Raw genomic sequence first — 57,671 nt, 5'->3', positions numbered from 1 at the left:
TTATACCATTACAATAATTTTCACAGTTCTTTTTTAACAGAATATTCCGATTATAGTTAATAAATGATATATTTAAAAATAAAAAGGAAGCTAGATTTCTCTACCTTCCTTTTCTTATTTTTATATTTCCACACTTTCTTTCCCTTTTGCAACGTAACTCATATCTCCAACAGACTCGACTGTGTATGTTCCGTCTTTATATACAACCTGGGTCACACTAGCATTTTCTACTCCAAGTTTTGTTTTGCTACTGTCTAACATTTCGATTAAGGTAGTAATCAAGAGCCCATGAACGACAACTAAAACATTACCGCCACCATTTGCAGCAGCTTCTTCACTAATTTTATCAATCTCTTCTTTTATACGAGTAGAAAATAATTCCCAATCTTCCGCCTGTTTCGTAGGGTCTGCTGCTCTAATAAGATTAATCACTTCTTGAATAGAAAACTTCATAAGTTCTTCTGGTGATGCAACGCCTGCAGCTTTTCCAACCACATCCCACATATTTTCAAGTTTTTCACCTTCAAAAATACCAAAATTTAATTCTCGTAATTTTTTTCTTTTCTCAAGTTTTAACTTTGATTGCTCACTATATTTTAATACTAAATTAGCAGTTTCAATCGCTCGGCCGCTATCACTACTATACGCATTCGTAAAATGAACATCTTTTAATCCTGTTCCTAAATTAGAGGCAACTTCAACACCTTTTTCTACTAACGGGGAGTCTGCCCAACCTTGCGCGCGATGATTCGTATTTAATATTGTTTTTCCGTGTCTTGTAACATATAACGTAACTACATTCTCATTGCTATCTGTTTCTCGATTCTTCATTCTATTCTCTCCCTTTACATTTCTATATCAATTTTACCACCTTAATTATTCATTGAGCAAAATATACGTAAGTGAATTTGCTAAATAAAAAAAGCTATCTTTCTGTATATCTCTACAAAAAGATAGCATCTTTTATGATTACATTTCTTAACTGATACTCCTACTCAGCAAAAGCACTCGAATATTGTACAATTCCTTCTACACCTTGCAGAGCGTTCTCACTTAACTCAATCACCATAAACACTTCATCTGGCACTTCAAATGGTGCTTTTATATTCCACTTACTCGCTTTCTTAAAACCAAATTTCGGATAGTACTCTGGATGTCCTAATACTACAACTGACCCGTATCCAAGTTCTTTCGCTTTTTCTAACGCAGCTCCAATAAGTTTTCCACCAATTCCTTTTTTCTGATGGCCCCTAGCAACTGATACAGGTGCAAGCGCTAATGATTCTACAGAAGTTCCATCCTGTTCTATCGTAATTTTGGATAACAGAATGTGACCAACGATTTCCTCATCTACTGCAACGATTGATAACTCTGGAATAAATGCGTCACATTCTCTAATACGTTTTACAAGTTCATGCTCTTTTTTATCACTAAATTCTTCATGTAAAAATGCTTGTTGTACAACTTCTTCTGTTTTTCTATAATCGTTTTTTTGTTCTTGTCTAATCGTTACCATTCTATATTATCCTCTATTCTTTCTTATTTCTTTTTGAATTTTACGAAGCGCTTTTTTCGATCCGCGCTCTATATCATGCTGTATTTTTCTTTCTTTATAATCGACAAATAGTGTATTTAAATCATATCCCTCTGGGTATAATTCCTTCGCCGCTACCTCTAACGTAATACGTTTTACATTCACTTCAACAAATTCACCGTTATAATATACAACGACGTTATAGAAATTATCTATTTCCTTATAGATGATACCAAAATCATCATAATCTAATAAATTTACACGATCGCCGATTTTGTACTCGTAATGATTTCCTCTTTTTTCTTGCACAAATTTCGGTTTTCTAATTTTGCTTTCATTCAGTTTTTCAAAACAATATTCTTTATTTTCCATGTACTCTTTCGCTCTTTTCAGTACATGTTCTCTTACGTTCATTTTATTCGCAATCCAAAGTGCATTACTTTCACCTGATTTTCCAATTACTAATTTATAAAGTGGCTCTAGTGTTTCACTATTGAATTGCATTGCTGCATTCATAAAATCATCGTGCATTTCTGAGAAGCGCTTAATTTCACCGTAATGCGTACTCGCAACTGTAATACATCCTGCAAGATAAAACTCCTCTAAAATAGAAATTGCAAGTGCTGCCCCTTCATTCGGTTCAGTCCCGCTTCCTATCTCATCAAATAATAGTAGCGTATTATTATTTGACATCCTCATAATTTCAGATAGATTTTTCATATGAGATGAAAATGTACTTAGTGCATTTTCGATACTTTGATTATCACCAATGTCTACAAATACATTTTCGAAAATCGCAATTTCTGTTTCTTTATCTCCAGCAATATGCAAGCCTGACATTGTCGCTAAAGTTAATAATCCGATTGTTTTTAATACAATTGTTTTCCCGCCCGCATTTGGTCCTGTAATAATTAAACTACGGTAGTTTTGACCAATTTCAAAGTGTAACGGTACTACTTTTCCACTTAAAAGCGGATGCTTACAATTTACTAAATGAATGTAGCCATGATCATTTAACTTCGGCTCTATTCCATCAATTGATTTACTAAATTTCGCTTTCGCAAACACCATATCATATTGGCTAATCAATTCCATATTAATTTTTATATGATAAATACTTTCTACTACCATTCCTGATAAAGTCGCTAAAATTTGATACTCTTCCATCGCTTCTTCTGCTTTCAAACTAGCGAGTTCCGCATTTAACTTTGTAACCGTGTGTGGTTCTATAAATACAGTAGAGCCTTTAGCGGACGCTTCAACTATACTTCCCGCAACTTGATTTTTATAAGAAGATTTAATTGGAATCGTATACCGATCATCCTTCTTACTAATAAAGAACTCTTGAATATACTTCTTATTTGCACTACTATTTAAAAACTTCGTTAAACGTTCTTTTATTTTCCCATCTACTGAATCTATGTTATTTCGAATTCGTTTTAACTCTTTACTCGCAGCTGCATCAATACTATTGCCTTTAATGGAAAAGTTAATTTCCTCTTCAATACTTTTAAATTCAGTCATTGAATTTGCATAAGAAGCTAATACTGGCGCAAAAAATTCTTTATCTAACATAAATTTTTTAATCTTTCTACAGCCGCGTAAAAAGTCTGAAACACTTACTAACTCTTCAGGGTCTAAAATCATCCCTTTTTCTAATTTTTGAATTGTACTAGCAATATTTGAAATGCCAAAGAAAGGAACATGCCCTTCTGCATCTACTATAGCTCGTGCTTCTGTCGTTTCATTCAAGCGATTCCTCACTACTTTTATACTCGTACTCGGTTCTAATTTATTTAATAATTCTTTACCTAATCCACTTACACAATAAGATTTCACTATATCCTTTAATTCGTTATATTGTAACTTTTCAAAAGTCATCGTATTCATTTTGTTTCTCCTCACTATGATTGATTTATATCATAAATGAAGATACCTACTCATTAGATTCCAATGAGTTCTACATTATTCAATTACCATTTTTACACATTAAAAACGTATACAAAAAAGCTGCGGGGATACCGCAGCTTTTACATTTACAAGGCAAGTGTAATAATATATGAGGAAATAAGCCATAAAAAACAGATGGCAATCCCCTTATTACACGCTTTATAAAGTATTGTAGGTATCTTCATAGGTTTCGAAATAAATCCATGACAAAATTAGGGGTATGATGTACATAAAAATCCCCTGGTCTTATCCGATTTATTTCATTAAATTTTTCCTATTTAGTACCTACCGCACTCACAAAAAGCACCTCTCATTAATTTATATTATAGTCATTGAAATCTAATTTATTGAAATCATCATACTATATGTTTTGTGAGAAGTAAAGGTGTCAAACTATTCCCTTGCAGATTGTAAAGCTTTCATATAATCAACCTTTTTCTCAAGGGTCTTTTTCGCATCTTCAACCGTTACTATATAATCTACTGCAATATGTTGTAATATTTCCTTATTAGCATTTGGCAACTGAATTGTAATATCATCCACACTACTCTTACTATTTTCAATCGTTTTATTAAATTCCTGAATACTTCTCGCAAGCTCCGCTAACGTTTCCATATGTGCACGGTTGTTTACGTCCAAAAAGATATTACTTTTGAAAACTGCCGTAACATAATGCTTCGGATGTTTCTTCGCTATTTTTTTCTCTTCATTCTTACCGAAAACGGTATCCCCTGTTTGCATTTGCTCGAAAGTAAGTATAGTATCATTTCCTTTTTCTTCATAATATGTATTGAATCTTTCTCGTAAATCATTCGCTTCTTTTTTTATTTTATAGTTATCATTATTTACCTTTGGCGAGGTTCGTCCATCGAAATACATTTGAAATTGTAAATATGGTTCATCTACTTGCTGTACATAAGCTATTCGTATATCTGGTCCTAAAAAATCCTTACCTTGTTCGGGTATTTCAATTCGATCTAGTTTTACAGTAATACCATGCTCCGATTTTGTATAACTTTGTGCTTTTCGTTCAATTTCTTCATCCGATATATCACATGATGTTAATAGTAATAAACTAAGCATTATGCTATATTTCATTATTGTTCTTTTCATATTGCCTCTCCTTTTGCTACTACTGCCTATACAGAAATGTCCTTATGGATTTTAAATTACGATTTATATAAAGAACTTCTTCTCATAACCACAAGTGTAAAAACACCCTTTTATTATCACTTTACACTTTTAGTGTAATTTTACACTAAATTTATTTTATCGTAAAACAAATATAAAAACTATTAAAATCACGTTAAAAACATACTAATATTTAGTTCTATAGCAATCACAATACTGTTTTTTATTGTATCGAACTTTAAAGTAATAACTTTAATTTCGCTGCAAAAAAAATTAAATTAGCGCCTCCGCTATTGCGAATGTCATTTACTTTCCCTAATACATTTAATAATTATGACAAGCAATCATAGGAGGTTACTATATGAGCGAACAATACATCATTTTACATGGGCCTGCTCTTGAACCAAATTTAATTGGCCCCACACTACCACCAATTCCACCATTTACATTCCCGACCGGACCTACTGGAATGACAGGACCTACCGGTGCGACAGGTTTTACTGGAATTGGAATAACTGGTCCTACTGGAGTTACAGGACCTACCGGAATTGGAATAACTAGTCCTACTGGGGTTACAGGACCCACTGGAATTGGAATAACTGGTCCCACTGGAATTACAGGACCTACCGGAATTGGAATAACTGGTCCTACTGGTGCAACCGGTTTAGGGATTCTCCCCGTATTTGGAACAATAACTTCTGAAATAGGTATCGGTTTTTCAGCAGTAGTTAATACAAATGTTAATTTTACCGTTCCAGGACCTGTTAGTGGAACTACTCTAAACCCAGTAGACAACTCCATTACAATTAATACCACTGGTGTATACTCTGTATCCTTTTCAATCGTATTTGCGATACAAGCTATCTCATCTAATATATTAAATCTTACAATAAACGATTCTATTCAATTCGCAATTGAAACACGAGTTGGTGGTGGTTCTGGGGTAAGAGCTACATCCGCCAGAACTGATTTATTACCTTTAAACCAAGGGGATGTTCTTCGAGTACGAATAAGAGAAGCCACGGGTGACATTATTTATTCCAACGCATCTCTCGTTGTTTTAAAAGTCGACTAGTTAATTTATGAAAATAAAAATTTAGGAATGATAACAATATAAAAAAAAGAGGAAGACTTATATTTCAGTCTTCCTCTTCTTTTTATCACCAATTCACTGCTGAACATATATGGAAACTGATCCTCCACTTACATGGAACTGCCCCCATCCGTCCTTATTAATTGTTACAGTATTTTTTTGATTACCCGTCATATCGTACCATACTTCCCCTGCGTTATCCTTTCCAACTTCCATCCACTTTGATCCTCCTGGCCCATCTGAGATTAATGTCGCTAGACCAGCATCCGCATGTACACCATCACCTTCTCTTGTCCAGCCAATTACATCTGGATGGTCTAAATAATCACGCTGCGTACCATATGCAAAGTTTTTTCGTGCCGTCAAAATCGGATCAATTTTATCTTTCAACGCTGGAATTTCATAACTACTATTTCCGTTCGTCCCATAGTAATCACCATAGAAAACTGAAGGATACCCCTCTGCACGAGTTAAAATAAATGCATATGCCAACGGTTTAAACCACGGACTTACTACAGATTCCAATGACTGCCCAGGCTGAGAATCATGATTCTCAACGAGAGTGACTGCAAGTGCAGGGTGATTTTGCATTACTGTTCCATTTAAAATATTTCTCATATCATAATTCCCATTTCCTTTTGAAGCATAATGAAAATTGTAATGCAGTGGTGCATCAAATACAGATTGATTATAATTGACTTTCGCTAAATAATTATTTAAAGTCTGGATATCATTTTGCCAATATTCAGCCACTGTAAACATTTCTTTCCCCGTTTGTTGTCTGACATGATTTACCCAATCGCGTAAATATTCATGATCAATATGTTTAACAGCATCTAAACGAAATCCATCTAAATTTAATTCATTCGCATACCACGTCCCCCAATTTTTCATCTCATTCGCAACATCTGGATGATCAAAATCAAGATCTGCATACATCAAATAATCATAATTTCCATTCTCGCTAGACACTTCCCAGTCCCATGCTTTACCTATACCTCTAAATTTATAAATTCGATTTAATTTCCTCCCTTCATCCCAATCCGTTCCGTCAAAATGATACCATTTCCATTTAAAATTAGAATAAGTATCTCCGCGCCCAGGAAAGTTAAATCCTGTCCATGCATTAATTTCATAATCACCTGATACCTCAATATTTCGATTGTTACGGTCTACCTCAACAGCTGTTACAGTTTCAGTATAATCTGCTCCACCTTTATGATTCATAACTACATCGCCGTATACATCGATGTTTTGCTTATGTAAAGCTTCAATTGCAGATTTCAATTGTGCTTTCGTCCCATATTTTGTTCGTACCGTTTCTTTTTGATTGAATTCCCCTAAGTCATATAAATCATATGCTCCATATCCTACGTCATTTTGCGTAGTTCCTTTATATGCAGGCGGTATCCAGACAGATGTAATTCCTTTCTGAGCTAAATTTCCAGCATCCGAATGCAAGCGATTCCAAAGATTCCCATCATTCGGAGCATACCACTCAAAATACTGCATTAACGTTCCATTGTTAACCGTATCTGCATACGCTTTACTCCTCTCATATATACTAGGTAAAAACAAAACAACCGACAAGCCGACTACTGTTATTTTTTTTAACATATTTACAACATCCCCTTTCAAGAAAACGTTTGCATAGTTTATCGAAATTATTATAATATTCGTTCTACAATTAGTAAAGTAGCAATCTCTCACTCTCCCACATTATTTTTTAGTCTAACTTCACATATTCAACAAATACTTCAAAGTAGTTTTCATTTCACATCTTATTCAAGATTGTTTACAATTTATCTATAAAAGCATGATGGAGGGATTTCTATGACCGACTTTCAAAAACAATTTTTTTCAAGATTACATATAGAAGAAAAACACAATGTTTCATTTGAAGATTTACCTAACATTATGTACGCGATGGCACAAACTGTCCCTTTTGAAAACTTAAATATACTCGAAAACAACTTTACAGAAATATCAAAAGAAAATCTAAAAGAAAAAATTTTAGTAAACAACCGTGGCGGTCTTTGTTATGAACTTAATCCTACTATGTACTACTTCCTTAAAGACGCTGGATTTGATGTTCATCTCGTTTCAGGAACAGTGTACAATGCAGCAAATTCTACATGGGCTGTTGATTCTGGACATATCGTAACCGTTTTAACACATCATAATGAACTTTATTTAATTGAAGTAGGATTCGGATCATACTTACCTCTTGCACCTGTCCCTTTCTCAGGTGAAGTCATTCACTCCGGTACAGGAGATTATCGTATTCGTAAAGAAATGACCGAAAAGGGAAACTACATGTTAGAGATGCGTAAAAATAATGAGTTTTTGGATCAATCTTCTGCTGATGATTGGACGTTAGGCTATGCATTTTATTTAGAAGAAGTCACTGAAGAAAAAGCAAATGCAGCACAAAATATTATCGTTGAACATGAAGGCTCACCATTTAACAAAGTACCTCTTATTGTAAAACTAACTGAAGATGGGCATGCATCTTTAACAAAGGATAGTCTGACAATAGCGAAAAACGGTAAAAAAACGAAAGAAAACGTTACAAATGGGCAATATAAAAATCTTTTACATTCAAAATTCGGAATTACATTATAATTTTTCAAACCTTGCCATTTTAGCAAGGCTTTTCAATTTTCAGCAGGGATTTTTTGCAATTTGTTGTATTTCATAGTTATATAGGAATATAACTACATATTTAGAAAGGAAATGATTATGACTGAACTTAAAGATCGACTACAAGTAGATGAGAAAGAGAAATGGGATTTAACGGATATCTACCATACAATTGAAGATTGGGAAAACGATTTTCATAAAATTGAAGTGTTAACGAAAGAATTACACGAATTTAATGGCAATATTCACGACGGTAATAGCTTATTAACTTATTTAACAAAGAGCGAAGAAATATCTAGCATAATATCTTTAATGTTTGCTTATGCACGATTACAATCTGATCTTGATACGCGCGATACTGACGCCCAATCGCTTGTCGATAAAGTGTCACAATTACACGTGAAAGTAAGTGCAGCTAAATCTTTCTTTTCTCCATTCTTACTTAGCGTAGATGAAGACACATTACATTCTTACATAGAAGAAGCAGAAGGTTTACAATACTATAAAGAAGACTTATTTGAATTGTACCGTTATAAAAAACACGTATTAAATAAGGACCAAGAAGAGATTTTATCACAAATGGGCGAAGCACTTTCCTCCCCACAACATACATACGGCATGTTAAATAATGCAGATATACTATTTGGTGAAGTGACGACTGATGAAGGAGAAAAAGTTACTCTAACGCGTGGAATGTATGCAAAGTTAATAGAAGATGAAAATCGCGAGAAACGTAAAGAAGCCTATAAAGCTTATTACAAACCATACGTTCAATTAAAGAATTCTATCGCTTCTACTTTATCTGCTGCAATTAAAAATAATGTTACTGTTTCAAAGCTAAGAAACTATCCATCAGCTTTAGAAAAGTCATTATTTGGCGACATGGTTCCGAAAGAAGTATATGAAAATTTAATTGAGACGACGAAAAAAAATATTCAATCACTACATACTTATAATGAACTTCGAAAAGAAAAATTAAATGTAGATGAACTACGTCAATACGACTTGGGCGTTGATTTAGTAGCGGGTGTAAAACAAGACATTCCATATAACAAAGCGTTTGACATCATGATCGAATCACTAGCTCCATTAGGTGAAGAATATATTGAAACATTAAAAAGCTTTAAAGATAAACGCTATATCGACGTAAGAGAAACACCAGGAAAACGTTCCGGCGCTTATAACTTTGGTGTATACGGTGTTCATCCTTTCATTCTTTTAAATCATCACGATGATTTAAATAGCCTTTTCACTCTTACTCATGAATGTGGACACGGCATGCATACACATTACTCACACGGATACCAACCAAGAATTTCTGCACACTATACTATTTTTGTCGCAGAAGTCGCTTCTACAGTAAATGAAGTGCTATTAATTCATCATTTATTAAAAGAAGCCAAAGATGCTGATGTACGTAATCATTTAGTAAACCATTTCATCGATAAATTTAAAGGCACTTTCTTTACACAAATCATGTTCGCTGAGTTTGAAAAAATCACACATTCAATGGCTGAGCAAGGTAAACCATTAAATGCCCAAGTCTTTAGCGAAGTTTACGAAAACTTGTTTAGAGAGTATAATGGCGACTCTCTCGTATTTGACGAAGAAGTAAAATACGGCTGGGCTAGAATACCGCATTTCTATCGTCCATTTTACGTGTACAAATATGCAACTGGATTCGCTTCTGCAATCCAAATTGCCGATAAGTTATTGAGTGGCGATCCAAATGCTCAAAAACATTATATTGAATTCCTTAAAGGTGGAAGTTCGGACTATCCATTAAATTTACTGAAAAAAGCTGGTGTTGATTTAACTACACCAGAACCAATTGAAAGTGCACTAAATCGTTTCAGCTCACTTGTTGAAGAATTTTCAGCATTATAAAAAGCATGCAGAGTATATACTCTGCATGCTTTTTTCATTTCGGTTACTTTATACTAAATGTTGCTGCGTCACACAGTGAATCATGCCACCATACGCAAACAGTTCATTTACATAAATACCAACAATTCTTCTTCCCGGAAACTGCCCTTCCATGATTTGAAGCGCTAACTTGTCATGCTCATCGCCATATATAGGAACTAATACAACTTCATTTCCAATATAAAAGTTCAAATATGAGCCCTTACAGTCTGCTTCTTTTACCATTTTTCTTGTCACCGGTACTGGTATGAGCTGAAACGGTTTTCCATCTATATTTCTTGCTTGTCTCAATTCTTGATAATGCTTTTCGTACGCCTCCAAAAGATAGGATTCACTCTCCCCGAAAGGATCATATTCATAAAGAATTGTATTTTCATTTACAAAACGTGCTGCCCCATCAATATGGTAATCCGTATCTTCATCATAATTATCCTCACCGCGAATGCCCGTTATCCATATAAAATTCGTTACTCCCAGATACTTCGTTAACTCTATTTCAATCTCTTCCTGACTTAGTGTAGGATTTCGATTTTCATTTATAATAGAAGTTTTTGCCGCCATTAAGGTTCCATTTCCGTTTATCTCTATTCCTCCACCTTCTAGACAGACACTAGAATTAACTTTTGGAATGCTATACATTTCACTTATTTCCGCCGGAATACCCGCATCATTTTCATACGGATATTTCTCACCCCACCCATTAAAAATCCAGTGTGTTAAGCAGAGATTGCCTTCCTTATCTTTTACAAAGATCGGTCCATTATCTCTTATCCACACATCATCCGTCTCTTGAACTAAGAAATCAATTTTATCCATATCCACTTTCGCTTCCATTAACTTCGATTGGACATGTACTTTTTCTTCTTCATCATATACAACAATATGCACAATTTCTCCGTAATGAAGCTCCTTTGCCATCGTTACCCAAATATCATCTAGCTTAGCTCTGTAACCTTCACCTCTATGAGCTTTATCATGAGGCCATTGGAGCCATGTCCCCTCATGATTTTCCCACTCAGCTGGCATATAAAACAAACTATTTTCTATATTTCTCATACGTGTTCACCCCTTCTTCAAATGTAAGTTCAGTCTAAACTTTGACATCGTGTTAAGGTCAACAGAAATATATTAACTACTTCATAAACTGATTCTTTATTTTCCCTTGTGATACACTACTTCTCCTTGTAAAACCGTCACTAAAACTTTCGCATTCAGAATCTTATCGGCACTCATTTTAGTAATATCTTCATTTAGTAATACCATATCGGCTGATTTACCTACTTCAATTGAACCAGTAATAGTATCAAGACCTAATGCTTTGGCGGGCTTAATCGTATATGCATCAATAGCTGCGTATACATCAGATAAGCCTTTCTCTTCAATACTTAGTGCATTCGAAATCGTCACAAGTGGATTTAGTTCATTTACATCCCAATCACTACTAAGCGATACATTTGCTCCTGTTTTCCAAATGCGTCCTAACGGCATAATTCGTTTCATCTGTTGATCTGAAAAATACGCACTTGCCCAGCTTTGTTTAGGATCTTCTGCAAAATCATGGCCTACTTGGAAATCAGCACTAATACCTAACTTAGCAAAACGATTTATATCACTATCTTCTACCATTTCAACATGCGTAAGCGTATAAGGCTGATTCGCCCCTTCTTTTTTCGCTGCTTCAATTGCATTTAAACTCTCTCTTACCCCGCCATCTCCAATTGTGTGGATGAGTGCACCGTAACCAATTTTATTGAGTTCACTCAACCACCACTTCATTTTTTCTTCTGGAATATAGTTCAAACCGTACGGTGTTCCTTTAAACCACTCAAATTTATATTTTTCTAGTATTTTAGCTGTGCTGTTAATGCTAATTCCATCACTATACATTTTCACTTGATTAATAAGCATTCTAGATGATACATCATCACGCTTAATTTTTTTGAAATACTCCATTTGTTCTGCTTCATTTAAGTTCGGATATACCCACGGACGAAGTACTACTCGCGACGTTTACTTTTTCTCATCATTAACTTTATTCCAAACATCTAACCAGCCTCGTTTCCAATAAAGACGTCCATCGCCGATTGTAGTAATACCATTCTTCGCAACCTCATCTAAACCGTCTAACAAACCGTCATAATTTTTTTCAAAGAGTTTAGGCTGAGAATTCCATGCTTTTTCCATTACGATATCCCCTGCTGTATCATACAGAATCCCGAAAGGTTCTCCTGTTTCTGGATCCCGGATGATTCTTCCGCCTTGCGGATCTTTCGTCTCTTTATTTATTCCCGCTACTTTCAATGCTTTTGAGTTAACCCATACAGAATGAGAAGTTCTTTCCATAATTAATACAGGGTTATTAGGAAATAACTCATCAAGAACTTGTAATGGCGTTTGTTGTTCTGATTTTTCGTCCATATCTTTTAACAGCTCTTCCAAACTAAATCCTGTTCCACTTATCCATTCGCCATCTTTCACACCTTTTTTACAAGCTTTTAAATACGATCGTTGTTCTTGCAGCGCAGCATCCGGTGAAACACTACAATTCCCTGCTGCTGGTGATTTCGCCTCAAATATATGATTGTGATTGTCCACAAAACCAGAAAGAATAAAACGTCCTTGTAAATCCACCACTTTCGTATCTTCATTTATAAATCCTTCTACATCTTTGTTTGAACCAACAAATGTAATTTTCCCTTCTTTAACGGCTACAGCCTCTACAATGTCTTGCTTGTCATTTGAAGTATAGATTGTACCATTTTTAAACACTACATTTTTTGGCAACTGATTAGGTAGAACGAAGCTACCATTCTCACCTTCTCCTACTCCAGGAGTACACGCTGAAACCCATGTCATACTTAGAATCAGACAAATAATCATGATTGTTCTTTTCATATTCTTTCTCCTTTTTATTATGATGAATTACTTACATAAATAGAATAAGGATTGACATAATGTTAATGTCAATCCTTATTCTCAGTCTATTTTCATAACTAAAAAACAAATTTGTGTCACATACTCCTCTACTAAACAATCACATTCAGGTCCCTTTATGTAGACCTCATATGGTGAACCATCTATTACATAACCATTTCTTTCAATCCATTTTTCTAACGCAATATAAGCGTAGCCTATATAGTCATAACTTCCATAATGCATAGTAGTAACGATTTGATGTGGATTTAATTTTTTCATTTCATATTCTTGTACTACATCTTTATTGTTCCCATGCATGACCGGAATCCTTAATTCAACATCACTTTCATTTGGAATATACTCTTCATCATAAAAGACCGTAGAGGGCGAACCAACTATTTGTAAGTTATGCTTTTGTACTTTTTCATATAATTCATAAAAATAATCATCCATATCATCTATATTTATTTGCAGTCTTTGAGCAATTACTGTTATTTCATTTCTCATTCCAATAAATATATCGTACTTTCTATGACAAGCAGTATTTAAAGCATGATTCATATTTACCATTTCATTCATTTCTGAAATAACCTGTAAATTTTGTTTTACCTCATGAGATAACTCTATAATTTGTGCTTGCATATGTTTAATAAATGAATCTTGATCTGACGACTGAAGAATGATTTTAATTTTCGGTAGAGGGAACTTATACTCCCTCAACTTTTTTATTTTCAACGCTATTTCTAACTGCCCTTGCTCATAATATCTATACCCATTTTCAGGGTTCACATATGCTGGTTTTAATATATCCTCTTTGTCATAATGCCTTAGCATCCGTGTACTCATTTTACAAATCCGCGAAAACTCAGTAATTGTATACATATACTTACCCCTTGAATACATTTTTTTATACACTTATTTTAAAACCAATCAAAAATCTTCCTAACTGAAAATTCTTCATTCTGATTGTGCAATCTTTTCATTTTTGAAGGTAACAAATGATCAGGACAATACCACGTTAAACAATTTATTACGCCTCCCATTGTTGATATTTCTCCTACATGAATTTGAATAGCTTGTTTCTCCGTATGTTGTTGAATATATCGTAAAACTTCCCGATCTTTAGGTAGTCCAAACTTAGGAACGTAAATCACATCACATGTTTCTAACATATTTATATACAACCCTTTTGCCGATGCTATTTCTTGATCATATTGTCCTTTTTCTGTATATAATGATGGAACAACTATAAATTCAGCTTCTGGCATTTGCTCTTGAATAATTTCTTGAACATTATATCTAAATTCATGATCCCCTAAAAAATCACTAATAAACATCGTATGTTCATCAATAAATTTAACCATTCCGTCTGCATGTGCAAGTACGTCCCCTTCTTCAGCAGGAATAATAATAACGCGGCTCACATCCAAATCCCATTCCAGTTGCTCTATAATTTCTTCTTCCGTCCAATCATAATTATCATCAAATATGCGTTCCGTTAATATAACAGTATCTTTTTTATTCCAAATAAGATTTCCACCGTCTAATATCAATGGAGACTTCACATACTCAAAATCGTTCTTTTTCAACCATTTATTAAATTGTTGATCTAAATATCTCCATTGATCTTTCGGTAAGTAATTTGGTTGATATTTAAATTTAACTAAATGATTTGTGACAACTGGTGCAACATCTCTTAGCCAAATATCATCATACTCAAAAAAGCTTGTATGAAAGTCTTGCTCTTCAACGGATAAAGAAACAAGTTGATCAGTCAAAGATTTATTTTCATTTAAATATTCATTAAAATAAATCAGGTCTTCATAAAATGGTCGATAATATTCATTTGATTTATCTGGTATTGCAGTAAAAATAATTCCATTATGTTTTTGTTCCATAATATTTACCTCGCTTTTTAATAATGGTTGAATAACTAATTTCACTATGCCAGCTATTTCCCTTTTCATAACAATTTTCGAAACGTGCACATTTCATGAATGGATTATAGCACGGAGAAATATTATATATTTATATAAAAAATATATAGCCGTGGTTGAGCGGGAAATTGACTCTTGACAGTATTTTAAATAGGAAAGTATGAAATTGAATAATAGAATCATAAGCACTATCATTATGAAACTAGTTAATATTATTCCTTTCAATGCCCTTGCTCCTTTTTGCGAAAAATAAAACATGACAAAATAGATAAAGGTAACAATGTACCTATTTTGTCGGAAGGTTGCTGAATTTCAATCGATTATTTCAATTGAATCGGTTGTTGCTGTGTAACACAATGAATCATGCCACCATTTTTATACAGCTCTCTCACATCAATACCAACTACTTTACGATCTGGGTATAACTTCTGAATCGTATCGTTTGCGATTTTATCATTCGGATCATTATAATTAGGCACTAACACCACTGTATTCCCAATATAATAATTGATATACGACCCCTTATAATCGAGAACTTTTCCATTTTCTAAAGTAACTTTATCTTTACTAAGAGGTAAGTATTCATACTTATATTTCTGTCCTAACGCATTTTTTGCATCTAACAATGTATCCATATCTTTGTTTGATAAACCCCATTCAGCTAGGTCATCTTCTTTCATCGTTACAATGGTGGATTTATTATGAAATTTAGCAAATCCATCTATATGAAAATCAGTAATATCTAAATTAGGAACTCCGTCTAACCAAATAAAGTTTGTTACCCCAAGGTCACTTATATATTTTTCAATTTCCTTTTCTGATAAATCTGGATTTCTATTCTTATTCGTTACAGCACTCCGGGTTAATAACGCCGTACCATTGCTGTCTAATTCAATTGCGCCGCCTTCAAGAACAAATTTTCCCCAATCAATTCTTTCGATCCCTACTTGTTTACTAACCTTCTCACGAATACGAGCATCATTTTTATAAGGTGTTTTCTTCCCCCAACCATTAAATGCTGGATCTAATATTTTAAGACTTTTATTACTGTCATAAACAAAAATTGGTCCACTATCCCTTGCCCATACATCATCAGTAGGAGCGATAAAGAAATCAATTTTATCCATATTCAGTCCTTTATCTATTAAAAGATTATTGATGCGCTCTTTCTCTTCCTCATCGTATGCAACAATATGAACTTTTTCACCCTCAGTTAAAGCGCTTGCTATCTTAACCCAAATTTGTTCAACTTCCTGCTTATATTCTTGACCATATGTGTATTCATGAGGCCATTGCAACCATGTACCTTCATGCTTATCTTTTTCATCTGGCATCGTATATTTCCCAACTTTTTTCTGTACCTCTACTTTTCCATTCTCTTTCCCTTTTACATTTTCTTTACCACCTTCAAAAGAACAACCACTAATAATCGTTGTGGATAATACACTTATTAAACAAAACTTTACTACTTTTTTCATTTTTTCAACCTCCTGTTCCTATCTCCAATACTGTAAAGTTTCACATAGTGTGAAGCTCAAGCTTTTTCAGCAATGTAAAAATTACCAATTATCCTTTACATTCATATCATTTAACTACCTATATAGATTTATTCAAATATCAACCACCTTTCTCACCTACTTAGTCAGCAAATAGAACATGACTAAATAAAAAAAGTCGGTATTGATAATTACATATCAATACCGACTTTTAAAATTATTATTTTCCTTCTATTAAATCATTCGCCATTTTCCTAAACTCCTGATTAAACGTATCATTCATACCATTTTGTACGTTAGAGAATAATATGACAAACGTTCGTTTATCCCGGTTAAAATTATTAAATGTATTCCAACCAGCTAATACACCATGATTATGATAATAATCTGGATTAGTATAGAAACTAAATCCATATTTTCTTACAGATGATGCAGTAAACATATCTGATACACTTTGTTTAGAAATCAACTTTCCATCCATAATAGCCTCATCTAATCTTTTCATATCTTCAACAGTCGTATACATTTCACCACACCCATACAGCCAATTCATTTTTAACCGAGGCGCAGCTATTAACTCGTTATCTTTTTTCGTATAACCTTCTGCTAAAAAAATATCTTCAGGGAGAGTTGCACCCATTCCAGATTCATGCATTTCAACAGGCGTAAAAATATTTTCTTTCACATATTCAGCGAGCGGTTTATTCGATATCTTTTCTACAATATACGCAAGCACCATATAATTATAATCTGTATATTTCCACCCAGTCCCTGCAGGAAATTGCAATTTTTGTGCACCAATCCACGTTACTAACTTTAATCGTGACGCCGCATCAACCCTACCTTGTCCCTGATCTGGCAACCCAGACGTATGTGTTAACAAATTTCGTAACGTAATGTTTTTATCTGCCGGAAATGATGGAATATACTTATTTACATTGTCTTCAATATTTAATTTCCCTTTTTCTTTTAGCTGCATAATAGATATTGCAACGACTGTTTTCGTAATAGAACCAATGCGATATTTCGTTCTTGGCGTTGTTACTACTTTATCTTTCACATTCGCATATCCATAACCTTTTCGTAAAATTACATGATCTTTACTAGCTACAAGAACACTCCCATTAAATCCTTTATCTTTTAAATATTGATCTAGTTTTCCAGCTGCAACTTCATAGCGCTTTTTCTCATTCGCATCAACTTCTTGCATATCGCCCTTTTTCTTACTATTTAAATTAGAAAATGCCTTTATATCATATTTCTTACCTTTATTTGCATGTATTAGTGTAACGACACTCCCACAAAAAATAGCAAAAATAAAGAAAACGATTAACCATTTCTTTAACATAATAGGAACCCTCTTTTATCTAGTTTCACTTAACATGCATCCATTCTATTCTATATCTTTTAATTTTCAAATATTTTATAATATTATCTATCTGTTATTCACCCAAGTCAACTAGATTCCTTTTTCTCATATTCAGTTTTTGGCTACTCTTTATTGTATTTCTTTCTTGCAAAATTTCCACCTTACAATCGTATACACCCTACTATAATTTCAACATCTTATGTAACATTTGTTACATATCATATAGAACGGAGTTGTAAACATGAAAAATACTGATAGACGCAATCGTTTAGATGACATGATGTTTCATTACAGGGTAACAAAAAATAACATAGTTTTAATTGAATATTACGGAAAACAGATTTCGGTATTAAAAGGAAATGATGCTGAAAAATTTTTAAACAAAATAAATCATGCACATAACGATACAGAAAAACAACTCATTATGGCTAAAGTTACAGGAAATTTCAAAAGAGGCAATGAACGTCATTGAAAACGAATATCATTTATATTTTGATTATACAACATATAAAAAAAGAAATGTCGCTCATTCGGCATTTCTTTAGACTTTCTTCATAAAAAATTTACATTGCTAACTTTCTTTTATTTTTTGCTTTTACTATATAAACTCACTGCCGAAATACTTAATAATACCACTATACACAACCACGCACACGTATACCCTTTCTCATCGACAATATAACCAAATAAAACAGGTGCAACAATAATAGCAATTTGATTTAATGTCAGCGCCAAACTAACTGTTATTCCAACACATTCTTCACTTGCCAATTCAGCAACTTCGACGATAAAAAGACTAAACCAACCAATTGAAAAGAAACCTAACAATACACTTACACCATACAATACTCCACTTGTTACTGTATGTATGCTCATTACTAACAATAGAATCAAACCGATAGAAGCACAGACAGCTATAAATAATGGAGTACTCCGATTTCCCTTATAAAACACATCACTAATAGCTGCTAATGCAACACGGCCAATCATTCCAGAAAAGAACATAACTGAAAATACTGTTCCAGCTACAATAGATGTAATGGATTGTTCCCTTACTAAAAATTTCATGAAGTGTCCAACTAGCACCATTTGTAATGAAATCATGCAAATACCCGTAATATAAATTGGATATAACTCTTTTTTGCATATCACTACTTTTAGCTGCGTCCAAAAAGAAATCTTAAAATGCCCTTTCCTTGCTTCCTCCTGAACATATGGCTCGTTATAAAACACAAAAAATAATAATCCCCCAATTATACAAATGCATGCCATACTATTTATCGCATAAGTCACATTATATTGTATTGTAAGAAATGGGATTAACACTCCCGCTAACGCACCACCAATCGGTATACCAGCTTGCCGTATTCCCATCGCTAACCCACGATTTTCTTTTGGAAACCATTTCAAAATCACTTTACTTCCTCCTGGCTGGGAAACACTATAAAACATTCCTACTAATAAAAGTATATATAACAGCCCATTAAATCCATTTACTATATTAGTTAGTAAAAGCGAACCTCCTAGCAAAAATGAACTTATAGAAATTAACAACTTTTCATTATATTGATCAAGTAGCCGCCCAACAAATAGCATACAAAATAACGGTCCAACATTTACAACACTTATTAACAAACCACTCTCCATATTCGTAAGCGCATATTCTTCTTTCCAAAATAATGCCAAAACTCCAACACCATACGCTATAAGCGTCGCTGTTGTTTGAGCAATCGTCGCAACAATTAACATCATCCACTTATAAGTATTTTTCATCCTTTCTTCGATTAACACAATCATCCCTCCACCCCCTTCCATTGTATGAAAGTTCTGATATCATATAAAATAAAGATTCATCATATAATCCATCAAAAAAATTGATACCTTTTCGGAGGGATAATACGTGGACATAAAAGATTTAACTGTATTTTACGAAGTTGCGAAGGAAAATAATATTTCTCACGCAGCTAAAAATTTAAACTATGTACAATCAGGCGTAACAATGCGTATGAAACAACTAGAAAATGAATTAGGTATGCCTTTATTTTACCGTAACGGAAAAGGTGTAACTTTAACTTCTAACGGTGAGATTTTATTAACATACGCCAAACAAATTATCCACTTAATGGATCAATCTATAAAAGCGGTTCAAAGTAATGGCACTGAGCCAAAAGGCACGTTGAAAATTGGATGTACAGAATCTACAACTGCGGTAAGGCTTCCCTCTATATTAACGGCCTACTATGAGAAATACCCAAAAGTCGAATTGATTTTAGAAACAAATACGACCGAACAACTAATTAGGCTAGTATTAGAACGAAAACTAGACGGAGCGTTTATAGCTGGAGCTACTCAGCATGCTGAACTTCATACAAGTGTATTTCGTGAAGAAGAATTAGTTCTTATTAGTAAAACACCTTTATCCTCTCTTACAGACATAGAAGATATGAATTTACTCGCTTTTAGTCGCGGTTGCTATTATAGAAGTTTATTAGAAGACTGGCTTCAAGAAGAAGACATCTCGCCTAAACGAGTTTTAGAATTCGGAACAATCGAAGCAATACTCGCCTGTGTAAAGTCAAATATGGGCGTAGCGATTATGATGAAATCAATTTTAAAGGGGCATGAACATAACTTATCATTCAATCCTTTACCAAATAAATTCAAAAAAGTTCCTACTACTTTTATTACTAGGAACGATATATTTCGCTCAGCTGCATTACAAAAATTTATGGAGATGATTTAACAATGCGTGAAAAGAAAATACGTGGGATGAAGCGTAAAACAAACACGATGATACAGCGAATTGAAGAACATACAAAAACGTTCCCTTCTGCTTTCTATAACGATGAATATTGGTATATGCCTTTACCAGTTTCCCAAGCTTTTATCGATTCGTGTAAAACGCCTAGAAAAGTAAAACGATTATGTATACAAACTCTATTAAATCAAGCAAAGCATTTAATAAAAATGAAACCAATCGATACAAATACATATCGAGTTGTTGTTTTGATTTCTATAGAAGGTTTATGGGATTCGCAAATCATTATATTTAAAAATGAGGGGTACTTTCATAATTTCTTTAATAGAAATAGTGAATTTCAAAAATGGATTCCTCTTTCAAATGAATCTGATTTTTGGAAGACATGGGAAATTTCAATTTGGCCTACTGCCCAAATGTTGCACTTTCAAGAAGTCATTTATGATGAGGATGCAATTGATGAAAAAGAGATTTGGTTTATTGGAGAGTTATCTTAAAAGAGGAACTTTCAAATGAAAAGCTTCCCTTTTTTCACCTAACAAAATCGCCATATAATGAATTTATCATTTTACTATATAGGAGGTTTTTACATGGTAATCCCTAAATATCCTGATGTCCCTACTCTTACGAAAAAACAAATTGATCAAATTACAGAAATCACTTTTCTAAAAGAAATAAAACCACAAAAATGTGAGGCAATTTTCGTTTTTGGCGGTTCTCATCCTGGCAATTGGCAAGCTCCTCTAAAAGCTTATCAACAAGGTTTAGGAAACCAAATTATCGTTACAGGCGGTACTAGTTTGCATGGCATGAAACATCCGAGCTGGAATTACGGGGATTTGTCAGAAGCAGAAGTAATTGTACATAAATTAATTGAACATGGTATACCAAAAGACGCTATCCTATTCGAGACAAACTCCCTCCATTCTATCGCTAATGTAATGGAAGCGAAAAAGATTTTTGATTTTACAAAGATTAATCGGTTACTCTTTGTATGTAAAAATTCAGGAACTGGTCGGCAATATAGAGTAGTGAACTACCCACCACTTAGTACCTCTTACGAGCTTACTTGAAGTGAGGGTTTCTCGGTTCATCGCTACTTTTGATAGCTAACGAATTTGTCCTAGGACAGCCGAGCTAACTCCCTTGTTCCAAAGGTTATTTTGTTACTATTTATGCGAACGCTAATAAGCGGATTGCTTCTTTTTTGATATTGACCGCTGCGTTATAGTCACGACTGATTGTGAGTCCACACGAACACGCATACGTGCGTTCACATAATGGCATTTCTTTTTTATTTCCACAATTACTACACATCTTTGTAGAAGGAAACCATTTATCTATTTTTACAAACTGTTTTCCTTGTTCTTGTAGCTTATATGCTAAAAATGTCGTGAACATCCCCCAACCATTATCCGCTACACTCTTACCAAATCTAAATGCTCGTGACATTCCTTTCATATGTAAGTCTTCGATTGCTACAACATCAAAATTCGCAGCTAATTCTTTAGACTTGTGATGAAGAAAATTTTTACGTTGATTGGCGACCTTTTCATGCAATTTCGCTACACGAATGCGTTGTTTATTCCAGCGCTCTGAACCTTTCACACGTCTTGCTAATACTCGTTGTGCCTTCGCTAATTTCTCTAACATCTGACGATAAAAGCGAGGATAATTGGCTTTCTCATCTTCGCTACTCACGTACAATTCAGCCATTGTGAAGTCTAATCCAACTACACTTTGTACTTCTTTTTGTACAATCTCTTTTTCATATTCAGTCAAGATGGACACATAGTATTTACCAGTAGGTGTCATCGAAATCGTACACGATTTGATGATATGTTTTGGCGGGATTTCCCTATGTTGCTTCAGTTTTACCATTTTCAACTTTGGTAATTTGATATAACCATGAAATAACATAATATTTCCGTTTACTCGATTCGTTGTATAGGATTTTCTACTCTTTTTACTTTTGAATGTAGGAAAATCACTTTGACCACTAAAAAAATTCTTATACGCAGTTTGCAAGTTTAATTGCGCGTTGGCCAATGCCAATGAATCAACTTCTTTCAACCATTCATACGCTGTCTTATATTTTGCAGGAGTAGGGAATTTTTCTTTCTTTAGTTCTTCCTTGTCCTCTTTATATTTTTCATATACTTCTATTCGTTCAGCCAGCATTTTGTTATACACAAAACGTACACACCCGAATGTTTTTCGTATGAGATGTGCTTGTTCTTCTGTTGGATACAGACGAAATTTATACGCCTTATTCTGCTTTGGCATATCCATTCACCTCATTTTCCGCTTCATTTTCCATAAGCTATGACGGTGATCACACAACCTGAACACTACATGATTATTATCTACTTTCATTGTTATACCAAAATTCCCCTCTTATAAGACTGATTATATCAGAGGCGAAATAAATAGGAAAACCAAATGTTTGGCTACGCCAAACCGAAATTCATCTCCCACCTGCCGCTAGACTATCGTCTTTCACACGCCTGAGGAAGGAGACTTCTTTCGGATAATATGTTAAAAAAACACCTACCTAATACTATTACTTATATCCCATATACATTTGATACAAGTTTCGATGGTGAGTTTATCATTAATAGATATAATTGGATGGAAAATAAAAAGAGTCGCTCTATAATTTTTGGAGAATACTTGAGAAATATTTGCTACGGTAGAAAAGGAGGTATTGAGCCACCTGAAAAAGAGGTTGAAGGTTTAGAAGAATATGTATCCTACTACTATAATCTAGCATAATAGAAAAAGGTATACCAAAACGTCGGTATACCTTTTCTCCTATTTATTTTTCTTTTAACACACTATGTAATCGATCAGGATAATTTGTAAACATGCCTGTAGCCCCCCATTTAATTAACAATCTCATATCTGGTTTCTCATTAATTGTATACGGGTGAATTAACAGCCCATTTTTCCTAGCCATTTTCATATATGACTCATCGATAATTAGTTCTCCGTTATCATTACGTAAGTTTGGCCCAATACCAACTGCATACTTTTTAATTTCTTGAAAATCATCATTCGTTACACTTTTCGGTTCATGTGTAATATCAGACCACTCAATAATCTCATTGTTTTCATTTGGATAATACCAAAGCAGTTGAACTAACGGAATATTTTTATTCATACTATGAATCTTTGTTAAACTATCTTTACTAAATGATTGAATCATAACACGGCTAGAAGACATGTTTTGACCTACTAAATTATATTTATTTAACAACGCTAACAATTTTTCTTCCATTCCTGGATACACATCTGGTGATTTTGTTTCAATGTAATACTTCATGCTTCTTCCGTACTTTTGGAAGATTTCTTCAAGAGTCGGAACTTTCTGCCCAGCATACTCTTGCTTAGCCTTTTCTGGATAAGCTTTATTGAACCAAGATCCTGCATCTAAGCTCTTTATTTCACTTAATGTTTTATCTCGTACTTCACCTGTACCATTTGTAGTGCGGTCAACTGCTGTATCATGCATTGCAATCAACTGGCCATCCTTAGTTAACTGAATATCTAACTCCAAATAATCCGCTTTCATTTTTTTCACAAGATCATAAGAAGCAAAAGTATGCTCAGGTGCATGTCCACTTGCTCCGCGATGTGCAATGTTTAAAAACTTATTCGTATTCCATTCATGCTTCCCTTCTGCTTTTGCATGAACAGCTCCCCCAGCATAGATACTTCCCGTCATAAAGAAAATAACTAACACGCTAATAATTTTTCTCATCCTTCTAACCCTTCCTACGTTGCAAATTTCAACAAGTTAATGAGATTTACACGAAATAGAAGATATACTTTCATTATTTTTATAAGCTTATATGAAAATTCCAATCTTACAAATACAATTCCCCTATGTTATTACTATACTATTTATTTTCTATATCCCTCCTATTCACATGGAACTTCCTATTGATTACAGTTCACCAATAAAAAAAAGCCATAATTTATTTAGAGGACACTTCTGTATCCCTAAATAAATCTATGGCTTATCTCAAATATCTCCGGCCTCGATTAACTTGTCGAAATTAATCATACCAAACCTATTAAAATTTGTGAATATTATTTTTTCAGTGCAGTGGAGCATATAAGACAATGCTCCCATAGTTACTTAAAAATCACATAATAAATTACTCATTACCTCCTCCAGCATTACAGCTGAATCTACCACCGCTTTTTTGGAACGCCATCCAATAAATCCATCTGGTCTAATTAGTACAACTCCTTCATTCTCTATCCCATATAATTCACGAAAAACATTTTCTTGAGCAATAAAGTCTCCGGTTAAACCTACTCGATACACTTTTATATTTATTCCTAATTCAGATGAAACATCTTGTGCACACTCGGCCCAAGCGTGATTTTCTGCTCCAATAAGTAACACAAAATCATTTCCTAATAAATCAAGTATAGAAATTTCTTTTCCATCATACGTTCCACAAAAGTGTGGTGCTCGTGTTCCAGGTCTTCCGTTCAACTCTACGATATCCATTCTATGTGGAGTAGCTGAGTCATCTACTATCGCCTCTGAACAATAGTGATACCCAACAGTTACAGCTAATCCATCCATATTATTCAAACTGCCTTCCTCTCTACTTGCAGCACGGAACAATAAACTACTCGCATACTCCGTCGTTAATTTTGCAACAGGATATCTCTCTTCATAATATGTTTCTAACAATTTTGGATTTGCTTTCCCTTTTATAACAGCCGCTAATTTCCAAGCTAAATTATGTGCATCTTGTATGCCTGTATTTGAACCAAATCCTCCTGTTGGCGGCATAATATGTGCTGAATCACCAACTAAAAAGATTCGATTATCTTGAAATTTCACGGCTGTACTTTCAGTCGCTTCCCACGGTAAAACACTTACTATTTCTGACTCGATTTTTGTACTTCCAATTGCTGTTTGAATGATTTGTTTACAACGTTCTATAGTGAAATCCTCTGGTCGCTCTCCTTTTAACGGATCATAGGATACATGGTAAATCCATCTTCTTTCGTTATCAACCGGTATAAGTGCACCAAGAACTTCCGAATGAAGTACCATAGTAAAACCAAATGCATCTCCTTGTATAAACTCACTTAAATCCGCTTCAAAATAAATATTTATATAATAGCCACCGATTGTACCTCGTCCCTCAGTACTTATCCCTAGCTGCTCACGTATTTTACTTTTTGCTCCATCCGCTGCAATTACATAGTCACAATGAATAATACTTTCTTCTTCCGTTTCACGATTCCGAATCGTCGCTATTACTCCGTGCTCATTTTGTTCATAAGAAACCAATTCATGATAAAAAGATAAGTCTCCGCCTAATGTTCTCGCTTTTTGTAACATCATCTCTTCTAAAATAATTTGATAACAAGCCGTTTGTTTTGATGGACTAATCTCTTCTATTTTTTGAAGTAGTTTTTCATCGTTTCTATACTGAGTCGCCCTCATTTGTGCCAATTCTTCCTTATTCGCCTCAGCTATTGTATGAACTGCTATTCTTCCTCGGCAATTTTCTAATGCTTTACCGGCCAATCTAATTCTTTGTTCTAAACCTAATTCTCGAAATAACTCCATCGTACGAAAAGTGATTCCACCTGCTTTTGGATGATTTGCAGTAGACGGGTGCCTTTCAACTAGTAAATAATCAACGTTATGTTTTGCAAGAAATAACGCAGACGCTAACCCTGATAATCCTCCTCCAACAATTAAAACTGGTACGTAATTCGATTTCATAAATTTACCCTCCACATCATTGTTCTGAGCTCAGTGATATAAATATAATCAAAAAAACAACAAAGATATAGACTTATATTTCATTTTAAATTATCATATAGATAGATTACGCCCCAAATTACTTTTACTTTTTCATACATCTATAATCTGCTTAAATTATGCATGTATGAAAGAGTAAAACGAAACACCTCACTTTAGTAAACACCAAAATAATAAAAACATGATAAGCGGTCGTAACCCTGTAAAGTTATAAGGGGTTACGACCGCTTATTTTTTAAAAACCCTTACCCTCTATCATTTATAAACAACGTATTATTAAATCATTTTTTATTTTTAAAACTTCATCCATTTTAATATGCTATCCTTTTCTACCCCCTACCATTTTCAACTCATAAAATTTCATTCGTCTCGATTTTCTTTCCCAATATTGCAGCTCATACAACAATCATGTAGCATTACCTTATCGATGTAATGGTCCATCATCTTAAACCTTTCGACTAATTACCAGGAGGTAAAGTGATTGAAATGAATAAACAAGAACAATTAAATGTTATAAAAAAAGATTTTGTTGATTCTCAAAAAGTATTATTGGCAATTGGCGATGAAACACGTCAAGCTATTTTGTTCGTTCTCATGGAAACGGAATGTCAAACCGGATTACGTGTAGGAGAAATTACGAAAAAAACACACCTTTCTCGACCAGCGGTATCACATCACCTAAGGATTTTACGAGAAGCCGGTATTATTTTAATGCGAAAAGAAGGTACAAAAAACTTTTATTATATTGATATACGTACAAAATTAAGTTTATTAAAAAATCTTGTATTAGATATTGAAAAGCTATTGCACAACTTTTATTGAAATTTGGAGGCATAAGAAATGAAAGCAATGATAATTGATAAATATGGGAAATTTCCAATGCTTATGGCAGAGGTACCTACTCCTGAAATAAATGAGTATGAAGTGCTCGCAGAAATTCATGCAGCTAGTATTAACCCGATTGATTTTAAAATACGCGATGGAAAAGTGAAGATGTTACTTAAATATGAAATGCCCCTAATCCTTGGGAATGACTTTTCCGGTGTCATCGTGCAGGTTGGATCAAAAGTAACTCACTTTAAAGTCGGTGATGAAATATATGCACGCCCAAGAAAAAATAAAATCGGTACTTTCGCGGAATATATAGCCATTCATGAGGATGATATAGCTTTAAAACCTAAAAATTTAAGTTTTGAAGAAGCAGCATCGATCCCTCTCGTTGGCTTAACATCCTATCAAGCACTACATGACATCATGCACTTACAAAAAGGACAAAAGATTTTAATTCACGCTGGATCTGGTGGTGTTGGTACTTTCGCAATTCAGTTAGCAAAAATAATGGGCGCTACCGTTACAACGACTGCAAGTGAAGCTGGTGCGAATTTAGTAAAGTCTCTTGGCGCAGATGAGATTATTAATTATAAAACAGAAAAATTTGAAGAAATACTAAAAGATTATGATGCAGTATTTGATACAATCGGCGGGACAACACTCGAAAAATCATTCAATATTATAAAAAGCGGCGGCAACATCGTTTCCGTTTCAGGAATGCCAAATGCTCGTTTCGGTAAAGAATTTGGTTCCGGATTTTTTAAAACATTCTTATTTTCATTAGCAAGTAGAAAACTTACTGCACTTGAAAAGAATCATAATGCGCAATATTCATTTTTATTTATGAAGCCAAGCGGCGATCAATTACGTACTATCGCAAACTATATTGAAGCTGGTGAAATCAAACCGGTAATCGATCGAGTTTTCCCTTTTGAAGATGCTCAAAAAGCAATGGAATATTCAGAGGCCGGGAGAGCAAAAGGAAAAATAATCGTAAAAATTAAGTAATCATAAAAACTCCATTTTAAAAAATGGAGTTTTTATATTTGCTGTTAAATAGACATAGTGCAATGAAGTGCTTACAATAGATTGCAAGGGGAAATATCATATTATACTTTTAGCTAACTTTACAAAGAATACATACGTACAAATACATAATAACAAAATAAACAAGGAGGAGATAAAATGACTAAAAATAATGAAGCTGGTTGGAATTTAGATAATAGTTATACGACTTTACCACAATCATTTTATACAGAAATCCCCCCTACTCCCGTAAGTTCACCGGAGCTAGTTAAACTAAATCATTCACTCGCAATATCTCTTGGCTTTAATCCTGAAGAATTGAAAAAAGAAGTTGAAATTTCTATTTTCGCTGGTAATGCTCTCCCAAAAGGAGCTCATCCATTAGCACAAGCGTATGCTGGTCATCAGTTCGGACATTTTAATATGTTAGGCGATGGTCGTGCCCTTTTAATTGGCGAACAAATTACTCCTTCAGGTAAACGTTTTGACATTCAGCTAAAAGGTTCTGGCCCTACTCCATATTCACGCCGTGGTGATGGTCGTGCTGCACTCGGTCCGATGCTACGTGAGTATATTATTAGTGAAGCAATGTATGCACTCGATATTCCAACTACCCGCAGTTTAGCAGTTGTTACAACTGGGGAACAAACATATCGTGAAACAAAGTTACCTGGAGCAATTTTAACTAGAGTCGCTAGCAGTCATATACGTGTCGGCACATTTCAATATGCTGCAGCTCGTGGTTCTATCGAGGATCTTCAATCACTAGCTGACTATACGATAAAAAGGCATTATCCAGAAATTGAAGCTCATGAAAACCGATATACTGCATTACTACAAGAAGTTATAAAGAAACAAGCAAATCTCATCGCTAAATGGCAACTTGTTGGATTTATCCATGGCGTAATGAACACTGACAATATAACAATTAGTGGAGAAACAATTGATTACGGCCCTTGTGCATTTATGGATAGTTATAACCAAGAAACAGTATTTAGCTCGATTGATACACAAGGTCGCTACGCATATGGAAATCAGCCATATATGGCCGCATGGGACCTTGCGCGACTAGCTGAATCTTTAATACCGATCCTACATGAAGATGAAGAAGAAGCACTCAAGATTGCTCAAGACGAAATTTCAAAATTTAGCGTACAGTATGAAAACCAATGGTTCCTTGGAATGAAAAAGAAATTAGGACTATTTAGCAATGAGGACCAAGATCAATCACTTATTGAGCAACTTTTAAAAATGATGGAGAAACATAAAGCAGATTACACAAATACATTCCGTTCATTAACTCTTGATACGATCGAAAATACAGCTCTATTTGACAGTCCAGAATTTAAAGAATGGTACAAACTATGGCAATCTCGATTAGAACGACAAGAAGAATCGAAAGAAAACGCCTACGAAATGATGAAAAATAATAACCCATCCATCATCCCAAGGAACCATCGCGTAGAAGAAGCACTAGAAGCAGCTGTCACAAATGGCGACTATAGCGTAATGGAAAAACTTCTTGAAGCTCTATCCAATCCTTATGCGTATGCTACAGAGCAAGAAGAATACTGCATTCCACCTGCACCGACGAATCGTCCTTATCGTACTTTTTGTGGGACTTGATTGTTTAATCTCTTTTAATGTGCTTTCAATTATTGAAGGCACATTTTTTACATAGGCATAAATCGTACTCCAATCAAACCACACATATATCACTATTCCAATCATATTAATTGATTATCTTCGTGAAAAATGTTGAGAAATATAAGTTTTGCTTTTTAGTATTATTATTTTTGTTATTATTATTTATAAGAATATTCTAAAAAAGGAGGAATCTTCATGTTTACATCCACTAAAAGTGAACAAATCACACAACTATTAAATGAATGGTACATAGAAATCCGTTTAAGACGCATTGATAGCGCAAACCGTTTTAAAGAACAAATAGATAATAAAATCAACATTTTAAAAAACGACTATCCAAAAGGTATACCTGATCAAAACTTATTGCTCTATTATTCTTTACTAAATTTCCGATATAATTATTTAATTGATAACTTAGGCGTCTCTAAAGACAGTTTTAATAAAATTGAGTCGTTTGAAATTCCAACAAATAATTTCTTATCATATTACTATCATTTCTTTAAAGCTATTCACTCAGATGCAATTGGAAACTATATACTAGCGAGAGAACATTATGATAAAGCTGAAGCTTTGCTTCAATACATTCCAGATGAAATTGAAAAAGCAGAGTTCTACTATAAACTAGGATATTCCTACTATGATAATCAGCAAGCACTTCAAGCCATCAAAGAAGTAACAAAAGCTAAAGATATGTTTTCTAATCATCTAGGATATGAAGTGAATGTAGCTTTTTGTGATAACATTTTAGGTTTAGCATGTATAAACTTAAAAGAATGGGAACTTGCTGAAGAACACTTTACAGCTGCAATGAATCAATTCCAAAAAACAGGAGAAGAAAAATTCATTTTAATGGTTCGACATAACTTAGGATGGATGTATTCAAATCAAAATCTTAATGCATTAGCTATTCGTTATCTCTCTGAAGTTATCGAGAAATCCCCAAATCATTATAAAGCTATCTTTGCTAGCGCTTTAGAATACTACAAATTAAAGGAACTTAGCGTCGCAGACGAGCTAATAAAAAGGGGATTAAGTATTAGTAACGAACTAAAACAAGAGGAGTTCCAACATCGCTTTATGATTTTACAAGAACTAAATAACAGTTCACCTGCTAAAACATTTGAAAAAATAGCATTAGCAGGAATTAAATATTTCGAACGCGAAGAATTATATGAAGATGTTCAGGAACAATATGAAACATTGGCAATTAAATTCTATGATGAAAACGAACATTCTGAAGCAAGTAAATATTTTTATATGGCATTACAAGCAAAGAAAAAAGCAAATGCTAAAGGAGGATTAAAATGAAAAAATTACTCTTAAGTTTTATGGGGATCGTTACAATTCTAGCATTTAGTACTGGTATAACAAGTCCAACAAAGTTGGATCATTCTAATACTAAGATACAAAGCCTTTCTGTAGGTGATGGAGGCGGTTGATCTATACATTTTTTCACGCGAAAAAAATGAAGTCATGCATTATCGTATGACTTCATTTTTATTCGTTGAAACTTTTGCTTCTTTTTCTTAGCTCTCTTATTTCATTTACATGACCAAAATCAATAATATATAACTTGTTTTTTCTATCACAACGAATTCCACGTCATCATTCTAGCAATCCCCCTACTCCCCTCACTACCAACTTCCTCAAGTTTCTCTACAACTAATTTTCTTCTTTCTACAGAATGATTTTGACTTAACTTCGCTTTCCCTTCTATTTTATTTATCTTTACTTTAAACCCAACTATTCCCTTACTTAATCCTCCCATATAATTCGGATCTACATCATCAAGTGAATAGGTACTCTTTGGATTTTCATATGTATGTACTAAATCTTGAAGAGAATCTATTAATTCCTGTTCATCCTCAACAATTTCTAATTCACCATATACATGCACTGCAACGTAATTCCATGTTGGTACTGCATTGTTTGTTTCATACCACGACGGCGATATATAGCTGTGGGGTCCTTGGAATATAGCAAGTACGTGTTGATTCCCACTATCTTTCCACTGTTCATTCGGACGCGCTAAATGGCCATGTAAAGTTAGAGTCTCCCTATTTAATAACAACGGCAAATGCGTTGCATATGGTTCCCCGTTATGTTGAGAAAATAATGTCGCAAAGCTATTTTGTTCTATTATTTCGTACTTCATCTCTTCATCTTGTATTGCGAAATGTTTTGGTATGTACATAAACTCCCTCTTTTCCGCTCTTTTCTATTTTATTTCCTATTATATTTAGTAATTTCATCAATCAACAGGGCCAGTTTGTATTTGTTTTACAATGGCAGCTTTCTAAAAAGAATAGACAGCATGTATTCCATGCCGCCTTAGTTTATTTTCCCTAATATATTTGTAATAAATGCCGTCTTACCTTCACTATAGCTCGCTCTATTTTTCGATTCTCTTGCTAATTCTTTCTTTAATCGTCCATATTCAACAGCAACATCTTCATGTTCACGAAGGTAATCTCGAAACGCTATATGTCTTCTTAACTCTTCGCTATTTTTGTCACACACATACAAATGATGTTCCATCCAAACTGTACTTTCCCCGTTCCATGGAACGAAAGCATCCTTTCTACCAAACGCCTCTCTCCCTTTGAAGCTCCAGTCACCTTGATGATAATACCCTATCGTTTCAAGGCTTTTTACTACTTCAGGAAAAATTTCGTACTCTTCTATTACTATAGCAATATCTAATATTGGTTTTGATACAAGTCCTTTAACAGCTGTACTTCCCACATGTTCAACGGATAAAACAAGTTCTTCCATTGCATCGTTAATAATAGTTTGTAATTTATTAAATTCACTTTCCCATTTGATGTTATATTCTTCGATTGTAATTCTCTGTTTCAATGTATCTCTCTCCCCAAAATAATTTATAACCTTTGAATATGAGTATCCTTAAAATCCGTCTCATATTTCAATCCGTATCCACACATTCGATCCATTCCAATATGCGCTGTCCAAATTAAGCCAATCATTATAATGGTATCTACCTTAAAATATACACCTATTATAGCTATTACTATCGATATAATATATGTGTGAAAAATATTATAAATTTTAGCACCTACATGATTATTTATCCCATACGCCAACATTGATAAATCCGGAGCTAAAAGAAATACCAAAAATATAATCCAACTAAATTCATATATCGAATACGCATAAATCGTGGCTACGAAAACAACTAACCCTTCAAAATGTAAAATACGCTTTTGCATTCTTTACCATCCCTATTTTTCTATATTTACCGATAAATTTTCATCACTGAAAGTATTCTTTGCATTTTTTGACCAGATGGTTGCTAAAATCGGCCCTGCAATGTTATGCCATACTGCCGCTAATACACTTGGGAGTGCAGCGGCTGGTCCAAAATGTGCTGTTGCCAGCGCAACACCTAATCCTGAATTTTGCATTCCTACTTCTATTGAAATAGCTCTTCTTGTCCCTTCGTCTAGTCCAAGTACGAACGCTGTTATATATCCGAGTAAAAAGCCAAATGCATTATGAAGCATAACTGCGATAAAGATAAGAAGACCTGAAGAAGTAATGCTACTTACATTCGCTGAAACCACCGCTGAAACTATAATGATAATTGCTACAACTGATATTAAAGGAATAACAGTCATTCCTTTCGTAACAGTTGTAGGGAAAAACTTCTTCACTACTAATCCTAAAATAATAGGTAGGATAATGACTTGTACGATAGAAAGAAACATAGACATAGCATTCACTGGCATCCATTGTCCTGCAAGTAATAATAAAATAAGAGGTGTAGCAATTGGTGCTAGTAACGTTGATAACGACGTCATTGCAATAGACAACGCTAAGTTCCCTTTTGCTAAATAAACCATAACATTTGATGCAGTGCCACCCGGTACTGAACCGAGTAACACTAATCCAGCTGCTAACTCAGCTGGCAGATTCATAACGTAGGCTAGTACGTATGCGACAAGTGGCATAATAATAAACTGAGCACATACACCGATAATAACTGGCAATGGTTTTGTAGCAATGATTTTAAAATCAACAGCCTTTAATGTTAATCCCATCCCAAACATAACAACCCCAAGTAAAATTGTTATGTAACTAGTTAACCCGAGAAATGGTCCAGGAATGAAATATGCAATAGCAGCAATACAAATAACCCAAAATGCAAAATACTTTCCAGCTATATTACTTATCGCTTCTAGTACTTTCACCCCATCATCCCCTATCCTTCAACTGAAAAACTTTATTTGGATTCAAAATGTTTTGCGGGTCAAGAGCTTTCTTTATTTTTTCCATTACGAGTAATGCCGCCCCATGTTCTTCTTCTTGATACTTCCGTTTTCCGATTCCAACGCCATGTTCTCCCGTACACGTTCCACCTCGTTTAAGAGCATATAAAACGATACTTTCATTTATTTCGTCGCCCTTTTCCACTTCTTCTTTATCGTTTGGATCTATCATTAGGAGCACGTGGAAATTCCCGTCTCCTACATGACCAAGAATACCACCAACAAGACCTACTTTATCTAACGTCTCTTTCGCATATTGGATTGCGCCAGCTAATTCTGAAATTGGTACACATACGTCTGTACTCATAAGCTTTTTACCAGGATAGCTATGAACGTAAGAGTATGCTAGATTATGCCGTGCATCCCATAATTTATTTCTCGCCGCAGTTTCCGTTTCAAAAGCAACTTCTTTACATTTATGATCAAAAACAATTTCCTTAGTAAATTCAATATCTTGCTTTAGCCCTGCTTCATTACCGTGAAACTCTAAAAACAGTGTAGGCTCTTCTCTGTAACTTGTTTCATTATAATGATTTACTTGTTTCATAGATAATTCATCTACAAGTTCAATTCTCGCAATTGGAATGCCCGCTTGTAGTATATTAATAACAGCTTCTACTGCATCATTTATAGTTGGAAACGATGCTCTCGCAGCCATAACATGCTCTGGTATGCCGTATACTTTTAATGTTAACTCTGTAAAGCATCCAAGAGTACCTTCTGAGCCTACGAAAACACCATTTAAATGGTAACCTGATGATGATTTCGCTGCTAAATTTCCAGTATGTATTACTTCCCCATCAGCAAGTACGACTTCTAAATCACGAACTTGATCACGCATTACCCCGTATTTAACTGCTGTCGTTCCGCTCGCATTTGTGGCAGCCATTCCACCTAACGTTGCATCTGCTCCTGGATCTACACTAAAAAACAATCCATACTTTTTCAATTCTTTATTAAGCTGAGAGCGAGTCACTCCTGGCTGTACTCTCACAAGGAAATCTTTCTCTCTGATTTCGAGTATTTTATTCATAAGTGAGAAGTCCATTGTAATTCCTTTTTCATACGGAATGACATGTCCCTCTAAACTAGAACCTACCCCAAAAGGAACGACAGGTTTTTTATGCTCACTTGCTACTTTCATTAATTTACTAACCTCTTCAGTCGTTTTCGGAAAAACTACTACATCAGGTAAACTACTAGTATGATAAGATTCATCTTTACTATGTAACTCTCTTACTGTCGTATTTACAACTACTCGATCTTCGGGAAGTACACCCTTTAATTTATTTACTAAACGCTCTACCGTTATTTCCATCGTACGCCCTCCTACTTTCTATACATTTGAATTACAAAATATGTTAACTATTTTATACATAATAATCCGAAAAATTAAATAATTCAAGTTTTATACATATGAAATTCGTTTCCTACTGTCGAATAAACAAAAAGAACTTGCAATAACTATTGCAAGTTCTTTTCTACAAAACTATATTTTAAATGACTTCTTTATTAACAACATAAACCAAACTAAAGTAACTGCCATTAACGAATGGGAAAATCCTACAATATAAGTTAACCCTTTAAAGTCCGCTCCATTTAGCTGAAGTAGCCCTCTCGCCGCTAGCGAACCTAACATTAAAGTCAATGCAATATTATGTAAAACAAACCACTTATTAAAACTTTTCGCTTCATGAAACGCGAATACTTTTGCTAATCCTAAAGCAATTAAAAAGAAGAAAAAGCCGAGTACAAGTGTATGTGTATGCAAAAGATTTAACAAAGTAGATCCTACAATCCCCTTATACTTTCCATACTCCCTAGCGAAAATCCCTGATAATAAGCCGATAATCAAATACGTAAAAGATGCATTATATAATTTTTTCATTATGTACCTCCTTGAGTAGAATGTGTAGTGTGTCATATTTAGTAATAATGATAGTTATATAGTAAAAACTCCTAGTTACCTAGGAGTCATTGTATAAGTATCTCACTCTTTACAATCAATCCTAATTATAAAATATCCCTTTATACAAAACAAACGAACTTTATGTGAACAAGTAGATCATAATGAAAATATGTTGCACTTTTGTATTTCTCAACCCATACTAATTGTTATAACTATTAAAGGTGGTGCAATAGATTGATAGTTCTTGAAACTGAACGACTCGTTCTTCGCTGGTTTGATATAAAAGACGCTCCATTTATTCTAGAATTAGTAAACGATCCTGCATGGATTCAGTTTATTGGTGATAAAAGGATTAAAAACTTAGACGATGCAAAAAAATACATTTTAAACGGACCAGTTGATATGTATAACAAAATGGGCTTTGGTCTTTACTTAGTAGAGCGAAAAGAAGATCTCACTCCACTTGGTATGTGCGGTCTTATTAAAAGAGATTCATTAGAAGATGTTGATATCGGCTTTGCCTTTTTAGAGAAATTCCGTTCAAAGGGGTATGGCTTTGAATCCGCTTCTGCTGTAATAGACTACGGTGTACAAAAGCTCGGTCTGAAACGAATTGTAGCAATTACTACTATTGATAACATCAATTCAGGAAAGCTTTTAGAAAAAGTAGGATTGCAGTTCGAAAAGATAATTTCAGACTCAGGTGAAGATTTAAAATTATTTGGGTATAACATATAATAAATTATCAGATTTCTCTTTCAATCTAATCAAAAAACATTTCTTACATATACATTCCTAAAAGTTATTATAATTAAAATACTCATCTATTTTTTAACGTTATAACCACAATAATTTAAATCACAACTCTGATTTTCAGTACTGTATTTATTCTTAAAAATCCTCTATCTTGTTCTTAAAGTTGTCAAAACTCTTATGTAGTTAAATGAAAAGTTTATGCTAATATGTTACTAAGAAACTATGCGTTCCCTTAACCCTGTATCCGGCCCTGGACTTTTTACAGGGCCTTTGTTTATTTAATTTACTTATCACGTGCTTATACACATTAAAAGTCATTTCAAATGTAATAAACGATAAATAATAAAATAATTTAAGAATGAAGTGTCGAAAAAAGCCTAATTTCTCTACATTACATTGAGAAATTAGGCTTTTTAATAGGAAAATTAAGATTCATAAACAATGAGTAATTTATATATTAGGCTTATCTGTTAAAGCGGAAATAATCCTGTTCACTAAGTCTTCTGGCATCCATTCATGATTCGTATCATTCGTTTCATTTGGTCCTAAAGAATCAATGAACTTTTTGAACTTTGGAAATAAAACAATTGAAGTGATCCAATGTATCGTATGATTTATAGAGAAGAAATGAAAAACTCCTTGTTTTTCGCCCTCCTGTAATATTTCTTTTAACTGTTCAAAATTACCTATGAAATATGGTTTAATCTTTTCTAATCTTGCACTTTCCTTAATAATCTCCTCATATGCCAATGCTCCAATTTCAGGATTTTCTTTTATATGTGTAGCAAAGACTGTTAAATATTCTTTAAGAGCATTGATAGGATTAAATTGATTCTTCTCAAGAAAATTAGGTAACTCATTAGCAAGGCCATATTTCTTAAACACTTCATAATACAGGTTTTCTTTCCCATTAAAATAGTATGAAGCCATAGCAACATTTACTTTCGCTTCTTTTGCAATTTCTTGTATGCTTGTACCTTCGTAACCACGCTCTCCAAATTTTTTCTTAGCAGCCTTCAAAATATTTTCCATCGTCTGCTCTCGAGATTTCCCCATTTCACACACCTCAAATAATATATATTTCACTTCAAAAATCCAATAAGGACTTTGAATAGAGTATCTTTTTAATGAAATTTAATTATATATTTAAAGTAGTAACTTAACAACCGATGAAGTCTTGATTACTTTAAACAATTCGCCACACAACGTACACCTCAAAAAGAAACATCTCCTGAATCTCTCCTACCCTATGTCACCATACAAAGAATTCTTTTAAAAATGAAATAAAAATAAACACCATACTTAAAAACAATACCCCCTGTGTAGCATGAATAGCTTTCAAATACTTCATGCTCTTTTCTAATTGAGTATAAAAGTGAACAAAAAAATAATAAGGACCCGAGTTTATCTATTTTTACAGATAAACTTGGATCCTTTCATTACATTATACAAATTTTCAAAAACCTTTATACTCATATCTTGATGAAATAATTCTCCATCAATTGTACCTCATTTACTGATTAGATTTGTTTAATCTCAATATAAGGTCCTTTGATGTTTAATTTGTTAATGTCATTTGAGATATTACCTACAGTTGTTTTTTCATTAAACGTGTAGACCTTTTCACCATTTACAAAGATACCCCAATTTCTATCTTCGTAACTGATACCATAACCAGCATTGCTAGATGTCGCTTTGAGTTGGTTTCCATTCATTGAAAAAGATAATTTCCCTTTTCCTTTGTTAAGTTGGTTATTCACATTGTTGATACTACTCATTTGTTCTTCAAGGGCTTTATGGTTATCAAGAGTAACTTGATGGTTTTTCCAGTCTAATTTATAGTTGTTTGTAAAGAACTCATTATATGTATCTTTATTATTTGTTCCCCACCATTTTGAACTTACCCATTCGATATTGTACTGATCTGAAATTCTACGATTTGTTATTTTTAAATCAGATGTAGATTCTGTTTTATCAGCAGTAATAACTGCTACTACATTAGGAGAAAAACCGTATCCTGTTAAAGCTGGTACTGTATCTTTTGAAACAAAATTATTCGTTCCTTCATTATAACTACGTGATTTCATAAATAGTTGATTACCATAGAAAGTATTAAATGTATCACGATTATAAATTCCCCACTCTGGGAAATTAAACGATTGGAATCCTACTTTCCAATTTAATTTTTTATCTGTGTGAGTCTCTAATACCGTTTTATAGTCTACTTGATCATAAGATACACTTTCTTTCCAAGCGAAGCTACCTGTAATACTTGCATCGGCATTTGGCCCTTTATCATTTACCCCAACTTTAACACTTCCACCAAGTGTATACCCTACTTCAGAAGTAACCTTTGCTGAAGTCATTGTATTAACTGGGGCAGCTTTATGAAATTGAGCGCTATCAACACTTGTTATTTCTGCTTCAGTATGATATGCTGATGGCCATTTTAAACCTGCGTTATAGTATCCGCCATTAATTGTATATTTAGCATCTATATTACTACCATCTGTTGTAACAATTGCGATTTTTTTATCTGCATAAGGATCCTCAATAAAAGAAACCTTTATTGAATTTTTGATATTCTGCTTCATGTCATAAGTAGTTTTAAAACTATTATAGACTTTTCCACCATTTTGAAGATTTTCTACAGTTCCTTTAGAATCTGCAAATGCAGATGTTGCTTGTACACCAAGTGATCCAGACATAATAACGGACGCTACCGCAACACTTTTAACTATTCCCTTTGCTTTTTTCATACAGACATCCACTCCTTCTTAAACATTTAAAAGGTATAAACATATTATTTTTAGCTCTCAATACTAGAGATAGGTTCATAACTTTACAATGTAGAAATTTATTAATCTTTATGACAATAACTATCAACACTTGTTTTTCTAATTTCCATCTCTTTTTTACTGATAACTATTATCAATATTATTAAAACACATAATAACGATTTAAACAACAATTTTAAATATGTATTTAAAATTGTTGTTTAAAAAAAGTGTAAAAAAATTATAGAATTCTTTATTTCGAGAATTACTATATTTTCATTTACTTATTGCAACCTATATTCAGATACATTATTCCCTTTCCATTCATAATAATCTAAAATCCCCTCATAAATTGCTTCTGCTGCGACCTGCCTTCCGTTTTCTGTAGATAACTTACTATAATCGATACCATTATCTATAAAAGCAAGTTCCGTTAACACAGCTGGCATTTCATTTTCTCTTATAACATGAAGATCTCCATGTTTAACGCCTCTATCACGTGTTTGAAGAGCGTCTACTAATCGAGTTTGAATTTTTTCAGCTAAAACACGACTTTCTTCCACATGAGGATTTGTTTTTTCAGATTTAGAAGATTTATAGTAGTATGTTTCTGTCCCTTTTGCATTACCATTATAAGCATTTGCATGAACACTTATAAAGATATCCCCCTGATTTTGTTTAGCAAATTTAACACGTTCCTGTAAAGAGCTTTTTTGATCATGTCCAGGTCTATTATCAGATTCACGAGTTAGTAAAACTGTAAATGGTGTATGTTTTTCAAGCAATTGTTGTAGACGTAAAGAAGTGTCAAGTACAATCTTACTTTCAGGTAATCCCTTTGTGTCTTTTCCAGGATCTGCGCCACCATGTCCGGGATCAATAATTATTGTCTTATTTTCTAAAGGATTACTTTGACTATATTGAAGCATATCTGTTTTTGCGGTTAGTTGTGCAGCTTCAGCGCGTGTTATGAACCTATTTGGTTGCCAACCATTATCTGTACCAACTGAAATTTTTAAATCAATTAAAGTATTTGCGAACTTTTCACCCCAATGTCCCTTTAAATCTTCAAATTTACTTTGTCCATTGCTAGTGTTTTTATTTTGTAGTTTATATGCATTCACTAGCATAGTAGCCATAGCAGCACGAGTAACTTTTCCAGAAGGATTAAATATTCCATTTCCTTCACCTTTAATTATTCCTGCCTTTTCAGCTGCGGCGATATAAGGGGTTCCCCAGTGGTTTTGTGAATCTTTAAAAGATGGTTTTGCATTTAAATCAATGTTTATACCAAGAGCCCTTGTCATAATGGTTGCTGCAGAAGCTCTATCTAGTGTATCACTTGAACCAAAAGTTCCATCTGGATAACCACTCAATACTTGTTTATCAACTAAATAATTAACGGATTTGTCAGCCCATGCAGGAACATCTGGGAATTTGTGAGTATCTGCAAAAATACTAGTAGAATAAGATAGTAAACTTCCAGCAAGAATTCCTGTAGCAATTAATTTGTTCTTCAAAATTTAGCACCTCTAAAAAATTATTACAAGTTGGTAAATTATGTGTACTATAGTTAATCTTTAAATAATATGAATTCGAATAAAGTATAGATTAAGTTGGCGTCATCACTATATTATAAGATAAAGAATCTAGTATAGAATTATCATTCCGAAAAGAATCCTTCGACATACACTTATAGATTGAGACTATTACATTTATTCACCAACATTGTGTAACCAGTATAGTTACTTATATATATGAGTGTCAATTAAAACAACCTTACATTTTTGTAAGGTAACCAAATTAATAATATATCAAGTAATTATTAAATAATGTAAATAATTATCTTTTATTTTAAGAACAGATTAATTTAAGCACACTCCTTCTAAATTATCATTGATGCCTCTTTCAATTCCTAATGTCCCTCTTAAAAAGGGCACTTTTGAAAAGTGCTCTTTTTAAGAATTATGAAGCTACAAACCTAGAATTCCTACAATCTGGCGAGCCTTAACATTATCAATATAATAATGCATCTCTAATCCTCGTCTTTGTACACGGAGCACAGTTCCCCTTAATTTTGATAGATGCTGTGAAACAGTGGATTGTGGGATTCCTAATATTTCTGTCAACTGTGTAACATTACACAGTTTATGGTGCATTAATTCATTTACAATTTTTAATCGAACGGGATGTGCCATTACCTTTAATACATATACATCTTCCTCTCGGATTTTAGCTAGATCTCTATTAGATATTAATGTTGTCATTTCGCATTCCCCTTTATTATTAATTTCTATTTTCCAATTATCCTTATAAGTAGTACTTATAGATATTTGCCATTTGTCCTGTTGAGAAAATGTATTCTCGTTCTTAAACAAAAAAAGACACCAATCCAATAAACAGCTTTTACTGTTCCAATGAATTGATGCCCTCTAATTTTTAGCCAAACTATATTTTGTTTTAAAAGGATTATTTTATAGTCTATTATATGATTTTAAATGAGACTTAACATTCTTTGTTACATAAAAAGTAATACTTTTCTCCCTAGTTTAAGTACAAATTTAAATTCTGATTTTTCTTTCTCACATTGTAAAATTCAGATGAAATGTTTCTTCATTTCATCTTATACAGCATATATTATGTATTTCTCAACACCAATAAACGTAGCTAAATCCCCTATAATGGTACCTCCAGATGGTAGCTGTCATTCCTTTTTAAAAGACCCTTTTCTTTAATTACAGGGCTTTTTAACTTTCCTCAATTAAAATATCCTTTTTATTTCATTATCTTGTTAACCCCAATGATATGTAAACCTCTTTTAATCTATTAATCCCCTATTACGCTCCTTCATGTAGAGATAAGGGAGACTTCTCGTTCAAATAATAAATTATGCAACATTGCATTTGATAACTATTTTAGTTGTAACTATAATGATTACAGGAATACTATTAATCCAAATACTCTACGTGGAGGTTTTATTATGTTTAAAAAAATTATTGTATCTTCTATGGCGCTTACTATGTTGGGTGGGGCTGCAACTATACTAGAAACACCTACTGCTCAAGCAGCTTCTTATAACTCAACATCATCTTCTTACTTTGATGTCACTCCCGAAGAAGCAGCTGCTTTTTATCAATCTCAGGACTATAAAAAATTCAAAGCCTTTATGGATGACTTTGAAGCTAGAAATCCTTATGTTCCTGGTGGAGGCTATGCTCAAGGTAGTGTCCGTATGCAAAAATTCAATGATGCCCTTAGAGCTGCTAAATTAACAAATGTATACCAAGAATTTATTAGAATTTCGTACTACAATCATTATCCAGAACCAAATAATCAAAACAAATAAAATGCTTATTACTTTAACTTAGCCTAATTTAAAATGTATAGCCTAAAACTAGAAAAAACCACTTATATAAGGGGATTTTTCTAGCTTCCTATGTAATTCAGCTGAATACTGAGTTATTTTTATTTTAAGATTACTTACAACCGACATCCTCTTTTTTTACACAAACTAGTAAATTAGCTATAAAAATATCAAAATGTATTTATAAATTGTTGAAAACAATTCCCTTCTGTTTAATAGTAAAAAGCGAGCACCTTCTCGTAATTACATAAGGTGCTCGTTTTTATTTTCATGTGTAATTCTCGATTTAATATAGTTACTTTCTAGTAAGTAAAAACTAAATTAACTTATAAACAAGGCTTTTTAAATTTAATTTATAGATTTTACTGCAACTTGGAATTGTCCCTTAGAACCATCATCATTTGAAACGTAAATTTTATACGTTCCAATTGGTAATGGAGATAGAGCATTCCGTACATTTGTAACATTAATTTTTTGTTCTCCAGGTTTTATATAACCACCAACAATTAGCTCCATATTTGGACCTTTCACACTATATCCCATTGTATTTTGGCCATTATTTTTCATAAAGAAGCTTAAATTTTCACTCCCATTATATACAAAAGAAGTTACAGCCTCTCCACTATAATCCATTGTTTGAGTTAATAATAAGTCTACAGGAACATGTTCGACTATATGAATTGTATCATTCGTTTTGTGTATTTCTTCAGCATAAGTATTATTTCCTAACACACCAAGTGTTAATGCTGAAATTACTCCACAACTAAGCACTAGTTTATTTAACTTCATTTTAAGTTCCCCCTTGATGTTTGTAATCTATTACCATCATACCTTTTTTTTCAAGTGCGTTTTTATGTAATAATTCATATCTTTAAACCTATATATTTTAACTTTATACCTTAATAGTTATTGAAAAACTCACATTGATAAAGCTACAGTATTATGATACTAAAAAAGAACATGCAAATTTCAAAGTCCTTTTTAACAAGAATTCATACAACTAAGTACCAAAGCACTCAAATAAATAGCATTTCCATTTTAGATAAAATATACTAATGAAAAATTTTGAAATTTCCACTTTATAATTTGATATATTCCATGTTAATATAACGTAGGCTACAAAATATGATTCACAAGATATATTTTTTCACAGAATATCCATACTTAAAAACCCATTATTTTATTAGTAACTCAATCCCAGTTTTACCTATACAAAAGTCAATTACTAGTTTCATATGTATAAATATCTAAGTAGGTTTTTTATCTATTATTTTTCCTAACTTCCTTATCAATTCTAATACGATTAATATAATAGTACTTTTCAAGTGCCCTTCCTTTTTTAGATAAAAAGTCTACTGATACTAAACATCTAAGTTTAACTCATACATAATCCAATATACAAACTATCGGAGATGCAAAACTATGGGAATATCTACTCTTTTATTAAATACCTTTATAATAATAATTTGTATCCTTAGCTACCACGTATTTTGGCTAGAATTTAAAGAAAAAATAACATGTAATAATATATTGATTTCTATCCTTTCCTCCATTGCTATTATTTTTTGCATGACTTTTCCTTTTCATCTACATGCTGGATTTATTTATGATTTACGTTTTATTCCTATCATATTAGTTTTTCTATATGGAAATACAAAAAACATTGTTTTTATAGGAATTTTATATCTTTCTTATCGATTTTTCTTAGGCGGAAATGGAGTTCTTCCATCATTTATTATCTTTACTATTATTTCTGTTATAACAATGCTCTTTCGTTACTTATTACCAATGTATGTTAAAGAAAAAAAGATATTATTAAGCTTGCTTCTTATTTTAGTATGTACAACTTCACTTTCTATCTGCGGTATTGTAACTCAAATAAATACAGGTGGTAAAATTGACTCTACTCTCATAGAATTTTTATTAAATTATATAATCATTAATATATTTACAGTATTATTATCAGTGTATTTAATTGAGGGAATGATCGAGAAATATAAAATGAAAGAAAAGCTGCAACGGGCTGAAAAATTTTATATAGCTAGCGAACTAGCCGCGTCCATTGCACACGAAATCCACAATCCACTAACCACAGTACACGGATTCACTCAATTGTTAAATGAAAAACATGCCTCTAAGCTACCTCAGGATCAGTACTTAGAAATCATGTTAATTGAAATGCAACATATACAATCTACTATTAATAACTATTTATCTTTAACAAAACCACAGAACACCCTAAAAGAGAAAATAGATATTAATCATATTTTAAATCAAGTGAAAGACACTATTTCACCACTCGCTCTATCGTACAAAGTTGAAATAATACAAAATAGTACAAATTCCTTTTATATAAATGGAGACCCCGAAAAATTCAGGATCTGTCTAAACAACATCATACAAAACGGAATTGAGGCCATGATAAATGGTGGAGTATTACAAATAAATATACAGAAAATTAAAGGTAATATTATAATCGATATTATTGATTCAGGGGTTGGAATGTCCTCTCAACAAATAAAGCGGATTGCTTTACCATTCTATTCAACAACAGAAAAAGGAACTGGGCTTGGTACTATGATTGCCTATAGTATTATTAAAGAATTAAACGGTGATATAGAAATAGAGAGTAAATTAGGTCAAGGTACACGATTTTCCATTAGTATCCCCTGCTAATATGACGTAATAAGTTAAACGTAATAAGGACCAGAGTATATCTGTTTTTACGGATAAACTCTAGTCCTTTAATTAAATCAAACATACTTAAATTTTATTACTTTGCTCACATCTCTATGAAATCATAATTCATCGATTGTATCTCATTTACTGACTAGGTCTACTTAACTTCAAGATAAGGTCTCTTAATACTTGATTTCTTAATATCATTAGATACATTACCTATAGTTATTTTTTATTTTAAATATTAAATTTTTAACATTCGTAAAGATACAATATCTTCATAACTGATATTGTAACCTGTATTACTTGATATAGACTTAAATTGATTTCCATTCATTGAAAGACAATTTCTCTTTTGCTATTTCACTTCTACCGTATAACCCCCTGTTCCTCCGCCATACTGATACACATGTAAATAATATTTTCCTGGATATGTGTAGTAACTTCCTACTAACTTATTCCCGTCTTGCTGGGCATACGTAACATAATTATTTAAATCCGCTTCTGAATAAAGAACCCAGTTTACTCCGATATTATTTTCCTTCGTTACATTAATTTGTAGGTTTTTCGCAGTTTCCACATTTATTTCAAAGTAATCACTCGTATCACCATTTCCTAAACTAGCACGTAAAACTTGATTTAATTGCAGTTTATTCGCTGTCTGGAATGAGTTATTTGGCTCTTTTTCGACACTGTTATCTTCTTTCTTTTGAACCGTTACATTCGTTGTAACCGTATTCGTTAATCCTTTGTCATCTGTTACTGTTAATTTTGCCGTATATGTTCCTTCTTTTGTGTATACATGGGTCGGATTTTGTTCATTACTTACAGTACCATCACCAAACTCCCATTTATAAGCAACAATTTTCCCATCTTCATCTCTTGATCCATCGCTTTTAAACGAAATTGCTTCATTTACATTTCCGTTATATGGACCATTTATAACCGCAACTGGTGCTTTATTCACAGCACCTTCTTCTGTATTCATACCATGGAATACAACATCATATTCAAATTGTCCTGATGCATTCACACGATAATTCACAAAATAAGCTGTTACTGTTTTATAACCTGTCCATTCTTTTGCACTTAAACGTTTTAACGTATCATTTACGTTTTGTGTAATTGTTTTCCAGTCTTCATATTCCCCTTTTGCAGTAGTACCTGTATACGTTCCTTGCAGTGTAAATGTATTAAAGAACTGTGATTTATTTTTCTTAACTGACACATTACTTAATTTTGCTTCTGCTGTAATTTCTGCCGCAATATCTGAAACTGGTTTTGGTGCGTGAGTTGCTAAATAATCATCTGATACTAATGGAACATTATATTTCTCTCGGTTATCGACTAACATTTGCATATAGTCTTGATACTCTTTATTTAAATTCGCATCTTTACTTAATGCAGAGCGGTATGCATCATATGCTGTTACATCATTTTTTCTAATAAGATCATGAACTTTGTCAAACATATCATATCTCTTATTGTACATATACGATTGTAAAGCGAAGGAATAATTATAGAAATCCCACGTTCCATACTTTGCATTTAACGTTCGCTCTGCCGTATAACGTTCTGCTGGATTTGAAGATATCCCTCCTATAATACTCTTTCTCGGTACAACATTATCTGTTCTCGTTGCCCCTGCAAAAAACTCCGCATTCCCTTCTTCAAACCAGGATAATCTCTCGTTCTCATACATCTTACCTTGTCCCCAAAGCCCTGGTACTTCATATCTACCTTGCAAGTAATGCGTGAACTCGTGTCGGAACAATTCTTCTAAACTATAAATACTTTCTTCTGGCGTACGTTCATAAGTAAAGAACGTACCTGTTCCTTCTATATAAAGACCTCCGTTATTCGTTTCATACCCGTACAATTGACGGTTAAATTGATACTCAGCTGGACTATTATAAATAACCATCGTTAATACATCATCAGGATTTCCTTTTTCTAAAGGTTGATCACTTTCAACCGTACGATGGAATTGTGCCTTCACTTCTTTTGCCGCCCAATATAGACGTTTTACCTTTTCTTCTGTCACTTTATCTCCAGCTTTTAAAACAATTGCACCATCATCAAACGTATACGTTTTCGGCAAATACTTTTTCTTCCCATCTTCTCGTATTTGATCTAAATTAACAACATTTCCATTTGCATCTTTCCCGCCATAATTCGTCGCGATTTGCTCAGCCGCTACGAAATATTGCTCTCCTAAATACGGATACATTTTCATCGCGTCTGTTACAACTTGCAATCCTTTCGTTCCTGTACTATGGAACGTACCAACTCTACCTGTATAATAAATACCATTATTAATTAACCAACCATTCTTCTCTGTCACCGTTCCAATTAAAGCAAAACGACTTAATTCATTAATATAGCTATCAATTTTTTGGTACCATACTGTATCTTTCGGTGCTTTTCTCGTATCGTACAAATACGATTGAATGTCGTAATCAACACCTTGCATAATATCGTAAATCGCATTTCCAGCTGATAGATTGTCTACCAATATAGAAAAATTATCGTTATATTGTTTGAAAATCTTTGCGGCTGATGTTATCGTTTCCACATCACTCGAAGCATTTCCTATTAATTTTCCGTATGATGATACAACTCTATTTTGTTCTAACGTACCAAGTTTAAAATTCGGGTTATTCGCAATCGTTTTTAATGCAGGTAAGCATTTATCATGATAGCTCCGCTCATTTAGTTTACTTAATTCTGTATGATAAAATCCTAAATAAAACCCTGAACGTAATACCTCTACTAAAGTCTCAATCCCTTTGGAATCATCTTTCGTATAAGCTTGTCCTTGCTGCTTCAATTTATCAATAATTGCCTGCATCCTACTATCATTTTGATAGAATGCAAGACTATCCTTATTAAACTGAAATAGACCCGTAATTTGCTCCCAATTGATTGTTACAAGTAAATCTACTAACTGCTGATTGCTTAATTGATTTAATTCAGCAATTGTATAAGTTTTCGCCGCAGCTAATTGCTTACTTTCCTTTTTCACTTCAGGCGGTCTTTGCGACAAATCAGCAAATTGTAGCCTTTTCTCAAAAGACTTGCTTTCAAGCACTTTTGATGAATGAGCTAATTCTTGCACTGGTAGTTGTACACCAACTGGCTCCATTTTGAGCACATTCCGATAAGAAACTTGCTCTCCCTTTGTACTTTCTGCCAATGTGCTCCCTTGAAAACTTCCTAACATTAAACTAGCAAAACTTACCCCTACTAACATTTTTTTTGAATAGCCTTTCATACTCTCCCCTACCTTACATTTTTTAGTGTCCCACTCCATTATTTTACTATTCTGACTATTTATTATGTATTGAGAAAAAAATAAGGTAACGTTCACACATGTATCCATGCCGCGTAAAATTAACACTTGACTTTACGTGCGTTTTATATCAAAAAAAGATAGATAATAGCGAAATTCCTGCTATATCTATCCTCGTTTTCAACACTATGATTTTAACTGTATGAATGTAACTTCCGGTAATGTTTGCATATGCTGAATAAATTCATTCTTTTCTTTTGACGATATATTTTTCAGTTGCATCCCCACCTTATAAATAGTTTCTGTACCTTGCTGTAAAGCTTCCACTTCATATGAAAGTATTGGAATACCTTTCACTTGTAGCGTTTCTAATATTTGTTGTACCGCTTCATGCTTATTTATACACATTTGTACCGTTATATTTTGCGGAAATAAAAGTTGCACCTTAAAAATACGACTTACAATCTCTAAACCAATTAAAACGAGAATCGTCGCTCCAATTCCTACCACATACATACCAGCACCAATTGCTAATCCAATTCCTGCTGTAGCCCATAAACCAGCCGCTGTCGTTAAACCTTTTACCGCCTGTTTTTGAATAATAATTGTACCTGCACCTAAAAAACCTACTCCACTAACAACTTGTGCTGCAATACGGCTCGGATCAAGAGCCATATGTTCTTCATTCATAATATCTGAAAAGGCATATTTTGAAACGACCATTATTAAAGCACTCCCTACCGCTACGAGGAAATGAGTCTTTAATCCAGCTTCTTTTGATCGAATTTCCCTTTCAATACCGATTATTGCTCCTAACAAACCGGCAACACCGATTCGTATAATCAAATCAAAATTTACACTCACGAGCCCTTCCCCCTTTCATTCATTATAGATAGATAAAACAAAAATTATCACACACATCCTTTTATCAATATGAAGGAATCTCATCAAAATACTCTTAATATTCCGACCGTTTTATGTTAATATTTTTAATATTAACATAAAATGAATAGCTTTTAATTTTAAACTTCCACTAATTTTCTAAAAAAAACAAAGGTCGATTACATGAAATGAGGTTGAGAAAATTTAGAAAACGCTTTCATTTAGTGTCGTAATTTTTTATACATACTACATAAATAAAGGAGCTTACCAACAATGAACGTCTCTTTACTTACACCTACTACCGATTTACAAGACGAATACTTAGATTTTTATAACGAATGGAAAGATAGTGGTGAAACGATGATTCCCTGGGTTATTTCAAAAGACCCTTCTAACTTCCCCGCTATGATTCAAGAATTACTCGATGCACATAACGGAGTAAACCTTCCTAAATCTTGGGTACCAGACTCTACGTATTGGCTCGTTACAGATGAAAATAAAATTGTAGGTGCTGTTAATATACGCCATAGTTTAACCGAACATTTATTTAACGCTGGCGGTCATATCGGTTATGGCATTCGCCCTTCCGAAAGAAGAAAAGGTTATGCTACGAAGTTATTAGAGTTATCACTGGAAAAAGCGAAGGAATTAAACATTACGAAAGCACTTGTCGTTTGCGATGAAGTGAATACAGCTTCAGAAAAAACAATTTTACATAACGGCGGGCTTCGTGATGATGATTTCACTGAGGAAGATGGAAATGTAGTAAGACGGTTTTGGATTGAGCTATGAAGAAGCCATCCAATGAAAACAATCTTGTTCTAGAGAAATATAGTAGAAGTAATGAGCTACAAGTAAAACAACTTATTGATTTATACAATGAAGATTCTTATCTATTTAACTTATTAAGAGGTAATAAAACAAAATGTGCATATATTGCCTACTATAAAAAAGATGTAGTAGGCATCTTTTTCGCCTGGAGCAATAACTTCCATCCATACTGCACATACTTCCGAATATATACGAATCCTTTCTATTCAGGGCTACACATTGAACAATTTTTATTAAACGAAATTCAAAAACGAGAAAACTTCAAACTACCATTGCAAACCTCTATATGGGAAACATCAGCTCATTTAAAAGCCTATTATGAAGAAGATAATTTTATGGAAATTCGAAGAACATTTTTGCCGATATTAGACGTACAAAAAATCATACCTATCGATACAATGCTTCCTTCAAATTATCATGTACAAACGTTATCAAATATCGTATCCAATAATAGCTTCTTTGAAAAACTAGCTCACTTAGTAAAAACGAATTACGAGTATACTCACTTAGCAAATCCGGTTGCCTCATTCTCTCTCGAAATTTGGCAAGAGATGATTTTGGCTGATGATGTACTACTAGATGGGAGCTTTCTCATTATAGATGAAGAGCATCAAATTATGGCATACTCTTTCCTCCATACATCAGAAAAGGATAATACGGTAGAACTAGGATGGTGTGGGACTCACACTATAGAAGATTTATCCTTACTGAAACTGCTCGTTTTCAAACAAGCTATGTATGCAAATAAACACGGCTACTCTTTCATTCAAGGTGAATTTGATTCAACAAGTATATACGCAATGGAAATATTAAAATCCTTTCTTTTTAATCCTTGTGCTACTTGGATTACGTATCAAAAAGAAGCCGGAAAGTGATTATACACTTCCCGGCTTCTTTTATGCTGTTTCTATTTCAAACTTTACAGTAATACCACTAGGATCTACTACTGTAAATCCGTTTGTACTTTCGTTTACTTTATGTTGTTTTTCTATTAATCTTTCTTTCACTCCATCTAACGCTTCTTTATGCGGTAATACAATTGTATATACCTTAAGTCCAGTTGCATACGCTGGTGGATGAGGATTATTTACTCCGTTCCACGTATTTGCACCGATATGGTGATGATATCCTCCTGCAGAAATGAATAAGCAGTCATCTTCACGCTGTTGCACTTCAAATCCTACTGTCTCTACATAAAACTCGTGTGACTTCTCTACATCCGCTATTCGTAAATGTACGTGCCCAACGACAGTATTAGCAGGCAACCCATCAACCTCATAATCAACGATTGTTGCCAGTTCTTTTAAATCAAGCGGCGTACTGCCTCCTGGTCCTTCTCCCCATTGATCGCGCGGACGGTCTGCATAAATTTCAATACCATTTCCCTCTAAGTCTTGTAAATAAAACGCGTATCTATCTTTCTTTAAAAGACAATATTCTGCAACAAATATACATTTCTTAAAATAACCTTTATCTACAAAAAATAAATTTTTAAAATTTTCAAAAAAATATTGACCAACATCCCTCAGTAATATATATTTACTTTAGATAGTTTGTAAAATTCTATCAATTTTAACAAAAAGGGGGATTTCCAATGAAGATTAAAGCTAAAAAAGTTGAGAAAGTGCGTACAACTAATATTACTTACCCACCTTGCTGATTAACTTAATACCAAAACACAAGAATTGTCTGTAAAGACAATTCTTGTGTTTTAATAACTACTAGAAAGAAGTGATTTGTATGGATTTTTTACCAAAATATAAAGAGATACATCCTTGTTATGAGTTTGATTCTGGAACAATTAGATTAGGAGATTCCTTCGGTATTGCCGTTGAAGTTGATGACAAAAATAAATCTATCCGAACTTTAATAAAACTTATGGACGGTACTAAAACAATTAATGAATTATACCAAGAAATAATAAAATCCTATCCTAAAATACAACTTGCTGAAGTTATTGAAGCAATAGAGGAGTTAAATGATTTAGGATTTCTAATTAATAATTCACTAGAAATAAATGCTGAACTTTCACAAGAACAGCAAGAGCGATACAAAGCTAACCTTTACTATTATTCTTTGTTCTGTGATATACATACTAGCCCAAGCGCTATTCAAAAAAAGTTGAATGAAACTCAAGTAACAATAATCGGGATGGGGGGATTTGGGAATCATGTACTAGTAAACTTAGCTGGGATGGGTATTCATAATATTCGTTTTATAGATTTCGATACGGTAGAACTTAGTAATCTCAATCGACAATTTTTATTTCATGAAAATTGTATCGGAAAATTAAAAATACACGAGGCTCAAAATTTTATACAGCATTTCAATAGTAATATTAAAACGGAAGCAATCAATAAAGAAATAAAATCTCAAGAAGATGTCGAAAAAATAATTTCAAATAGTGATATTGTAATACTTGCCGCTGATCAACCACAAATGAAAATCCAACGTTGGGTAAATACCGTATGCTTAGAAAAAAATATTCCGTTTATTAGTGGCGGAGTAGATTTAACATATGGAATGTTCTATACAATTATCCCAAACGAAACAGGTTGCTTAGATTGCTTACACTTGCACCGTATGGAACTTGCTAAAGATTATCTTTTATTTATACAAAGCATACTAGAAAATGAAAAAAAATCTCCCACTGCTACAGTTTTCTCCAACCCTCAAATTATTACCGCTATGATGTGCACTGAATTAATGAAGCTTGTAACAAAAATAGGAGACCTAGAATCCAAAGGTCGATTAATCAATATAGATTTTCATACATTCGAAAAATCTATACCTTTCGAATGGACTAAAAATGACAATTGCTTAACTTGTAATCATAAGGCTCAAACAAACCCTATGTTTAATGCACTACAAAATACTTTTGATAACCACCAAAAAATTCGCTTAAAATAACAGGAGGTTTTCTCTTTGCAACTAACACCTTCTTCCCAACTAAAAATGCATAATCTTAAACATAGAATTGAAAATGACTCTGAAACTCTTATTGGTCGCACTGATATAAGTGACTTTATAATATTACCAAATATCGCAATAGAAATTATCAACCTTTTAGACAAAGATTATTCCATCCAAGAGGTTCAAGAAATAATTTATAAAGATACAGGCGAACATATAGATATAATGGATTTCGCCCACGACCTTATTCATGAATATAAATTTGTTTATACAGTAGATGGAATTATTATTAATGATATTGTACATAAAGCAGATCATTTTTCTTGGATTCCAGAGAAAACGGGAGATATTCTGTTCAATCGCTTTGCATATATTTTATATTTTTCTATCTTTTTTTCTGGTCTAATTCTTGCTATTACTCATACAGAATTTTTCCCTAAACCATATGATTTTTTCATTGTAAATTCACATGTTATGTCTTTAGGGATTATTACCTTCTCTATTTGGATACTTATTTTTTTTCATGAGCTCGCACACCTTATATCTGCACGTTCTTTAAAAATAGGAAGTCGCATTGGATTAAGCCATCGTTTAGTCTTTATGGTTGCTGAAACAGATATGTCTAATATTGTATTAATCCCACCACAAAAAAGATTTCGGGCTTATTTAGCTGGAATGGCTTGGGATGGAGCACTGTTAGGAATTGGTATTTGGGTACAATTTATAAATCAACTTGATATTATTCCTATTCATGCAACAATTATTTCACTTATTAAAATGCTCAACATTTCTCTTTTGATTTCTTTAGTTTTTCAATTCATGTTCTTTATGAAAACTGATATTTATTATGTTTTCGTTACAATTTTCAAGTGTAATAATTTACTAGAAAATACAAATTTATATTTAAGGTCCTTCTTTAAAAAACAAAAAAATATTGAAAATGATAATGAACTAGAAAATATTAGCCCTCATGAGCGAAATGTTATTAAATGGTATAGCGTATTTTATATAATTGGTATTTGTTGGGCTCTATACTTCTTCTTTTTTATTACTTTACCCCTTTCTATACAATTTATAAAAAATATCTTTTACCAATTAAACAATACCCCTATTTTATCATGGCAATTTATAGACGGTATTATCATGATTATTATTACACTAATACCAATTCTATTTGTTATCATTTCATGGTTTGTAGGTTATTTACGTAATAATAAAATAAAGCAAATTTCTCAATAATAGCTAATTTTTTATATGCTTCTTTATCTTTAAGTTAAAAATATATAAAGTGCTCTTTAACCCAAGGAAGTAGTATGAAATTTCATACTACTTCCTTGGGTATTTATTCTTCAATCACATTATGTTACCTATCTTTAAAATTTTTACGGGAAATAAAACCTAACATTTTAGTTCTAATCTATTAAATTATAAAACCTACTGTAATACCACTAGGGTCTACTACTGTAAATCCATTTGTACTTTCGTTTACTTTATGTTGTTTTTCTATTAATCTTTCTTTCACTTCATCTAACGCTTTTTTATGCGGCAGTACTATCGTATACACTTTTAATCCAGTTGCATGTGCCGGAGGGTGCGGATTATTTACTCCGTTCCACGTATTTGCACCTATATGATGATGATATCCTCCCGCAGAAATGAATAAGCAGTCATCTTCGCGTTGTTGCACTTCAAAGCCTACTGTATCTACATAAAATTCATATGACTCCTCTACATCAGCTATTCGTAAATGTACATGTCCAACGACAGTATTAGCAGGCAACCCATCAACCTCATAATCAACGATTGTTGCCAGTTCTTTTAAATCAAGCGGCGTACTGCCTCCTGGTCCTTCTCCCCATTGATCGCGCGGACGGTCTGCATAAATTTCAATACCATTTCCCTCTAAGTCTTGTAAATAAAAAGCTTCGCTATACGTATGATCACTTGCACTATTAAACCTTGAGATCGGTAAAATTTCATTTGAATATGTATAACGTCCTTCTTGCTCAGCCGGACTATCAATTACATTCTTATTACGAATCACACCAAATAATGCCGAAGCAAAAGCCTCACGAGTTGGAACTAAAAAGGCTACATGATATATACCAGTCGTACGCGGCTCTTGCAGTACCCCGTCCTCTAACTTTTCAAGAACAAGTAACGTGTTCTTTCCACCTTTTCCTGATAAATATGCTTTATTCGCCTCTTGCTTAATTACTTCTAAGCCTACTACATTCTCATAAAATGCAATTTGGCGCTCTAAATTTTGCACTTTAAATTCAACATGACCAATACGTGTTTTCGGATGAATTTGTACCATGAATAACTCCATCTCCTTATCCTGATATTTTCCTATTTCATATAACCGTTACTATGAAGGATACAACTAAAATCATCCTATGTAAATAAGAAAAGTCAGAATTTACACTCATTTTTTATTTTCATAATAAAAAAGTCACCTCTTCTAACTTTCAGAAAAGGTGACTTTATAACTATTATTTCATTTTATGTACTTCAGCAACTAACTTTCCACCCTGAATGCCCATATAAAGTTTCACAGGTGCATCATTCGTGTTTTCAAACACTAAGTCTAAGTATGGATATGCAATTGTAGCATCTCTTCCTTGTGGAACATAACCTACCGTTTTAGAATGTGTCGTTCTCTCTACCATTTTCAAACCAGCTTGATCTGCTGCATTGTATAATGTTGATGATGTTTGACAAACACCACCGCCATATCCATCTACTAATTTACCATCTACAATTTCTTTTCCTAATTGATACCCTTTATCTGGCGTTGTATCACCAATTAATGCATTGAAAGAGAAACTGTCTCCTTTTGCTAATACAACTCCATTTATGCTCGCTGCTGACAAACGGATATTCTCAATACGGCCACCTGCTGAGCCACCTAAATTCGTTTCATATCTACCAATTACCGTACCACTTCCTTGCGCATCACTTAATGTTGCGATAGGCTTTTTCTCAACAATAGGTAATTGATATGAAGAATCCCACATGCCAACGTTTAATAATTTATCTACTAATTCTTTTTCCATTAATTCATAAGAAGGTTTTCCTTCTTGCCAACTTCCATCAGGTGCTACACGTGAAGGGACCATCTTTTTGTCCACGCTTTTTCCAACCTCGCTAGCAACCTTCGTTACCGATTTTTTAAATTTTGCTTCGTCTTCAAAATAACCTAGACTCGATAAATCTAGCTTTTTCACTTCCGTACCAGTACGACCGTCTACTAAACTAATAGAATCCTGTACCTCTGCTTTAGCCTCTACCGTGTGGCCACCAATATCACTTACTAATGCAACATCACTTACTTTTGCACCACAACCACTCACTATAGCTACACATAACACCCCAACTAATATACCCTTTACTTTACGGAACAATATACTCTCCCCTTTTTCCCAATATTACTTTTATGTATTATTTCATTTTTATGTATGTTTTGTTACAATCATTTTACAATATATTTATAAAATGTTACAAGTTATTTTTTACTCTATATAAATTACTCTTTTCTTTTCCAAATGTCTATACATATTTACATAAAAGTTTGAGTTCGATAGAATTGTAACCTTTATGTAACCCCACCTTTTTATCCAGTATATACCATAAATCAAAAGAAATACAAATGTAAAACTCCATATTCTTATTTATAAAGGAACATCCTGTGAACATAAATAGGTATTTGCCGTGCCACACTCCGCTTTTACACATACATTATGGTGAATTAACCTATTTTAAAGAAATGGAGGATGTTTTTATGTACCCCTACAATCCATACGATCCATATAACCAAAATGGTTATCAGCCTCAATATGATTTACAAGCACAATACCAACAATATATAGATCCAGCAGAACAAGTTAATCCATATGATCAAAATCGACAATTCCAA

At 33.3% G+C, this 57,671-nt stretch carries 48 protein-coding genes and 4 pseudogenes (1 of these 52 cut by a window edge); 21 read left to right on the top strand and 31 right to left on the bottom strand.

Annotated features, from left to right (window positions below; genetic code table 11):
• Positions 1-120 precede the first annotated feature (120 nt).
• The 4 genes from FS802_RS25570 to FS802_RS25555 form a co-directional block, all read right to left on the bottom strand.
• Positions 121-831, bottom strand: a complete 711-nt coding sequence (locus tag FS802_RS25570; RefSeq protein WP_064475955.1) for a histidine phosphatase family protein — start codon at positions 829-831, stop codon at positions 121-123.
• 160 nt (positions 832-991) lie between these two features.
• Positions 992-1,516, bottom strand: a complete 525-nt coding sequence (locus FS802_RS25565; RefSeq protein ID WP_078183026.1) for a GNAT family N-acetyltransferase — start codon at positions 1,514-1,516, stop codon at positions 992-994.
• A 6-nt stretch (positions 1,517-1,522) separates the two neighbouring features.
• The gene (locus tag FS802_RS25560; protein WP_078183025.1) at positions 1,523-3,424 is read right to left on the bottom strand and encodes an endonuclease MutS2; all 1,902 of its coding nucleotides are present in this window, start codon (positions 3,422-3,424) and stop codon (positions 1,523-1,525) included.
• 453 nt (positions 3,425-3,877) lie between these two features.
• Positions 3,878-4,597, bottom strand: coding sequence for a hypothetical protein (locus FS802_RS25555; RefSeq protein ID WP_078183024.1), 720 nt, complete (start codon positions 4,595-4,597; stop codon positions 3,878-3,880).
• A gap of 379 nt (positions 4,598-4,976) precedes the next feature.
• On the opposite strand from FS802_RS25555, the gene FS802_RS25550 reads away from it, so the two are divergent.
• Entirely contained in the window at positions 4,977-5,690 is a 714-nt protein-coding gene (locus FS802_RS25550) for an exosporium leader peptide-containing protein (RefSeq protein WP_098654191.1), read from the top strand.
• Positions 5,691-5,783: 93 nt separating this feature from the next.
• Here the strand turns inward: FS802_RS25550 and amyS are convergent, their stop codons facing one another.
• Complete coding sequence (gene amyS / locus FS802_RS25545) at positions 5,784-7,325, bottom strand: alpha-amylase (RefSeq protein WP_000913990.1); 1,542 nt, start codon at positions 7,323-7,325, stop codon at positions 5,784-5,786.
• Positions 7,326-7,541: 216 nt separating this feature from the next.
• Here amyS and FS802_RS25540 point away from each other — a divergent pair, with 216 nt between their 5' ends.
• Together FS802_RS25540 and pepF are read left to right on the top strand one after the other, a co-directional pair.
• Complete coding sequence (locus FS802_RS25540) at positions 7,542-8,333, top strand: arylamine N-acetyltransferase family protein (RefSeq protein WP_144525558.1); 792 nt, start codon at positions 7,542-7,544, stop codon at positions 8,331-8,333.
• A 117-nt stretch (positions 8,334-8,450) separates the two neighbouring features.
• Positions 8,451-10,238, top strand: coding sequence for an oligoendopeptidase F (gene pepF, locus FS802_RS25535; RefSeq protein WP_098708191.1), 1,788 nt, complete (start codon positions 8,451-8,453; stop codon positions 10,236-10,238).
• Between the two features lie 48 nt (positions 10,239-10,286).
• Here the strand turns inward: pepF and FS802_RS25530 are convergent, their stop codons facing one another.
• The 6 genes and pseudogenes from FS802_RS25530 to FS802_RS25505 all read right to left on the bottom strand — a co-directional run bounded on the left by FS802_RS25530 (position 10,287) and on the right by FS802_RS25505 (position 17,974).
• Positions 10,287-11,333: an agmatine deiminase family protein gene (locus FS802_RS25530; RefSeq protein WP_098654195.1), complete on the bottom strand. Its 1,047-nt coding sequence runs from the start codon at positions 11,331-11,333 to the stop codon at positions 10,287-10,289.
• 96 nt (positions 11,334-11,429) lie between these two features.
• A pseudogene (locus tag FS802_RS25525) lies at positions 11,430-13,172 on the bottom strand (amidohydrolase).
• Between the two features lie 81 nt (positions 13,173-13,253).
• Positions 13,254-14,075: a MerR family transcriptional regulator gene (locus FS802_RS25520; RefSeq protein WP_144525556.1), complete on the bottom strand. Its 822-nt coding sequence runs from the start codon at positions 14,073-14,075 to the stop codon at positions 13,254-13,256.
• Between the two features lie 38 nt (positions 14,076-14,113).
• Positions 14,114-15,091, bottom strand: a complete 978-nt coding sequence (locus FS802_RS25515; protein WP_098654205.1) for an agmatine deiminase family protein — start codon at positions 15,089-15,091, stop codon at positions 14,114-14,116.
• 359 nt (positions 15,092-15,450) lie between these two features.
• Positions 15,451-16,608 carry an agmatine deiminase family protein gene (locus FS802_RS25510; RefSeq protein WP_098654198.1) on the bottom strand — a complete coding sequence of 386 codons (1,158 nt, stop codon included), beginning with the start codon at positions 16,606-16,608 and terminating at the stop codon, positions 15,451-15,453.
• Positions 16,609-16,846: 238 nt separating this feature from the next.
• Positions 16,847-17,974, bottom strand: coding sequence for a serine hydrolase domain-containing protein (locus FS802_RS25505; protein ID WP_098654199.1), 1,128 nt, complete (start codon positions 17,972-17,974; stop codon positions 16,847-16,849).
• Positions 17,975-18,236: 262 nt separating this feature from the next.
• On the opposite strand from FS802_RS25505, the gene FS802_RS25500 reads away from it, so the two are divergent.
• Positions 18,237-18,467 (top strand): hypothetical protein, encoded by a 231-nt coding sequence (locus tag FS802_RS25500; protein WP_098708192.1) that lies wholly within the window; start codon positions 18,237-18,239, stop codon positions 18,465-18,467.
• 110 nt (positions 18,468-18,577) lie between these two features.
• On the opposite strand, the gene FS802_RS25495 is transcribed toward FS802_RS25500, so the two are convergent.
• Positions 18,578-19,810, bottom strand: a complete 1,233-nt coding sequence (locus FS802_RS25495; protein ID WP_141546044.1) for an MFS transporter — start codon at positions 19,808-19,810, stop codon at positions 18,578-18,580.
• Between the two features lie 85 nt (positions 19,811-19,895).
• On the opposite strand from FS802_RS25495, the gene FS802_RS25490 reads away from it, so the two are divergent.
• From FS802_RS25490 to FS802_RS25480, 3 genes and pseudogenes are all read left to right on the top strand, one after another.
• A complete protein-coding gene (locus FS802_RS25490; RefSeq protein WP_098654202.1) occupies positions 19,896-20,738 on the top strand; it encodes a LysR family transcriptional regulator in 843 nt (280 codons plus the stop codon).
• A gap of 2 nt (positions 20,739-20,740) precedes the next feature.
• On the top strand, positions 20,741-21,250 hold the full coding sequence (locus tag FS802_RS25485; RefSeq protein ID WP_001208343.1) for a DUF3916 domain-containing protein: 510 nt from the start codon (positions 20,741-20,743) through the stop codon (positions 21,248-21,250).
• A 93-nt stretch (positions 21,251-21,343) separates the two neighbouring features.
• Positions 21,344-21,787: pseudogene (locus FS802_RS25480) on the top strand (YdcF family protein); the annotation flags it as partial.
• Positions 21,788-21,926: 139 nt separating this feature from the next.
• Here the strand turns inward: FS802_RS25480 and FS802_RS25475 are convergent.
• Positions 21,927-23,039 carry an RNA-guided endonuclease TnpB family protein gene (locus FS802_RS25475; RefSeq protein WP_144525554.1) on the bottom strand — a complete coding sequence of 371 codons (1,113 nt, stop codon included), beginning with the start codon at positions 23,037-23,039 and terminating at the stop codon, positions 21,927-21,929.
• Between the two features lie 249 nt (positions 23,040-23,288).
• Between FS802_RS25475 and FS802_RS25470 the strand changes: the two are divergent.
• Positions 23,289-23,528 (top strand): annotated as a pseudogene (locus FS802_RS25470) (YdcF family protein); the annotation flags it as partial.
• Positions 23,529-23,571: 43 nt separating this feature from the next.
• Here FS802_RS25470 and FS802_RS25465 read toward each other — a convergent pair.
• Together FS802_RS25465 and FS802_RS25460 are read right to left on the bottom strand one after the other, a co-directional pair.
• On the bottom strand, positions 23,572-24,516 hold the full coding sequence (locus FS802_RS25465; RefSeq protein ID WP_098655135.1) for a glycerophosphodiester phosphodiesterase: 945 nt from the start codon (positions 24,514-24,516) through the stop codon (positions 23,572-23,574).
• A 381-nt stretch (positions 24,517-24,897) separates the two neighbouring features.
• Positions 24,898-26,517: an FAD-dependent oxidoreductase gene (locus FS802_RS25460; protein ID WP_141545889.1), complete on the bottom strand. Its 1,620-nt coding sequence runs from the start codon at positions 26,515-26,517 to the stop codon at positions 24,898-24,900.
• Between the two features lie 516 nt (positions 26,518-27,033).
• Between FS802_RS25460 and FS802_RS25455 the strand changes: the two genes are divergently transcribed.
• The 5 genes from FS802_RS25455 (at position 27,034) to FS802_RS25435 (ending at position 31,499) form a co-directional block, all read left to right on the top strand.
• Positions 27,034-27,378: an ArsR/SmtB family transcription factor gene (locus FS802_RS25455; protein ID WP_098655133.1), complete on the top strand. Its 345-nt coding sequence runs from the start codon at positions 27,034-27,036 to the stop codon at positions 27,376-27,378.
• An 18-nt stretch (positions 27,379-27,396) separates the two neighbouring features.
• Complete coding sequence (locus tag FS802_RS25450; RefSeq protein ID WP_098655132.1) at positions 27,397-28,395, top strand: NADP-dependent oxidoreductase; 999 nt, start codon at positions 27,397-27,399, stop codon at positions 28,393-28,395.
• A 177-nt stretch (positions 28,396-28,572) separates the two neighbouring features.
• Positions 28,573-30,039 (top strand): protein adenylyltransferase SelO, encoded by a 1,467-nt coding sequence (locus FS802_RS25445; protein ID WP_098655131.1) that lies wholly within the window; start codon positions 28,573-28,575, stop codon positions 30,037-30,039.
• 216 nt (positions 30,040-30,255) lie between these two features.
• Positions 30,256-31,368, top strand: coding sequence for a response regulator aspartate phosphatase (locus FS802_RS25440; protein ID WP_000495318.1), 1,113 nt, complete (start codon positions 30,256-30,258; stop codon positions 31,366-31,368).
• Entirely contained in the window at positions 31,365-31,499 is a 135-nt protein-coding gene (locus tag FS802_RS25435; RefSeq protein ID WP_000735069.1) for a Phr family secreted Rap phosphatase inhibitor, read from the top strand. Before FS802_RS25440 ends, FS802_RS25435 begins: the two co-directional genes overlap by 4 nt.
• A 146-nt stretch (positions 31,500-31,645) precedes the next feature.
• Here the strand turns inward: FS802_RS25435 and FS802_RS25430 are convergent, their stop codons facing one another.
• From FS802_RS25430 to FS802_RS25405, 6 genes are all read right to left on the bottom strand, one after another.
• Positions 31,646-32,254, bottom strand: coding sequence for an FMN-binding negative transcriptional regulator (locus FS802_RS25430; protein ID WP_000275773.1), 609 nt, complete (start codon positions 32,252-32,254; stop codon positions 31,646-31,648).
• Positions 32,255-32,391: 137 nt separating this feature from the next.
• Positions 32,392-32,919 carry a GrpB family protein gene (locus FS802_RS25425; RefSeq protein WP_000813602.1) on the bottom strand — a complete coding sequence of 176 codons (528 nt, stop codon included), beginning with the start codon at positions 32,917-32,919 and terminating at the stop codon, positions 32,392-32,394.
• Between the two features lie 23 nt (positions 32,920-32,942).
• Positions 32,943-33,290, bottom strand: a complete 348-nt coding sequence (locus FS802_RS25420) for a DUF4260 domain-containing protein (protein WP_001172032.1) — start codon at positions 33,288-33,290, stop codon at positions 32,943-32,945.
• A 12-nt stretch (positions 33,291-33,302) separates the two neighbouring features.
• Positions 33,303-34,271, bottom strand: a complete 969-nt coding sequence (locus tag FS802_RS25415) for a bile acid:sodium symporter family protein (RefSeq protein ID WP_098655129.1) — start codon at positions 34,269-34,271, stop codon at positions 33,303-33,305.
• A gap of 4 nt (positions 34,272-34,275) precedes the next feature.
• Positions 34,276-35,667, bottom strand: a complete 1,392-nt coding sequence (locus tag FS802_RS25410; RefSeq protein WP_098707352.1) for an FAD-binding oxidoreductase — start codon at positions 35,665-35,667, stop codon at positions 34,276-34,278.
• A gap of 171 nt (positions 35,668-35,838) precedes the next feature.
• Positions 35,839-36,237 carry a DUF2871 family protein gene (locus FS802_RS25405; protein ID WP_000737901.1) on the bottom strand — a complete coding sequence of 133 codons (399 nt, stop codon included), beginning with the start codon at positions 36,235-36,237 and terminating at the stop codon, positions 35,839-35,841.
• A 255-nt stretch (positions 36,238-36,492) separates the two neighbouring features.
• Between FS802_RS25405 and FS802_RS25400 the strand changes: the two genes are divergently transcribed.
• Complete coding sequence (locus FS802_RS25400; RefSeq protein WP_098655126.1) at positions 36,493-36,996, top strand: GNAT family N-acetyltransferase; 504 nt, start codon at positions 36,493-36,495, stop codon at positions 36,994-36,996.
• A gap of 468 nt (positions 36,997-37,464) precedes the next feature.
• Here the strand turns inward: FS802_RS25400 and hlyIIR are convergent, their stop codons facing one another.
• The 4 genes from hlyIIR to FS802_RS25380 form a co-directional block, all read right to left on the bottom strand.
• A complete protein-coding gene (gene hlyIIR / locus FS802_RS25395) occupies positions 37,465-38,070 on the bottom strand; it encodes a hemolysin II regulator HlyIIR (RefSeq protein WP_000520488.1) in 606 nt (201 codons plus the stop codon).
• 464 nt (positions 38,071-38,534) lie between these two features.
• Positions 38,535-39,773: a hemolysin II HlyII gene (gene hlyII, locus FS802_RS25390; protein WP_000709379.1), complete on the bottom strand. Its 1,239-nt coding sequence runs from the start codon at positions 39,771-39,773 to the stop codon at positions 38,535-38,537.
• Between the two features lie 302 nt (positions 39,774-40,075).
• Positions 40,076-41,311, bottom strand: a complete 1,236-nt coding sequence (locus FS802_RS25385; RefSeq protein WP_098655125.1) for an N-acetylmuramoyl-L-alanine amidase — start codon at positions 41,309-41,311, stop codon at positions 40,076-40,078.
• Between the two features lie 453 nt (positions 41,312-41,764).
• Positions 41,765-42,058, bottom strand: coding sequence for an ArsR/SmtB family transcription factor (locus tag FS802_RS25380; RefSeq protein WP_000209273.1), 294 nt, complete (start codon positions 42,056-42,058; stop codon positions 41,765-41,767).
• Positions 42,059-42,771: 713 nt separating this feature from the next.
• Between FS802_RS25380 and FS802_RS25375 the strand changes: the two genes are divergently transcribed.
• Positions 42,772-43,137 (top strand): hypothetical protein, encoded by a 366-nt coding sequence (locus FS802_RS25375; protein WP_098707353.1) that lies wholly within the window; start codon positions 42,772-42,774, stop codon positions 43,135-43,137.
• Positions 43,138-43,503: 366 nt separating this feature from the next.
• On the opposite strand, the gene FS802_RS25370 is transcribed toward FS802_RS25375, so the two are convergent.
• The gene (locus FS802_RS25370; RefSeq protein ID WP_000773513.1) at positions 43,504-43,944 is read right to left on the bottom strand and encodes a hypothetical protein; all 441 of its coding nucleotides are present in this window, start codon (positions 43,942-43,944) and stop codon (positions 43,504-43,506) included.
• 633 nt (positions 43,945-44,577) lie between these two features.
• On the opposite strand from FS802_RS25370, the gene FS802_RS25365 reads away from it, so the two are divergent.
• Positions 44,578-45,831: a sensor histidine kinase gene (locus tag FS802_RS25365; protein ID WP_000513013.1), complete on the top strand. Its 1,254-nt coding sequence runs from the start codon at positions 44,578-44,580 to the stop codon at positions 45,829-45,831.
• Positions 45,832-46,192: 361 nt separating this feature from the next.
• On the opposite strand, the gene colA is transcribed toward FS802_RS25365, so the two are convergent.
• Together colA and FS802_RS25355 are read right to left on the bottom strand one after the other, a co-directional pair.
• Positions 46,193-49,108, bottom strand: coding sequence for a collagenase ColA (gene colA / locus FS802_RS25360; protein WP_144525552.1), 2,916 nt, complete (start codon positions 49,106-49,108; stop codon positions 46,193-46,195).
• A gap of 204 nt (positions 49,109-49,312) precedes the next feature.
• Positions 49,313-49,990 carry an MgtC/SapB family protein gene (locus tag FS802_RS25355; RefSeq protein WP_098655121.1) on the bottom strand — a complete coding sequence of 226 codons (678 nt, stop codon included), beginning with the start codon at positions 49,988-49,990 and terminating at the stop codon, positions 49,313-49,315.
• Positions 49,991-50,281: 291 nt separating this feature from the next.
• Between FS802_RS25355 and FS802_RS25350 the strand changes: the two genes are divergently transcribed.
• Together FS802_RS25350 and FS802_RS25345 are read left to right on the top strand one after the other, a co-directional pair.
• On the top strand, positions 50,282-50,800 hold the full coding sequence (locus FS802_RS25350; protein WP_098655120.1) for a GNAT family N-acetyltransferase: 519 nt from the start codon (positions 50,282-50,284) through the stop codon (positions 50,798-50,800).
• Positions 50,797-51,714, top strand: a complete 918-nt coding sequence (locus tag FS802_RS25345; protein WP_098655119.1) for a GNAT family acetyltransferase — start codon at positions 50,797-50,799, stop codon at positions 51,712-51,714. The genes FS802_RS25350 and FS802_RS25345 overlap by 4 nt, the downstream gene beginning before the upstream one ends.
• A gap of 21 nt (positions 51,715-51,735) precedes the next feature.
• On the opposite strand, the pseudogene FS802_RS25340 reads toward FS802_RS25345, so the two are convergent.
• Positions 51,736-52,248, bottom strand: a pseudogene (locus tag FS802_RS25340) (VOC family protein); the annotation flags it as partial.
• 331 nt (positions 52,249-52,579) lie between these two features.
• On the opposite strand from FS802_RS25340, the gene FS802_RS25335 reads away from it, so the two are divergent.
• On the top strand, positions 52,580-53,749 hold the full coding sequence (locus FS802_RS25335; protein WP_098655118.1) for a ThiF family adenylyltransferase: 1,170 nt from the start codon (positions 52,580-52,582) through the stop codon (positions 53,747-53,749).
• A 15-nt stretch (positions 53,750-53,764) separates the two neighbouring features.
• Complete coding sequence (locus FS802_RS25330) at positions 53,765-54,991, top strand: hypothetical protein (RefSeq protein ID WP_098720870.1); 1,227 nt, start codon at positions 53,765-53,767, stop codon at positions 54,989-54,991.
• 181 nt (positions 54,992-55,172) lie between these two features.
• Here FS802_RS25330 and FS802_RS25325 read toward each other — a convergent pair whose 3' ends face one another.
• Together FS802_RS25325 and FS802_RS25320 are read right to left on the bottom strand one after the other, a co-directional pair.
• Positions 55,173-56,072, bottom strand: coding sequence for a VOC family protein (locus tag FS802_RS25325; protein WP_098654656.1), 900 nt, complete (start codon positions 56,070-56,072; stop codon positions 55,173-55,175).
• 175 nt (positions 56,073-56,247) lie between these two features.
• On the bottom strand, positions 56,248-57,159 hold the full coding sequence (locus tag FS802_RS25320; protein ID WP_000488977.1) for a VanW family protein: 912 nt from the start codon (positions 57,157-57,159) through the stop codon (positions 56,248-56,250).
• A gap of 362 nt (positions 57,160-57,521) precedes the next feature.
• Between FS802_RS25320 and FS802_RS25315 the strand changes: the two genes are divergently transcribed.
• A protein-coding gene (locus FS802_RS25315; protein ID WP_116480664.1) for a hypothetical protein crosses the window boundary here: on the top strand, positions 57,522-57,671 show its 5' end (the start). The gene runs 192 nt beyond the window's last position; only the first 150 of its 342 coding nucleotides appear in the window; the start codon lies at positions 57,522-57,524; the stop codon falls past the right edge of the window.

This window comes from Bacillus sp. DE0042, assembly GCF_007680225.1.
GTDB classification, from domain to species: Bacteria; Bacillota; Bacilli; order Bacillales; family Bacillaceae_G; genus Bacillus_A; species Bacillus_A wiedmannii.
Note: the sequence above shows the minus strand (reverse complement) of the source record. Positions and strands in the feature narration are given on the sequence as shown.

Coding starts and splice junctions, on each gene's coding strand:
- FS802_RS25570 (WP_064475955.1), bottom strand. CDS start 831: ATGAAGAATCGAGAAACAGATAGCAATGAGAATGTAGTTACGTTATAT.
- FS802_RS25565 (WP_078183026.1), bottom strand. CDS start 1,516: ATGGTAACGATTAGACAAGAACAAAAAAACGATTATAGAAAAACAGAA.
- FS802_RS25560 (WP_078183025.1), bottom strand. CDS start 3,424: ATGAATACGATGACTTTTGAAAAGTTACAATATAACGAATTAAAGGAT.
- FS802_RS25555 (WP_078183024.1), bottom strand. CDS start 4,597: ATGAAAAGAACAATAATGAAATATAGCATAATGCTTAGTTTATTACTA.
- FS802_RS25550 (WP_098654191.1), top strand. CDS start 4,977: ATGAGCGAACAATACATCATTTTACATGGGCCTGCTCTTGAACCAAAT.
- amyS (WP_000913990.1), bottom strand. CDS start 7,325: ATGTTAAAAAAAATAACAGTAGTCGGCTTGTCGGTTGTTTTGTTTTTA.
- FS802_RS25540 (WP_144525558.1), top strand. CDS start 7,542: ATGACCGACTTTCAAAAACAATTTTTTTCAAGATTACATATAGAAGAA.
- pepF (WP_098708191.1), top strand. CDS start 8,451: ATGACTGAACTTAAAGATCGACTACAAGTAGATGAGAAAGAGAAATGG.
- FS802_RS25530 (WP_098654195.1), bottom strand. CDS start 11,333: ATGAGAAATATAGAAAATAGTTTGTTTTATATGCCAGCTGAGTGGGAA.
- FS802_RS25520 (WP_144525556.1), bottom strand. CDS start 14,075: ATGTATACAATTACTGAGTTTTCGCGGATTTGTAAAATGAGTACACGG.
- FS802_RS25515 (WP_098654205.1), bottom strand. CDS start 15,091: ATGGAACAAAAACATAATGGAATTATTTTTACTGCAATACCAGATAAA.
- FS802_RS25510 (WP_098654198.1), bottom strand. CDS start 16,608: ATGAAAAAAGTAGTAAAGTTTTGTTTAATAAGTGTATTATCCACAACG.
- FS802_RS25505 (WP_098654199.1), bottom strand. CDS start 17,974: ATGTTAAAGAAATGGTTAATCGTTTTCTTTATTTTTGCTATTTTTTGT.
- FS802_RS25500 (WP_098708192.1), top strand. CDS start 18,237: ATGAAAAATACTGATAGACGCAATCGTTTAGATGACATGATGTTTCAT.
- FS802_RS25495 (WP_141546044.1), bottom strand. CDS start 19,810: ATGGAAGGGGGTGGAGGGATGATTGTGTTAATCGAAGAAAGGATGAAA.
- FS802_RS25485 (WP_001208343.1), top strand. CDS start 20,741: ATGCGTGAAAAGAAAATACGTGGGATGAAGCGTAAAACAAACACGATG.
- FS802_RS25475 (WP_144525554.1), bottom strand. CDS start 23,039: ATGCCAAAGCAGAATAAGGCGTATAAATTTCGTCTGTATCCAACAGAA.
- FS802_RS25465 (WP_098655135.1), bottom strand. CDS start 24,516: ATGAGAAAAATTATTAGCGTGTTAGTTATTTTCTTTATGACGGGAAGT.
- FS802_RS25460 (WP_141545889.1), bottom strand. CDS start 26,517: ATGAAATCGAATTACGTACCAGTTTTAATTGTTGGAGGAGGATTATCA.
- FS802_RS25450 (WP_098655132.1), top strand. CDS start 27,397: ATGAAAGCAATGATAATTGATAAATATGGGAAATTTCCAATGCTTATG.
- FS802_RS25445 (WP_098655131.1), top strand. CDS start 28,573: ATGACTAAAAATAATGAAGCTGGTTGGAATTTAGATAATAGTTATACG.
- FS802_RS25440 (WP_000495318.1), top strand. CDS start 30,256: ATGTTTACATCCACTAAAAGTGAACAAATCACACAACTATTAAATGAA.
- FS802_RS25435 (WP_000735069.1), top strand. CDS start 31,365: ATGAAAAAATTACTCTTAAGTTTTATGGGGATCGTTACAATTCTAGCA.
- FS802_RS25430 (WP_000275773.1), bottom strand. CDS start 32,254: ATGTACATACCAAAACATTTCGCAATACAAGATGAAGAGATGAAGTAC.
- FS802_RS25420 (WP_001172032.1), bottom strand. CDS start 33,290: ATGCAAAAGCGTATTTTACATTTTGAAGGGTTAGTTGTTTTCGTAGCC.
- FS802_RS25410 (WP_098707352.1), bottom strand. CDS start 35,667: ATGGAAATAACGGTAGAGCGTTTAGTAAATAAATTAAAGGGTGTACTT.
- FS802_RS25405 (WP_000737901.1), bottom strand. CDS start 36,237: ATGAAAAAATTATATAATGCATCTTTTACGTATTTGATTATCGGCTTA.
- hlyIIR (WP_000520488.1), bottom strand. CDS start 38,070: ATGGGGAAATCTCGAGAGCAGACGATGGAAAATATTTTGAAGGCTGCT.
- hlyII (WP_000709379.1), bottom strand. CDS start 39,773: ATGAAAAAAGCAAAGGGAATAGTTAAAAGTGTTGCGGTAGCGTCCGTT.
- FS802_RS25380 (WP_000209273.1), bottom strand. CDS start 42,058: ATGACAACATTAATATCTAATAGAGATCTAGCTAAAATCCGAGAGGAA.
- FS802_RS25375 (WP_098707353.1), top strand. CDS start 42,772: ATGTTTAAAAAAATTATTGTATCTTCTATGGCGCTTACTATGTTGGGT.
- FS802_RS25370 (WP_000773513.1), bottom strand. CDS start 43,944: ATGAAGTTAAATAAACTAGTGCTTAGTTGTGGAGTAATTTCAGCATTA.
- FS802_RS25365 (WP_000513013.1), top strand. CDS start 44,578: ATGGGAATATCTACTCTTTTATTAAATACCTTTATAATAATAATTTGT.
- colA (WP_144525552.1), bottom strand. CDS start 49,108: ATGAAAGGCTATTCAAAAAAAATGTTAGTAGGGGTAAGTTTTGCTAGT.
- FS802_RS25350 (WP_098655120.1), top strand. CDS start 50,282: ATGAACGTCTCTTTACTTACACCTACTACCGATTTACAAGACGAATAC.
- FS802_RS25345 (WP_098655119.1), top strand. CDS start 50,797: ATGAAGAAGCCATCCAATGAAAACAATCTTGTTCTAGAGAAATATAGT.
- FS802_RS25335 (WP_098655118.1), top strand. CDS start 52,580: ATGGATTTTTTACCAAAATATAAAGAGATACATCCTTGTTATGAGTTT.
- FS802_RS25325 (WP_098654656.1), bottom strand. CDS start 56,072: ATGGTACAAATTCATCCGAAAACACGTATTGGTCATGTTGAATTTAAA.